Annotated in this window: 50 protein-coding genes and 2 tRNA genes (1 of these 52 running past the window's edge); 9 read left to right on the plus strand and 43 right to left on the minus strand. The window is 37.2% G+C overall.

The annotated features are described in order from the left end of the window. From DKG77_RS16395 to DKG77_RS16465, 15 genes are all read right to left on the minus strand, one after another. On the minus strand, nucleotides 1-276 hold the beginning of the coding sequence (locus DKG77_RS16395) for a phytoene desaturase family protein (RefSeq protein WP_109665605.1). Its footprint begins 1,179 nt before the window's first position; 276 of the gene's 1,455 nt are visible here — the first part of the coding sequence; its start codon is at nucleotides 274-276; its stop codon lies beyond the left edge, outside the window. Between the two features lie 22 nt (nucleotides 277-298). Beyond that, a complete protein-coding gene (locus DKG77_RS16400; protein ID WP_109665607.1) occupies nucleotides 299-1,198 on the minus strand; it encodes a MerR family transcriptional regulator in 900 nt (299 codons plus the stop codon). Between the two features lie 167 nt (nucleotides 1,199-1,365). After that, nucleotides 1,366-1,449 (minus strand) — tRNA-Leu (locus tag DKG77_RS16405). Nucleotides 1,450-1,615: 166 nt separating this feature from the next. Beyond that, entirely contained in the window at nucleotides 1,616-2,329 is a 714-nt protein-coding gene (locus DKG77_RS16410) for a gluconate 2-dehydrogenase subunit 3 family protein (RefSeq protein WP_109665610.1), read from the minus strand. Between the two features lie 3 nt (nucleotides 2,330-2,332). Further along, the gene (locus DKG77_RS16415) at nucleotides 2,333-4,051 is read right to left on the minus strand and encodes a GMC family oxidoreductase (RefSeq protein WP_109665612.1); all 1,719 of its coding nucleotides are present in this window, start codon (nucleotides 4,049-4,051) and stop codon (nucleotides 2,333-2,335) included. Between the two features lie 215 nt (nucleotides 4,052-4,266). Further along, the gene (locus DKG77_RS16420; RefSeq protein ID WP_109665615.1) at nucleotides 4,267-5,049 is read right to left on the minus strand and encodes an ABC transporter permease; all 783 of its coding nucleotides are present in this window, start codon (nucleotides 5,047-5,049) and stop codon (nucleotides 4,267-4,269) included. Beyond that, nucleotides 5,042-5,752 (minus strand): ABC transporter ATP-binding protein, encoded by a 711-nt coding sequence (locus DKG77_RS16425; protein ID WP_109665617.1) that lies wholly within the window; start codon nucleotides 5,750-5,752, stop codon nucleotides 5,042-5,044. Before DKG77_RS16425 ends, DKG77_RS16420 begins: the two co-directional genes overlap by 8 nt. Beyond that, complete coding sequence (locus DKG77_RS16430; protein WP_109665620.1) at nucleotides 5,749-6,987, minus strand: nitrous oxide reductase family maturation protein NosD; 1,239 nt, start codon at nucleotides 6,985-6,987, stop codon at nucleotides 5,749-5,751. Before DKG77_RS16430 ends, DKG77_RS16425 begins: the two co-directional genes overlap by 4 nt. Beyond that, complete coding sequence (locus DKG77_RS16435) at nucleotides 6,987-7,280, minus strand: cupin domain-containing protein (RefSeq protein WP_109665622.1); 294 nt, start codon at nucleotides 7,278-7,280, stop codon at nucleotides 6,987-6,989. Before DKG77_RS16435 ends, DKG77_RS16430 begins: the two co-directional genes overlap by 1 nt. Before the next feature lie 45 nt (nucleotides 7,281-7,325). Then, complete coding sequence (locus tag DKG77_RS16440) at nucleotides 7,326-7,799, minus strand: pyridoxamine 5'-phosphate oxidase family protein (protein ID WP_109665624.1); 474 nt, start codon at nucleotides 7,797-7,799, stop codon at nucleotides 7,326-7,328. Further along, complete coding sequence (locus DKG77_RS16445; protein ID WP_109665626.1) at nucleotides 7,796-8,260, minus strand: nitrous oxide reductase accessory protein NosL; 465 nt, start codon at nucleotides 8,258-8,260, stop codon at nucleotides 7,796-7,798. The genes DKG77_RS16440 and DKG77_RS16445 overlap by 4 nt, the downstream gene beginning before the upstream one ends. After that, a complete protein-coding gene (locus tag DKG77_RS16450; protein WP_109665629.1) occupies nucleotides 8,257-8,892 on the minus strand; it encodes a hypothetical protein in 636 nt (211 codons plus the stop codon). The genes DKG77_RS16445 and DKG77_RS16450 overlap by 4 nt, the downstream gene beginning before the upstream one ends. A gap of 128 nt (nucleotides 8,893-9,020) precedes the next feature. Continuing rightward, a complete protein-coding gene (gene nosZ, locus DKG77_RS16455; protein ID WP_109665632.1) occupies nucleotides 9,021-10,982 on the minus strand; it encodes a Sec-dependent nitrous-oxide reductase in 1,962 nt (653 codons plus the stop codon). A gap of 28 nt (nucleotides 10,983-11,010) precedes the next feature. Further along, the gene (locus DKG77_RS16460; protein ID WP_109665730.1) at nucleotides 11,011-11,595 is read right to left on the minus strand and encodes a fasciclin domain-containing protein; all 585 of its coding nucleotides are present in this window, start codon (nucleotides 11,593-11,595) and stop codon (nucleotides 11,011-11,013) included. 10 nt (nucleotides 11,596-11,605) lie between these two features. Continuing rightward, nucleotides 11,606-12,112, minus strand: coding sequence for a c-type cytochrome (locus DKG77_RS16465; RefSeq protein WP_109665636.1), 507 nt, complete (start codon nucleotides 12,110-12,112; stop codon nucleotides 11,606-11,608). 122 nt (nucleotides 12,113-12,234) lie between these two features. On the opposite strand from DKG77_RS16465, the gene DKG77_RS16470 reads away from it, so the two are divergent. After that, entirely contained in the window at nucleotides 12,235-12,666 is a 432-nt protein-coding gene (locus DKG77_RS16470) for an RrF2 family transcriptional regulator (protein ID WP_109665638.1), read from the plus strand. 72 nt (nucleotides 12,667-12,738) lie between these two features. Here DKG77_RS16470 and DKG77_RS16475 read toward each other — a convergent pair whose 3' ends face one another. The 14 genes from DKG77_RS16475 to DKG77_RS16540 form a co-directional block, all read right to left on the minus strand. Then, nucleotides 12,739-13,596 carry a hypothetical protein gene (locus tag DKG77_RS16475; RefSeq protein WP_109665641.1) on the minus strand — a complete coding sequence of 286 codons (858 nt, stop codon included), beginning with the start codon at nucleotides 13,594-13,596 and terminating at the stop codon, nucleotides 12,739-12,741. A gap of 36 nt (nucleotides 13,597-13,632) precedes the next feature. Beyond that, nucleotides 13,633-15,699 (minus strand): TonB-dependent receptor, encoded by a 2,067-nt coding sequence (locus tag DKG77_RS16480; RefSeq protein WP_109665643.1) that lies wholly within the window; start codon nucleotides 15,697-15,699, stop codon nucleotides 13,633-13,635. Between the two features lie 95 nt (nucleotides 15,700-15,794). Continuing rightward, on the minus strand, nucleotides 15,795-16,172 hold the full coding sequence (locus DKG77_RS16485) for a hypothetical protein (RefSeq protein WP_109665645.1): 378 nt from the start codon (nucleotides 16,170-16,172) through the stop codon (nucleotides 15,795-15,797). A gap of 210 nt (nucleotides 16,173-16,382) precedes the next feature. Next, the gene (locus DKG77_RS16490; protein WP_109665648.1) at nucleotides 16,383-17,675 is read right to left on the minus strand and encodes a DUF885 domain-containing protein; all 1,293 of its coding nucleotides are present in this window, start codon (nucleotides 17,673-17,675) and stop codon (nucleotides 16,383-16,385) included. Then, a complete protein-coding gene (locus DKG77_RS16495) occupies nucleotides 17,676-19,412 on the minus strand; it encodes a PD40 domain-containing protein (RefSeq protein ID WP_109665651.1) in 1,737 nt (578 codons plus the stop codon). 59 nt (nucleotides 19,413-19,471) lie between these two features. Beyond that, a complete protein-coding gene (locus tag DKG77_RS16500) occupies nucleotides 19,472-20,413 on the minus strand; it encodes a PD40 domain-containing protein (protein WP_109665654.1) in 942 nt (313 codons plus the stop codon). A 172-nt stretch (nucleotides 20,414-20,585) separates the two neighbouring features. Then, nucleotides 20,586-21,122, minus strand: a complete 537-nt coding sequence (locus DKG77_RS16505) for a retropepsin-like aspartic protease (protein ID WP_165819413.1) — start codon at nucleotides 21,120-21,122, stop codon at nucleotides 20,586-20,588. Nucleotides 21,123-21,164: 42 nt separating this feature from the next. Continuing rightward, a complete protein-coding gene (locus DKG77_RS16510; RefSeq protein WP_109665659.1) occupies nucleotides 21,165-22,256 on the minus strand; it encodes a DUF2911 domain-containing protein in 1,092 nt (363 codons plus the stop codon). A 22-nt stretch (nucleotides 22,257-22,278) separates the two neighbouring features. Continuing rightward, on the minus strand, nucleotides 22,279-22,974 hold the full coding sequence (locus tag DKG77_RS16515; protein ID WP_109665661.1) for a S1 family peptidase: 696 nt from the start codon (nucleotides 22,972-22,974) through the stop codon (nucleotides 22,279-22,281). Between the two features lie 7 nt (nucleotides 22,975-22,981). After that, complete coding sequence (locus tag DKG77_RS16520; RefSeq protein WP_165819414.1) at nucleotides 22,982-25,192, minus strand: DUF5916 domain-containing protein; 2,211 nt, start codon at nucleotides 25,190-25,192, stop codon at nucleotides 22,982-22,984. 20 nt (nucleotides 25,193-25,212) lie between these two features. Next, a complete protein-coding gene (locus DKG77_RS16525) occupies nucleotides 25,213-26,745 on the minus strand; it encodes a S41 family peptidase (protein ID WP_109665666.1) in 1,533 nt (510 codons plus the stop codon). A 6-nt stretch (nucleotides 26,746-26,751) separates the two neighbouring features. After that, nucleotides 26,752-28,125 (minus strand): serine aminopeptidase domain-containing protein, encoded by a 1,374-nt coding sequence (locus DKG77_RS16530; protein WP_109665669.1) that lies wholly within the window; start codon nucleotides 28,123-28,125, stop codon nucleotides 26,752-26,754. A 147-nt stretch (nucleotides 28,126-28,272) separates the two neighbouring features. Next, nucleotides 28,273-28,947: a helix-turn-helix domain-containing protein gene (locus DKG77_RS17290; protein ID WP_417935480.1), complete on the minus strand. Its 675-nt coding sequence runs from the start codon at nucleotides 28,945-28,947 to the stop codon at nucleotides 28,273-28,275. A 774-nt stretch (nucleotides 28,948-29,721) separates the two neighbouring features. Beyond that, nucleotides 29,722-29,794: transfer RNA gene (locus DKG77_RS16540), tRNA-Lys, on the minus strand. A gap of 122 nt (nucleotides 29,795-29,916) precedes the next feature. Between DKG77_RS16540 and DKG77_RS16545 the strand changes: the two genes are divergently transcribed. Beyond that, the gene (locus tag DKG77_RS16545) at nucleotides 29,917-30,432 is read left to right on the plus strand and encodes a shikimate kinase (RefSeq protein ID WP_109665673.1); all 516 of its coding nucleotides are present in this window, start codon (nucleotides 29,917-29,919) and stop codon (nucleotides 30,430-30,432) included. On the opposite strand, the gene DKG77_RS16550 is transcribed toward DKG77_RS16545, so the two are convergent. After that, nucleotides 30,424-30,921: a phosphoribosyltransferase family protein gene (locus DKG77_RS16550; protein ID WP_109665676.1), complete on the minus strand. Its 498-nt coding sequence runs from the start codon at nucleotides 30,919-30,921 to the stop codon at nucleotides 30,424-30,426. The genes DKG77_RS16545 and DKG77_RS16550 overlap by 9 nt on opposite strands. A gap of 30 nt (nucleotides 30,922-30,951) precedes the next feature. Continuing rightward, nucleotides 30,952-31,323 (minus strand): RNA-binding S4 domain-containing protein, encoded by a 372-nt coding sequence (locus DKG77_RS16555; RefSeq protein ID WP_109665678.1) that lies wholly within the window; start codon nucleotides 31,321-31,323, stop codon nucleotides 30,952-30,954. A 78-nt stretch (nucleotides 31,324-31,401) separates the two neighbouring features. Here DKG77_RS16555 and DKG77_RS16560 point away from each other — a divergent pair, with 78 nt between their 5' ends. Next, nucleotides 31,402-32,412, plus strand: coding sequence for an FKBP-type peptidyl-prolyl cis-trans isomerase (locus tag DKG77_RS16560; protein WP_109665681.1), 1,011 nt, complete (start codon nucleotides 31,402-31,404; stop codon nucleotides 32,410-32,412). Between the two features lie 53 nt (nucleotides 32,413-32,465). On the opposite strand, the gene DKG77_RS16565 is transcribed toward DKG77_RS16560, so the two are convergent. From DKG77_RS16565 to DKG77_RS16580, 4 genes are read right to left on the minus strand one after another with little or no spacing between them, the layout of a single operon-like run. After that, on the minus strand, nucleotides 32,466-33,077 hold the full coding sequence (locus DKG77_RS16565; RefSeq protein ID WP_109665684.1) for an outer membrane beta-barrel protein: 612 nt from the start codon (nucleotides 33,075-33,077) through the stop codon (nucleotides 32,466-32,468). 50 nt (nucleotides 33,078-33,127) lie between these two features. Further along, complete coding sequence (locus tag DKG77_RS16570) at nucleotides 33,128-34,081, minus strand: transketolase family protein (protein ID WP_109665685.1); 954 nt, start codon at nucleotides 34,079-34,081, stop codon at nucleotides 33,128-33,130. Between the two features lie 7 nt (nucleotides 34,082-34,088). Next, the gene (locus DKG77_RS16575) at nucleotides 34,089-34,778 is read right to left on the minus strand and encodes a hypothetical protein (protein WP_109665688.1); all 690 of its coding nucleotides are present in this window, start codon (nucleotides 34,776-34,778) and stop codon (nucleotides 34,089-34,091) included. Nucleotides 34,779-34,787: 9 nt separating this feature from the next. Continuing rightward, entirely contained in the window at nucleotides 34,788-35,633 is an 846-nt protein-coding gene (locus DKG77_RS16580) for a transketolase (RefSeq protein ID WP_109665690.1), read from the minus strand. A gap of 156 nt (nucleotides 35,634-35,789) precedes the next feature. Between DKG77_RS16580 and tgt the strand changes: the two genes are divergently transcribed. The 5 genes from tgt (at nucleotide 35,790) to DKG77_RS16605 (ending at nucleotide 42,070) form a co-directional block, all read left to right on the plus strand. Continuing rightward, nucleotides 35,790-36,920: a tRNA guanosine(34) transglycosylase Tgt gene (gene tgt, locus DKG77_RS16585; protein WP_109665692.1), complete on the plus strand. Its 1,131-nt coding sequence runs from the start codon at nucleotides 35,790-35,792 to the stop codon at nucleotides 36,918-36,920. Then, complete coding sequence (locus DKG77_RS16590) at nucleotides 36,920-38,002, plus strand: LptF/LptG family permease (RefSeq protein ID WP_109665733.1); 1,083 nt, start codon at nucleotides 36,920-36,922, stop codon at nucleotides 38,000-38,002. The genes tgt and DKG77_RS16590 overlap by 1 nt, the downstream gene beginning before the upstream one ends. Before the next feature lie 108 nt (nucleotides 38,003-38,110). Next, nucleotides 38,111-39,064, plus strand: coding sequence for an acetyl-CoA carboxylase carboxyltransferase subunit alpha (locus DKG77_RS16595; RefSeq protein ID WP_109665694.1), 954 nt, complete (start codon nucleotides 38,111-38,113; stop codon nucleotides 39,062-39,064). A 167-nt stretch (nucleotides 39,065-39,231) separates the two neighbouring features. Further along, nucleotides 39,232-40,779 carry a replicative DNA helicase gene (gene dnaB / locus DKG77_RS16600; protein ID WP_109665695.1) on the plus strand — a complete coding sequence of 516 codons (1,548 nt, stop codon included), beginning with the start codon at nucleotides 39,232-39,234 and terminating at the stop codon, nucleotides 40,777-40,779. Nucleotides 40,780-40,882: 103 nt separating this feature from the next. Next, nucleotides 40,883-42,070 carry an asparagine synthetase B gene (locus DKG77_RS16605; protein ID WP_243414952.1) on the plus strand — a complete coding sequence of 396 codons (1,188 nt, stop codon included), beginning with the start codon at nucleotides 40,883-40,885 and terminating at the stop codon, nucleotides 42,068-42,070. A 16-nt stretch (nucleotides 42,071-42,086) separates the two neighbouring features. On the opposite strand, the gene DKG77_RS16610 is transcribed toward DKG77_RS16605, so the two are convergent. From DKG77_RS16610 to DKG77_RS16620, 3 genes are all read right to left on the minus strand, one after another. Further along, nucleotides 42,087-42,773, minus strand: coding sequence for a hypothetical protein (locus DKG77_RS16610; RefSeq protein WP_109665699.1), 687 nt, complete (start codon nucleotides 42,771-42,773; stop codon nucleotides 42,087-42,089). 146 nt (nucleotides 42,774-42,919) lie between these two features. Continuing rightward, nucleotides 42,920-43,423: a cupin domain-containing protein gene (locus DKG77_RS16615; protein ID WP_109665702.1), complete on the minus strand. Its 504-nt coding sequence runs from the start codon at nucleotides 43,421-43,423 to the stop codon at nucleotides 42,920-42,922. Then, nucleotides 43,420-44,211 (minus strand): HAD family hydrolase, encoded by a 792-nt coding sequence (locus tag DKG77_RS16620; protein ID WP_109665703.1) that lies wholly within the window; start codon nucleotides 44,209-44,211, stop codon nucleotides 43,420-43,422. The genes DKG77_RS16615 and DKG77_RS16620 overlap by 4 nt, the downstream gene beginning before the upstream one ends. Nucleotides 44,212-44,283: 72 nt before the next feature. On the opposite strand from DKG77_RS16620, the gene DKG77_RS16625 reads away from it, so the two are divergent. Further along, nucleotides 44,284-44,706: a secondary thiamine-phosphate synthase enzyme YjbQ gene (locus tag DKG77_RS16625; protein ID WP_109665706.1), complete on the plus strand. Its 423-nt coding sequence runs from the start codon at nucleotides 44,284-44,286 to the stop codon at nucleotides 44,704-44,706. A gap of 25 nt (nucleotides 44,707-44,731) precedes the next feature. Here DKG77_RS16625 and DKG77_RS16630 read toward each other — a convergent pair whose 3' ends face one another. From DKG77_RS16630 to thrS, 5 genes are all read right to left on the minus strand, one after another. Next, a complete protein-coding gene (locus tag DKG77_RS16630) occupies nucleotides 44,732-45,397 on the minus strand; it encodes an SGNH/GDSL hydrolase family protein (RefSeq protein WP_109665709.1) in 666 nt (221 codons plus the stop codon). 84 nt (nucleotides 45,398-45,481) lie between these two features. Next, nucleotides 45,482-45,826, minus strand: a complete 345-nt coding sequence (gene rplT / locus DKG77_RS16635; protein ID WP_109665711.1) for a 50S ribosomal protein L20 — start codon at nucleotides 45,824-45,826, stop codon at nucleotides 45,482-45,484. 94 nt (nucleotides 45,827-45,920) lie between these two features. Then, entirely contained in the window at nucleotides 45,921-46,118 is a 198-nt protein-coding gene (rpmI, locus tag DKG77_RS16640) for a 50S ribosomal protein L35 (protein WP_073181711.1), read from the minus strand. A gap of 45 nt (nucleotides 46,119-46,163) precedes the next feature. Continuing rightward, complete coding sequence (infC, locus tag DKG77_RS16645) at nucleotides 46,164-46,715, minus strand: translation initiation factor IF-3 (RefSeq protein ID WP_207785474.1); 552 nt, start codon at nucleotides 46,713-46,715, stop codon at nucleotides 46,164-46,166. A gap of 37 nt (nucleotides 46,716-46,752) precedes the next feature. Next, complete coding sequence (thrS, locus tag DKG77_RS16650) at nucleotides 46,753-48,693, minus strand: threonine--tRNA ligase (RefSeq protein ID WP_109665716.1); 1,941 nt, start codon at nucleotides 48,691-48,693, stop codon at nucleotides 46,753-46,755. Nucleotides 48,694-49,047 lie beyond the last annotated feature (354 nt).

Genomic DNA, 49,047 nt, shown 5'->3' on the forward strand with positions numbered 1-49,047 from the left:
ATCAAAAAAGATTTTGTATGCAGGACTCAACTTATCCAATTGATAATAATCTGAAGTTTTCTTATCAAAATCGGCAAAAAACTTGTCAAAAATATCTGGCATCCAGTACCAACTAGGCCCAATATCAAAGGTGAATCCATCTTTGATCAATTGCCTTGCTCTACCACCAACGGTTCCATTTTTTTCCAAAACTGTAACATTAAACCCTGCCTTAGCCAAGTAGCAAGAGGCTGAAAGCGAAGAAAAACCAGAACCGATTACAATAGCATTTTTCATTTTAGTAGGTTAGGGATGTGTTTCAAACAGAATCCATGAGGTGTTCAATGGAATTAAAGGTTTTTACATAGGTTGGGAGCTCATCTTTGACAACATATTGTATTTGATGTCCTAAAACGAGAAGTTTAGAATTACCAGACATGTTTAGCGTACTGGAAAATTTGTTAAAATAAGAAGTTAAGTCATCTTTTGTTGGTGAAACCGTAAAATAGGATACAAAGTATAAATTACTATAGTATTTTAACAAATCTACTAAGCTTTCAATGGGCATTGTTTGTCCAAGGTAGATAGATTTATATCCTCTTAGCGTAATTTCATAGTTGAGGTATAATAGCCCAATTTCATGGATTTCATTTTCTGGTAAAAAGAGTGCAAATACCTTATCTTTTTGGGTAGGCTCAACCATTTGAAGCTTTTCCGTGTTGATGTATATTTTTTGTTTGATTAAGTGGGTAATAAAATGTTCATGTGCAGGACTGATAGTATCTGTCTGCCACAAAAGTCCAAGTTCATTCAACAATGGAATAAAAACCTCATTAAAGATATCCCTAAACGATCTTTCAGATAATAAGCTGTTATATGTATTAAGGAAGAGTGTTTGATCAAAATTAATCATGGCGAGCTTAAAAGCATTGATTGCATGGCTTTTTTCGCTGTTATTTGATACAATTTCCCTTACCATTACAGGTATATTGGAGTCCTCTAACTTGGCTATTTTAGATATTTTATAACCACTATTGTAGAGTAGAGTAATGTTTAACAACTTCTGTAAACTGCTCAAACTGTATGTTCTTATGTTTGTGGTAGTCCTTTCTGGCGTAAACAGATTATATCTTTTCTCCCAAATTCTTATGGTATGTGCCTTGATACCGGAAAGATTTTCCATGTCACGGATACTAAAGGACTTCTTTACATTGTTCATCTTTTAAGTATAAACGTTAAACAAATTTACAATTTAAATGTAGCTGTCCTAATTTATACCCATAAAATTTAGAAGAGTTTAAGGAATAAACTTTGTTTTGGTTAAATGATTTAGGGGTTTTGAAGAAAAGAAAGTCCAATAAAAAACCGCATCTAAATGCGGTTTTGTGCCCACGACTGGAGTCGAACCAGCACGTCCTTTCGAACACTACCCCCTCAAGGTAGCGTGTCTACCAATTCCACCACGTGGGCAAATAATTTGTTTTAAACAAATAAAGTTAAGCCGAAGACTTAACTTTTAGTAACTAAAATTGGACTACAAATATCGGTAAAATTTATGTTTTGAACCAAGTAAGATTTCCTTTTCTAGTTTGAGAAATTGGACCAATTCTCTTTTATAGATTTATGAACTGCAAAGTTAAGTCAACAAATTTCCGTTTTCATCCCATTCCGCTATTGTAGCCCTCTTGCTTTGGTCTACACATTTTGCCAACCAATCATCATCATAAGCAACATTATGTTTTGCCAGTACTTCTTCTGGAACACCGTTCCAAACATTGGGCATGTTTCCTTTGTAACCAAGTTCCTCAATACCTATTTTTGAAGTGTAATACCCAGTAAGTGTCAAATTTCTCATCAAAGAAAAAAACTGTATTTCCAAGGGATGTTCTTCTTCTGGTATTGTTACATCTGGATAGGCAATTGTATCTAAAATTGATTTTTGTTGTTCTTCAGATGCGGATTTAAACATTAGGTTGAAATCTGTATTGCATTTATGATCGAGCCACATAAGACCGCCACGAAGAGGAGTTTGTAGTTCTGGAATATCTTTGGCCATGAATTCAATCAATTCTGGAACTTCGGCATCTAAAATGCTACCAGTCCCTTCAACAGCAGGTAAAATTAAATTACACAGAACATTTATGGTATCCATTTCGTGTTGATTGAAAAACTCCTTAGCGCGTAATTCTTCATCTAACTTTTTTTCCTTTGGAGTTCTCCCATAAATGTATTTTTCCGTAAATACAAGTTCATCAGCGGTTTCGGCAGGTTTTGGATTACAACCGTGAACAGCCAATCCGCTGGCCACTCCACCAAGTAAGATTGATTTTAAACTCTTTCTTCTATCCATTGCCTAGATGTTTTGTTGTTTAAGTTGTTGTACTATGTAATCCGAAGTCCTCCATGAGAGTGCCAAAATCGTCCATGTCGGATTTTTATCTGCTTGGGAGACAAAAGGACCTGCATCCACAATAAAAACATTTTTTGCATCATGCAGTTGTTGGAATTTGTTGACGACAGAGGTTTTGACATTATCTCCCATGCGAGTGGTACCTACTTCATGAATAATCTTCCCTGGAGCTAGTATGCCATAATTTTCATCTTTTCCTGGTTTGTCCCCCAATGGTTCAGCACCTATGTTATGAAGAATTTCTTCGAACGTATCATGCATATGTTTTACCTGTTTCATTTCATGGTCTGTCCATTGATAATTGAACTTTAGGACCGGAATGCCAAATTCATCCACTGTAGTATTGTCAATTTCACAATAATTGTTCTTCTGCGGAATTGATTCTCCTCTTCCTGAAAAACCCAGAACAGACCCGTAGTATTTTTTAACATCTTTACGCAGGCTATTGCCATATCCACCCACTTTTAAATTAAAGAATTGGTTGAAGAGATTGGGGTTGAAACCAAAACCATAGCCGGGCATTCCCATACCACCCCAGATTTCAATATGATATCCTCTTGGAAAATCCAGTTTCTTATTGTCTAACCACCATGGAGTGTAAACGTGCATGCCTCCAACGCCATCTTCATTGTACATATCCCTGTTCATTAAATCAGGAACGAATCCTGCTCTTCCAGCTCCAGTAGAATCATGGAGGTACTTACCTACAATATCACTGCTATTTCCTAAACCATTGGGATGCTGTGTACTTTTTGAGTTTAGCAATATCCTGGCAGAGCTACAGGCAGAAGCTGCCAAGACCACCACTTTGCCCTTTATTTTATATTCTTTTCTATCATCTTTGTTTATGTAAGAAACACCAGTGGCTTTCCCTTCTTCATTTGTGGTGACCTCCCTTACCATACAATTGACAAAAAGATCTATTTGCCCCCCGTTCTTTTGTGCTGGGAATATTAAACAAGTACCTGCGGAAAAATCTGCATAAACCTGGCAAGCTCTTGAACATTGTCCGCAATAAAAGCATACACCCCTATCGCTATTGATTTTTTTGGTGAGCATGGACATTCTTGATGGAAAGACCGGGATATTGGATTTTCTGGCACCCTTTATGTAAAAAAGCTCATGAAGCCTTGGTTTTGGTGGAGGAAGAAAAAAACCATCGGGGTCATTGGGCAAACCTTCGTTAGTGCCAAATACACCTATTAATTTGTCCACTTTATCATAATACGGCTTTACATCTTCATAACCAATTGGCCAGTTATCACCTAAACCATCTTGGTCTTTTCGTTTAAAATCCTTTGGGCCAAAACGAAGCGAAATTCTTCCCCAGTGATTGGTTCTTCCGCCAAGCATTCTTGAACGAAACCAACTAAAATCACTGCCCTCTGCATTGGTATAAGGTTCTCCATCAATCTCCCAGCCTCCATAGGCAGAATCAAAATCACCAAAAGGTCTAACGGTATTTGCACCTCGCCTTGGTGACTCGTAAGGCCATTTCATTTGAGTCATTTGTTCGGGGTCAGCTGGATCAAAAAAGGGCCCTGCCTCCACGACGGCAACTTTTAAGCCTGCTTCTGACAAAATTTTAGTGGCCATGCCTCCACCAGCCCCTGAGCCTACTATTATTACATCGTAGACTTGAGAAGATTCAATTATTTGCATCTATTAGAAAATTATACAAGCAAAATATGAAATAATGTAGAGTGTTTGTTATTTTTTAGCTATTTGGTGATAAAACATGAACAAATAACAAAAATGGAGAGGAATTCGTCAATATTAGTAACTTTTTTGCCCGTTCTTTTTGATTTTTTTCAATGTAAAATATTTTACTCCTCGTTCATTTGAAGGAGAGAGGTCTATTGTGGGGGAATGTCCTATTAAAAATCCTTTCTTTTTGCTTTGTATGCCAATCTGCCAATTGGTAATACCGTCCATAATAAGAGCATTAGGATAGATATAATTAAACCGGTATTCGTTCCAAAGAATTCTTTGAATACAGCGCCGGTATAACCTAGCAACGCAGATATGTCTAGTTTTAAGAGAATCAATGTTCTAGAAAGATCTATGGGGTTAAACATCGTTGCCGCCAATGAGAATGAATCAAGGGGGTATTCTTCAAATACAATAAGTGACATCAAAAATAATCCATCATAAACAACTGCCAAAAACAGCCAGGCCAATACCGCATATCCAAAACCTTTTATTTTGTTTTCATTTGAAAGGGCAATATTGAAGGCTATAGCTGTAAATATGAGCGTTAAAAATGCACCTGTAACCAGTAATAGCGAAAAATCGAATATTACATTGCTCTTAAAGAGGCCGTAAAGAAGAAAAGGAATGCCCAATCCTAAAACAAGACTCAAGGTTAAAGAGCAAGCAACACCAAGATATTGACCAAGAAAAATGGAGGACCGCTTAATAGGTTGTGCCAATAAAAGCTCTGTAAATTCTTTGGAATCATAATAATACATTACGCCAAAGATGGTGCCGATCAATGGCACCAGTACAATGATTATGTTCATCAATGTTATAACAGCCTTAGATACATCATTGTTCAAAAATAGAAGTACAAACCCCAGCGCCAAGTAAAACAGAAAATATACATAGCTCCAACGACTGCGCATTAAATCATAAAAACTGTATTTTAAAATTTTAAGCATTGCTCTTTTTTGTTGCTATGGCCGCTATGGCATGTTCAAAATTAGTTTGGGCTGTCTTTTCCATAAGTTCAGAAATTCCTCCTTTAAAATAGATTTTACCTTCTAATAAATAAACAATTTCATCTGCAACTTCTTCTACAAATTGCATAATATGACTTGTTATTAGAATTGTTTTGCCTTCTTGTTTTTCTTTCTGAATGAGTTCTTTCAAACTAATGAGGGCGGCAGGGTCCAAACCGGTTGTTGGCTCATCAAGAATTATCAATGGACTATTGAACATAAAGGCTAAAACAATGTTTACTTTTTGTTTTGTTCCCCCAGATAATGTAGCCAATTTTTTATCCATAAAAGGTTGTAGTCCAAATAGCTCAATAAGCCTCTTTTCTTCACAGGGTTGTTGGCGGAGGTCCTTTATCATTCTAATAAGTTCCTTGACTCTAAGATTGCCGGGAAAGTTGGCAATCTGTGGCAAGTATTCTATTTCTTGACGATACTTCCATTTATTCTTAATGTGTTTTCCAAAGACTGAAACCGTTCCTTTATCCGCTATGACCATACCCAAAATAATCTTTATAAGTGTGGTCTTTCCAGAACCATTTGGTCCTAAAATTGCAAAAATCCCTCCTTCTTGAATATTTAGATCCAATCCCGTAAGGACTTGATTCTTACTAAACTTTTTATGTAAGTTTTCTACTTGAATCATTTTGTTCTTTTCATTAATGGATTTGCATCCAAAAGGTTATCTGGAGTAAAAACAGGCGAAACTTTTTCAGAGAAATCAATAATATCCATAAACAGACTACGCAGCAATACTATGGTTTCTGGGGTTCTATTAACGATGTAAGAGAACAATTTTACCGGTCTGTAGGGTACATCTCCAATGCCATTTTGGTCCAAATCGTAACCCGCGTAGTCACTCCAATAATTTTGATTAAAAACATTGTCGTTCAGTTTACTATTATAAGAAATATCAAAAGAATTATAAAGGAAATTGTTTTTTTCAAAGGTATTGGTGTAGCAGGCCCCCAACACTTTAATTGCCCACCCGTTTTTAATAAAATTGTTGTTTATGTATTTGATTCTATTTGAACCTTCTATATTGATGCCTATTGTGTTTTCCTCGAAAGTATTTCCGCTTATTTCTGCATCGTTAATTTCTTTCAATAGCATTCCAAAGGCGGCAGCGCCCCAGTTTTTCCTAAACGTATTACCAATCATTTTTATTCTTTTTGAAAACATAACGGCAACTCCGGCACCATTGTTCTCAAAGGTGTTATTGGTGTAAATGTCATCATTTGAAAACATGAAATGTAACCCATACCTTAAATTGTTAGTGCTAATATTATTGTTGATTGTGATGTTGTCCGAAAACTCTAGATAAATTCCGTCACGTACTCCTTGAACAATATTACGGTCTACTTCTACATTTTTAGAATACCAAAGCTGAATTCCATTTCCTGAATTGTACTCGTCAACAGCATCGCCAATAATTTTGTTATGGTACACTTTTCCGTTGTTGGACTTTTCTAAGTAAATCCCAAAAAATAGCTTTTCCAACACTATGTTTTGAATAATAAAGTTTTCACTCTTCACCACACGAATGGCGGCATAGTCAGAGGTGTAGCTTGTGCCAACATTGATAATGAAGAGCCCGTCGATTGTGACATTGTCCGCAGTGACCCTAATAATCTCTCCTTGATCTTCACCATCTATTATTGGAAAGTTTTCCCCTAGCAATGTTAGCGGTTTGTCTATTAGAATGTTAAACTCTTTATACGTTCCCTTTTTGATTAAGAGCGTATCGAATTCAGCAGCAGTTTTAATTCCTTCTTTGATGGATTTTATTTTACAAGTAGAACATACTGAAATAGTTTCTGCAGAAAGACAATGTCCTGAAAACATAATTATGATAACCAGTAGCCCGTTTAGATATCTCATTATCTAATGATCAAAAATTTTGAGTTTTCGTTTGCTTTGACCCAATGAGGTATTTCTTTTGGAAAACTAAAATGTTGCTGTTCTGTTATGTGAAAAGTTCTACCTTGAATATGGAAGTCTATATTTCCTTCCAGCATTACTAATTGGGCATCGGTAGGGGAGGTGTGTTCGGGAAAGGTCGCATCTTTTTCTAAACTAATACCAAGTATTTCCAGCGTATCTGTCTTTGTAAGTTTTTCAATTTTAACCTTGTTGAATTCTTGATTTTTTATAGTGTCCTTAACTGTATACATGCTATTGGTTTAGATTATGCAAAAAGTTATTATCTAATTTAAATATTAATTTTGTTCAGGCTCTCTGTACTTTCCTGAAATATCGTTTATATTGACTCTGTACACTACGGGCAATTTTCGCTCACTTAATCTACTTGAAAAATCACTGATAAATTTGGGGCTTTCACCTATTTTTTTGGCTATTGTTTCTTGAACCCCATTTGAAAACTTACGTAAATATTTTTTTGCGGTACTTCCTTGTAATTCTTCAAACCTTCCATGTATCAATACGGACTTCCAGTTTTGGATGGTATTGATTTCATCAACTTGTAATGACACTGATGGAAACTTTCTCATGGCATTTATTTTATGACCTTCAGTTGAATAACTTAAAATGCTCTTTTCTTCTGCATCATGAAAATAAGTTATGGGTGTTATGTGCGGACTTGAATGCGAGATAAAGCCTAAACGCCCAATATAGTTTTCATTTAGCAATTGTAGGCAGTCGCTTATTTTTAAATTTTTAATGGCTTCTTTCATTCTAAAACTGTTTTATGACCCAGTTTCATTTTAAATTTATCAATTAATTCTTCCCAAGTATAAAGTTCACCTCCATTATCAACTTGTGCTTTTATAGCAGTTTCCTTGCGATCAAACGCCGTTAAGTACTCACCCATTGGACTTGGAATGTTCTTGCTGATTAGATAAGTGGCTTTTGTAGCGTCAACAAGCTCACCCGGGGTATTATAATCATTGACTAAAAAAAGTGAAACAGTCGTTTTGTCAATTTCGTTTAAATGGTTCATCATACATTCGGCAGCATCAAACTTAAAAACCTTCCCTTTTTCCGTAACAAATTGGGCAGCATGTTGTCTGTCTACAATGGTCATGCTACAAAAATGGCACCCATCGTTACCATAGTTTATGGGTTTTGGTCCAATATTACAGGAAGATGCCAACAGTGCCAATACAACACCGAAAATGATAAAATACTTTTTCATGAGCTTGAGTGGATTTTAGACTTTTTTGCTTTGTTAGCTTTCCAACCAACAAAAAAGGCGGCCAGAATTAACATCATCCCGGTGAACATCATCCAGGCACCAGTAGATGGTAATGAGGTAACACCAAAATTCAACATTTTTGCATGCCCAAACAAAGGTGGTTTATAGCTCATTGGGGTGCCATCAGGATTAGAAAGTTTCATAATAGCATTGGGATCTAAATTGGTTCCGTAATCTACCATCCAGGCATTAAAATCGTACATGCCCAGAACTCCTAAAACGGACATAAGAACAAACCAACCCATAAACCAACCGTAGCTCACTTTTTTAAAATATCCCAATACACCAATGACCAATCCCAAGAAGACCATTCCGCCAATTACCAAAGGAAAGGTACTAAACTCCCACATTTCTTCTGGCTTTGGTAATTTACGCATGCCAATGTAATGGTTAAGACCGTCTATATTTTGCAAATCGAATTCATTGACATCGCGGATGCCATCAATATGGATATTCATTCCTAAGGGTTCTGGATATTGAGGTGCACCCAACATAATGTTCCACAAAGGAAAAACATACAGCCCTAAAAGAAACAAAGGGCCTACTATCATAAGGATACTTGCTTTTTTCATCTTTAAAAACTTTTAAATTGCTTACAAATTGGATGTAGTTTTGGATTGATTGTTCTAATTTGTAAAAAAGCGGGCAGACTCTGTAGCACTGCCCGCTTCAAGCTTGAAAAAAATAAATCTATTGTTGCCTACTCACCTAAAGACCATGAAAGCTCAATATTGGAATTAGCAGGAGATACCCTTACGTAACCTTGCATTTCTTGGTGCAGGGCTGAACAGAAATCTGTACAGTAAAATGGCCATACACCCACTTTTTTGGGTTCCCAAATAGATGTCTTGGTTTGACCTGGCATAACCAATAGTTCTGATGTATTCTGACCTATTATAGAGAAGCCATGCGGTACATCAAAATCTTGTTCATGATTGGTAATATGGAAATATACCTTGTCACCCACTTTTATCCCTTCAATATTATCTGGTGTAAAGTGACTTCTAATGGTAGACATATATATATGTACCTCATTGCCGTTACGTTCAACACGGGCATCATTTGGAGTAAGGGTTGCAAACTCGTGTTTATTCTCGGTCAACCTATAGATTTTTTTGGACTTTGGTGCCAAAAGTTCTGCAGGACAACCAGCGGCATAATGCGGCTCACCATGCGTTGGGAAATCATAGAGCAATTCCATTTTCTCTCCCGAAATATCATAAATCTGCGCTGAGTGCTCCATTTCCGGTCCAGTAGGTAGATAACGGTCCTTGGTAATCTTGTTCATAGCCACAACATACTTTCCAAAAGGCTTTCTTGAATTTCCTCCTGGAATCATCAAGTGTCCTACGGAATAGAAGGTAGGTTTACGGTCTATGACCTCCCAAGTGCCCAATTTCCATTTTACTACTTCTGATGAAATAAAGAAAGTAGTATATGCATTTCCTTTACCATCAAATTCAGTGTGCAGTGGCCCTAGACCACCACTTTTAACAGTTCCGGCAAGCACATCTTCAAATTTAAGGATAGGAATGCCATACGCTTCTCCATCAAATTTTTCACCTTCAATGGCGGCAATCATTTTATCAAAAGAATGCACTGTAAGGTCTGCGGATAGTTTTCCATTTCCGATAATATATTGACCTGTTGGATCTACATCACAACCGTGCGGTGATTTTGGCGTTGGTAAAAAGAAGACTGCGCCAGGAACTTTGGTAGGATCTACCGTAAGCACCTCTTTCCTCATAGTCGAAGTGGCCGTATGGGAATGCTCATCATATACGTTATGCGCATAGTTGGCGGGCATTTTGGTTCCACCTCCATTGTTCACGTACTCCTCTATTTTCTTCCAATTGATCGCGGCGATAAAATCCTTATCATTTTGAGAAGAGTTCACTTCCATTAGGGAATTGGCCTCTTCTGTGTTATATGTGGTAAAGAAGAACCACCCATGGGATTTTCCTCTACCAGGATGCGAAAGGTCATAGTTGAACCCAGGCATCAACAATTGGAATTTCATATCTAAATGACCGTGCTCAGGATCAACACTGATAAACGATAAGGCGCCTTTAAAGTTGCCCTTGTACTCGTTTATGGGCATATCTCGCTGTGGAACAGGTACTGAAAAGCGGGTTCCTGCAACTACATATTCAGTGTTCTCGGTAATAAAAGAGGAACTGTGGTTACCAGCACTATTTGGTACCTCAATGATTTCCTCTGTTTCAAAAGTGCTAAGGCTAATCCGAGCAATTCTAGGTGTATTATTACCGTTTATAAAAATCCATCGTCCATCCAATTCTCCATTGGTTTGGGAGATATCTGGGTGGTGAGAATCATCCCATGGAACAAATCCAAAGGATGTGTTCAACATAGGCTTGGTTTCTTCGGAATATCCATATCCTGAAGTGGGGAATTGCGAAAAGACAGGAATTTCTTTGAACATCCTACCAGAGGGTAGACCGTATACTGTAAGGTTTCCACTATAACCACCAGATAAAAATGCGTAGTATTCATCTTGCTCTCCTGGAGCCACATATACTTTTTCTGCCGCACTGGAAGATAATGCCCCATTAGAAGAGCTCTTGCCATTCTGATTGCCGCATCCTGCTAGCAATAGGCCCACTCCCAGAAGTGCGAAAACATAATGTTTGTAATTTTTCATTTTTGACTATTTATTGTTTGTTATTTATTTATTCTGAAGGTGGAAGGATTACCTTGTCCACAACATGTACGATTCCATTCCCCGCAGGGACACTGGCTATAATTTTGGCGCCGCCTACATATACATCTTCTCCTTTTACCTCTACAGTAGTGTTTTGATCATTGGCCTGGCCTAATTTTTTAAACTTTTTTAGAAAATCTTTTGAGTAGTTTCCCGCGGTAACATGATGCTTTAAGATATTGGCCAGAGCATCTTTGTTTTCTGGTTTCAGTAAATTTTCAACGGTACCTTCTGGCAAAGCGTCAAAAGCAGCATTGGTTGGTGCAAAAACCATAAGTGGCCCAGCATTTACAAGTGCATTTTCTAGATTTGCTGCTTGTACGGCAGCCACAAGTGTAGTGTGATCAGGTGAACCAATGGCTATTTGTAGCACATTTGGTGTTGACCCATCGTCTTCAATAAAGGCCTGGCCTTTTTCTTTGTTAGCCTCAGTATCGTTTGTTGTAACTGAAACGGAGGAATTATCAGTTTTGGGCTCGTTTTTACATCCAACTGCAAAGAATATGAGCAGTATTGGATAGATTAAAAATTTAAGTTGGAAAATTGCTTTCATATGAATCAGTTTATAATGTTCTAAAATATTCAAGTATGGAACGGGTTTCTTCTACTGTCAAATTTTGATTGGCCATAGCGGCACCGTTAAATTCGATTAGCAAATCTTTGGCACAACGATCCTGTTCGGTCATTAGTTTAGGGTCTAGAATCATATTCATAATCCACTCTGGACTTCTTCTTTTCATAATACCTCTTGGAGATGGTCCAATGAATCTTTTGTCCAATTTGTGACAGGCAGTACAGTTTGTATTGTAGATGGCCTCACCTGCATTAGCCATTTCCATATCAATCTCCGGATCAAGTGTGATGGATTTTATTTGCCCTACTCCTTTTTCATCTAAGGTGACGCGCTGTGAAGCTGGAACTTCATCTGTTGCAGTAGATGTTTCTACCGTTTTTTCAGTAGATTTTGTGCGATCTACACTAAAACCATCTTTCTTTTTTTCTTCTTTGCCACCACAAGCAACAAGTAGCAGAGAGAACATTAGTGCCGATAATACGATATTGATTTTCATACAGGGATATTTTTATTAAATGTTCAAAAATAGACAGGCTAAACTGCTTAAAACATGACAATTATCATATAAAGGATAAAAATGTCTTTTAATCTTTATATTTATTTTAAAACCTCTTGTAAATGATATCCAATTCCTCTAAATATGCTGTTAAGGCGGTTCTCTACCTTGCACTAAATTCATCTGAAAGCCACAAAATATTGGCAAAAGATATCAGCAGTCCCACCAATATTCCAAAAGCCTATTTGGCTAAGGTATTGCAAGAGCTCTCGAGACATAATATTGTCTCTTCTGTAAAAGGACCTGGAGGAGGTTTTTATCTTTCAGAAGACAACAAGAAAATTCCTATAATGAAAATTATACATGTTATCGATGGGGACAATAGACTTACTTCGTGCATGCTCAGTCTGCAGGAGTGTGATGAGGAAAATCCATGTCCTATGCATGATCTTGTTGGCAATACAAAAGTTAATTTTGTGAAGAATTTGGAACAAAACACGGTTGAAGACTTGGTTGAAGACATTCGCGAGGGGAAATCCTTCTTACCATTATAATATCTATGGAAAGATAAAAGACCATCCTTGGTTGAATGGCCTTTTTAAACAAACAATAAAACTGAACTACTTTTAGAACTCTATTTCAAAAAATAGACTACTACTTTCATTTTCTTCTGTAATATCTTCTCCTTTTAAAATTTCTCCACTTTCGTTTTCCAATTTTAGATTTATTTTCCAATAGCCGGTCATGGTCAACGACAGTTTTCCCATGTATATACCAGAAGATGTGTTAAAAAACAGGTCTTTGTTGTTTGGTGAACTATGATTGCCCATACCAGGCATTCTAGGGTCAATATGTACTTTGTAATTTTCCACGGCAGGGAATGACATCATATTTTCCATTTTGAACAGCATAGCTGCAAAATCATTGACTGCAACTTCTGGGTTCATGGGCATCATGGCTAAAACATATCTGGTATCGTCACTTCCCATAAATACATTTACTGTTTTTTTACCATCTAACGGGGTACGGACTTCAATACGTTCAGTAGCATTATAGGTTTGCCCTTCAATAGTGTATTCTATGGTCATTTCCCAATATTCATCAGCATTTCCAGGCATTTGAAATACTGTATAACCTGTATAAACTGAGGCATCATTGGTTTTGGATACGGTTGAATTTGGGCAAGAGTGCATCATTGATGTCATATGCATTACTGGTTTCCAAGAAACCTCTGCATTGGAGATATAGCTATCAGAAGCATCATCTTTAATACGAAAGAAGAGTTCATTGTACCCTACGGTGAACTGTTGCTGCTCGGAGTAGATTTCTACACTATGGTTGTTGGCCGTAAAACTGGTTAACATATTGTAATCCTCCAATGGATTTTCAGATATGACAATAGGATCATCATTATCATTATCTGAACAGGAGAAAAAAGTTGTCGATAGTATAAGTGCGGTAAATAAAATTTTAATTATTTTCATTATGTTGTTTTATAGTATAATTTATTGTCTATTACTTTAGTTAATGGCATACGAAACGGTCATGAAAAAGTTACGCCCCATGCGAGGTATATTGTTCCAATCCGTGTATGTGGAATAGAATTCGTCAAAAATGTTTTCAACACCTGTCTTAATATAAACAGCATCCTTGTTGATGGAGAAAGATTTGCCCAAGGCCATAGAAAAAACCGTGTAAGCATTGCTGCGGTCTTCTCCAAAAACAGGATTGAAGTTTACTTGGTCCGCTGCTCCACGCATGGTTAGTGAACCCGAAAAGGTTCCTGTGGTATATTGTACCATGGAATTATAGGCTATTGGACTTATAAAGGGCAGGTTTTGCCCATCTTGGTCCGTTCCCCTGTGATAGGATATTAATCCCGTCCAAAGGAGTTCTGGGGTAACCTCATATTTGGTATCTAAAGAAATGTTGTACAAATTGGCATATTCCAAGTTTTTATATACCTTGACTCCTTCTGCGCCAATGGTCATAACGCTTAAATCTGGATTTACCTCTCCAATGATAAAATCCATAGTGTGGAAGTAGTTGGCCTCAACACCTATAGTTAGTTTTTTCATTGGTAAGGAAACCTTGACATTGGTTTCGATTGCTTTTTCATTTTTTAAGTCCGGGTCACCTATATAATCATGGTTGTCAAAACTGTTGAACAGATAAAACCCAAAACCTTCAGAAACAGAAGGTGCACGATCGCCGTAGGAGAGTCCACCATTAACATGAAGCATTTTGAACTTTTTATGGTAAGCCGCGGAAACACTTTTTAGAAAACGGGCCTGTCTTTGGCTCATTTCAGGATAAAAAATCCTAAGACTGTTGAGACCAAATTCATCCGCAACATTAAAACCTTGTACGGCTAACCTTGTAGAAAGTTTTAAAGAACCTTCTTTAAGACTGATTTCGTCCTCGGCATAAAAACCAGAATTAATCATACGTACATCTGGCCAAGTTAACATGAACATTTCCCGCTCATTTGGATTGATGGGATACATAGTCATTTCGGCCAAAGAGCGATTGTAAAAACCATCTAATTTGAGCAGAAACTGATGTTTGTCCATTGTTAACTCCGTTTGGGAGTAGTACCCGTAGGTATCGCTCCATCCAGGCATGTCCATTCTAATTGGCACATCTGGTCTTTGGCTGTCATCCATGATATGTGTTATGGAGTTGGCATAAAGCTTTGTTTCCCAATTTTTAAAATCGCCAATAAAACGGGACTGTACCCAGCTTATGGAACCAATAAACGCCCTAGCTAATGAAACGTCCATGGGTAGGGCAGGGTAGCCAACATTTTTTGCTTCATCATAGATAAAACTTGCCAATAACTGCTGGTCGTCTGAAATTTTATAACCTGCATTTGCTGATATGTTATATTTTTCAAACTGAGAAAATGCAACCTCACCACCACCTGCGGTATAATTTTCCGCCTTTCTATAAATGATATCGGTATCTATATAGAATTGTTCGTCAGAGTAGTTCAGCTCACCTCCTATAATTTGGGCTTCATTGTTGGTTTCACCACCGGTTTCCACAGAGCCTACCCACCCTTTAGGTTTAAAATTGCTTTTTTCGAGCCTTAAATCAATACCTCCCCCTATGGTCGTCCCTTGTTCTGCGCCCTGTTGACCAGATGCCACATGAACATCGGAGAGGTTAGAAACATCTACATAGGAAGTTATTGGGTCCATTTTGTCCGTGCATGCGCCAAAAACCCGCATGCCATCAATAGTGATAGACAAGCGTTCTGAACTCATGTCATTAAGGACCGGTTCCCAGGCGTATGCTCCTCTTTTTATCATGTTCACTTTGTTAGAGGATTCTAGATATTCATCTAAAGTGGACAAGGGTTTATGGTGCGATTTATGTTCCAGTGCTTTGTTGTAGGAAGAAATTACAATGACCTCTTCTAAATGAACAGGTAATATAGAGTCTGTCACTAGGTCTACTTTTGATTCTTGTGCCGTACTAAAGCAATGGAATACCATTGCAAGCAGAACCGGAAAGAACAGTTTTGTTTTTTTTAGGGTACCAATAGTAGAATGGCTGAGCCCAATACTATATTCGGTTTTCATAAGATTATATTTTAAACTAATTCAGAAGGTGACGGGTACACACTTTCTTTGGATAAAAAATCATCCAAATGGAAAAGCAAGTACAACAGTTTGAATTAGGATACTTCTGGTGGCTCAGAAATCTCTGAAACAAATGGAGTTGAAATCAATAGGGAAACAAATTTGAAATTGTCTTTTGCCCCTTGCAATAAATCTTCCCCAAAGTCGATTTGGGCAGACAATTTATAGAAGAAAATATGTTGAACTTCAGTCTGGGATTGTTTTTCTCCAAATGGATTTTCTTCACTTTCCTTGGATTCTTTGGCCAACAATTTGGAGAGGTAACATTTTCCGTCGCAATTCAAAGCAGGTTTGTCCCTATTTTCACATAGGTTGTTTACGATGTAATTATAGTTTACAATATACTCAGCTATAGGATATAGGGGTTTAGCCAATATGGACAGTGAGAATAATATGATTGTGACATTTTTCACAGCTCAAAAGTAACGCCACTGCTATGGGGAAAACATGATAATTATCAGAATTAAGATAAAAATGTCTTTTTCTATTTTATTCGACTAAAATGGGAAAACAAAAAAGTCCTAAAACTTGATGGTTTTAGGACTTTTGGAACAATTTGCAGAAACTAATTTGTGACCTGACAAGTGTCTTTTTGAACACCAGTTAGCTTAAATAATACTGCGTCATTTGCCACTTAATGATTTTCTGAGGACACTAACCGGTATGTCGCCGTGTTTTAAAACTTCTTGATGAAAGGTCTTAAAATCAAAATCTGACTTCGTTTTTGCACTTTCAAGCAATTCCAGAAACATTTTTGCCCCATATTTATAAGTAATAACTTGTGCAGGCCAGCGTTTCATCCTGTTGATTTCCCGAAGTGCAATATCATCTTGGCCTTTTATATGTTCTTTCCAAAAGGCCATAGCCTTATCATCTGACCAACCATAGTAGTTCAAAGCAACGTCCAAGCATACTCTTACAGACCTGACCAAATCCCACTCCCATTTGCCGTACTCATCATAAATTGTTTCAAATATTCCTAGCTCATTACCCAAGTATTCCACATAAGCACCCCAACCTTCTGCATAGCCGGGGTACCAAAACAGGTTTTGGATTTCTGTTCTTTTGACGATGCTATTGACCATAGACTGATAATGGTGCCCAGGTATGGCCTCATGGGCATAAAACCATCTTAGCTGTCTTTTATTAAAAGGCTTGTCAAAAACATTATAAAAAAATGTACTGTTGCTGTAATAAGCGGGAGCATGGGACAATTCTTTATTGGTTCCCCTTGCAATTTTCACCTCTGGTATGCCCGAAACGTAAGGTAATAAACCATTGGCAAGCACTCCGACCTTTAATTTAATTTCTTCAAATGCTTTTTGAATATCATCAGGGTTATCAAAGAAAAAGGTTTCGTCGCCTAGATATTCATGAAATTCTTTTTCAGACAAACCGGACGATTCCTGCAGCCTTTTCATATTGGACTTTACAATTTCAATTTCAGCCAAGCCAAATCTGAACATCTGCTCCGGTTTCACCTCAGCATCAACCCAAAGCTTTAATAAATAGGCATACCATTTTTTTCCATTTGGTATGCTGTGAATACTTTTTGAATCGTCCAACTCAGTATTATAGTCCCATTGTTTTTCCAAAGAAATTCGCTCTAGGCGCAAAGCAATTTCATATTGCATTAGCTGATAATCCAACTTCTGATAGTCATCCAAATTGGTCAAGCTTACATCATCCAATTTCTCTTTAAATGCTTTATAAAAATTTTCTTGGCCTCGAATCTCTTTGGGTGGCTTTATCATTATTAAGCCTTGGGTGTAATTAATATGAAAATCAGATTGTTGTAAATGTATATGCCCATCGATAAAGTCCTTTCTCAAGTCTTCAAAATTGATGTTTTGGGAAGTTCCCATTTGAACAACGAACAGTATTAGTACGAGTATTTTAAATTTTCTATTGCTCATTTATCTCCAATCTTCTTTGTTAAAAGCAGCGACATAGATATCCAAATGCCCATCAAAATTTTCTGGGTTATCTGAATCTCTAGTAGAAGTAAAGAACAGGTTTTTTCCATCAGGTGTTACAAATGGACTTCCATCCACACCTTTACTATTTAACGACCGCATATTTTTTGGTTTGCCCCAAACACCGTTTTCTTGAAAAGCAATGTAAAGATCAGATACACCCAGGTCGCCTTCCGCGTACATGCGCACAAAGATCATAAAGGATTCATCGGGGGATACATAAGCGTCTGATTCCAATAAACTGGTGTTTATATAATCTGGAAGTGGTTCCGCTTCTTGATAACTTCCATTGACCAATTTTGAAACATAGATATCATAGCTGGTATCTTTATTTTCCCTGCTAAAGTATATGTTCCCTTTTCTGGTATATATTGGATAGTATTCGTTCAAAGTTGAATTGATTTCCTTCGGCAGCATTTCTGCCTTGCCCCAAGTTCCATCATTCAGTTTACTTCGCCAAATATTCCCATCTGTTCTAAGAGGCTCCGCTGATATGCCTCCCCTCATTTTAAAGAAAAGGTATTCGCCATTTTCGGTAATTTGAATATCACTTGCATCGTCGTAAGTTTTTCCACCTATTACAATTTCTTCTGGCTTGGAAAACACTCCATCGGTAATTTTACTTACTGTTATTTGCCTTTTAGTAAAATCTGAAGCCGCCCTTGTGAAATAAATTCCATCGTACTTTGAAGAAATACTGCCGCCATACTCCACATTTTCTGTTGTGACGATACCAACTTGAAACCTAGCCGAGGTTGTTCCAGAATAGCTTGGATAACTTTCTTTTCCCAAATATTTTTCTGGGTCAAAAGAAACAATGTAATGGTTAAAAAATGTGTTGTCGTCCGTACTTCCCCTGCTACTTGTAAAAATTAGGTAGTTTTCATCTCGGGTTACAAACGGACTTCCGTCATACCCCTCAGAATTGATGTCATCACCGAGCCATATTGGTGATGACCATACACCATTTTTACTAAAACTGATGTATAGGTCCGATTTCCCTAAATTTTGATATCGTTCAAATCCCGCAAAAATCAAATAGCTCTCATCTGGAGCAACAAACGCGTCCCCTTCCAATTTTTGGGAATTGATAGAATAGGGGAGTGCTTTGGGTTTCCCATATACACCATGAACATATTCTGAGACGTACAGATCACTGTTTTGAGAACCATGTGGTGTAATTGAAAAATAGAGGTTCTTACTATCTGTCATCCAAGGGTAAAATTGGTTTCCCTCTTGGTTTTGGGCAAAAAATGGTTTGGGTTGTTGCCATTCATCATTTTTTCGTTCTGACTTCCAAATGTTCCAATCGGTAATGGTATCATTTTCATGTTCTTGCATTATTGAAGAAAACAACATCATATTCCCTTCTGGATTTACATACACATCCGAATGTGGGGACCCTTCTGGTAATGGTATTGTTTCCAAATTTTTGAATGTACCTTTTGCATAATTCATTTTGTTGATGACTGAAGCAGATTTACCCATTTTAGTAAAGTATAGCTCCTTGGTTTTGGAAACAAACACGTTATTCCATTGTATAGAATCTGTAGATAGACTTCCCAGTCCAAGTTTTACGGGCACTCTAGTGTTTGCATATTGTGCAAATTCATCCTTAGTGTTATTGCAAGACAGCATTAACGCCAAACCTGCCATCAAAAAACAACATTTTCTCATCTATTCTTTATTAATTTATAATTGGCGGACAAGATTAACAGCTTCTTTTGCATATTTTTTTATTCAACTATAAGAGCTTCATACTTCTCAAGTTCAAAAGACACGTAAAAAACATTAAAAAATTCCTCCTGCCCGGGATTATCTGGATGTCTGCTACTTGTAAAGATTAAATACTTGTCATCTGAAGTTACATATGGACTACCATCAAAACCATGAGAATTTATGTTCTCACCAAGATTAATGGCATTGGACCACCCATTTTGGGTCCTAAATGAGATATACAGGTCACTTTTACCATAGTTATTTTCCTCACCAAAACCTGCAAAAATTAGAAAACGTTCATGACTATCAATAAATGGATCTCCTTCAAATTTATCTGTATTAATGTGCGATGATAGTTTTACAGGTTTATCATAATTGCCTTTGTTGAATTTAGCATAGAAAATGTCCATGTTTCTTGATCCATCAGCTGGGATATAAGCAAAGTATAAATCTTTATTGGCAGTTGTTGTTGGGTATCCAAAACCACCATCATAATCCATTTTTAATTCTATAAACTTTGGTGCGCCCCACCCATAGGGACTTTTGTTAAATTGCCAAATGCCATTTTTTGAATTATCGTCCAGTCCTCCATTTTGGGGCAAGGTACTTGTTAAGGTCACTGTGTTGCCATCCAAGGATACACTAGCATCGGCAAATGAATGTAAAGTGTCATTTATAATCTCAAGTGGATTAGAGAATTTTCCATTGATAAAGTTTTGGACAACTACTTTTGAAGGTTTTTTTCCATCACTTATTGTATACACCAATTTAGAACCATCTCCACTGAAAGATGAACCAAAATGCCTTAATCCCCTTTTTGTAACCATTCCTGGCATAAACAATTTTGGAGTGGCTGTTGCTTCTAATTGAGACTCGAAAACAACAGGCTTTACCTGTGTCTCAGAACAAGATGAAAGCAATAAATTGATAACGAATAACATTAAGACCTTTTTTTTCATTTTTTTTATTTTGCTCTGAACACAAAGGCATTCTTCCTTTACAAAGTTTTACGAGAATTGGGGAGGTTGCATACCGCGGAATTACATCAGCAGTATTTGTGCAACCCATCATCAAAAAAAACCTAAGAAGCTGCTCCACTTTAGAGCAAACATTTTATCCCCAATAGATTCGTTAACTTTTTACATATAGCGAGAGGTTAACATAATCGATAATGGCCTTATAATCTGTTAATATATCAGCCCCAATGACCCCATCGACTGGTTCAAGCCCAAGTCTTTCAAAGGCTTGGTTCACATGGTCCAAATTCATCATCATTAAATCCTTATCGTTGATATGTAATGCTCCCAGTATCAGATTGTTGTTCTCTGATATTTGCATTTGCATACTACCCCCGCCTGCCCCAGCGGCTAGTCGGTCAGATTCCTGTGATTCCATTTTAAATTTATCCTTGTTTTTTTCATCGATTACCGTTCCACTTGCTCCCGTGTCCAATAAGAAGTTTACTTGGATGCCATTTAAAATGCCCACTAAATGTAGATGCCCTGATGGCAATTTGTGCATTTTCAGTTCAACGTAACCGGCGTTGGATAAAAATTGATTCAACGGATTATTAGCAGTATTTGTGCTCTTTTCTGATTGGCCCCAGATATTTGACCCTAGACCCACTATGAGTAAAATGGAGAATGTCAGAAACGATTTCTTATTCATATTTTTCATTCGAGTTTGAATTAGGTAGAAGTTAAGATTGGTTTATTGTGGAAACTGATAGTTTCCTGCGTTGATTTCAGAAATAATTTCCTTAATACGAGATTTTCTGGGTACAGGTGCCAACGTCAAGGCCTTGTTTGCACCACTTAATGCCTTTTTCTTATCCCCAAGAAAGTAATGCCCCAAACCTTTGTTCAAATGCAAAAACCATGCTTTTGGAAAAGTTTTAAGATTCTGATTGGTCAATTTTAAACCTTGCTCGTAAAAGCCATCACGTAACAAAGTCTGGGTCAAATAATTTGCTTCCCAATCTTGTATGACCAAACTTTGTGCTTCATCGATGGTTGGTTGCAAGTCTCCTGTTTTACCCAGTTTGGCAATTAAATTGATTTTGGTCACTAGGTTCCTAATATCTCTATGCGCCGCAAAACCATTGTAGCCTCCGTTAATAGAGCGGTTTACCCATTCGTAGGCCTGTTCTATATTGGTGTTGTGGTCAAGGCACCATCTAGCGGCATCATTCCATGCCTGCCAATGGTACGTGTTGATTCCCCTGAGTTCACTCCGCAAACTCTCTACTACAGTTTTGTTGAGGTCAACCTCAATTTTAAAAGGTATTCTTTTCTCTCCCCACTCTAACCCAATGACCAGGGAGTTTTCAGTCCTGTTTAAAAATTCAAAATCCAATCGTTCAGAAATGGCGCAGGGTTCAGGATTCACGGTCACCTTCAGCGTAATATCTTTTTCAGTATCCAAATAATAACTCCCCCATTGGTCAAAATTATGTGCAAAAAGCAATGTATATGTATCGTTTTCAGGAATGATATGGAATCCATATTTGCCAGCTTTTAAAGGCTCTCCTTCAATTCGTACATCTGTGGAAAATTCAATGGTAGTGGCCATATTGGCTCCTGCACGCCATGCAATGGGATCTCCTCCTTGTGGTACCACATCATTCCAAACATCTCTATTTCGCAATGCAGGGCTTCCATAATCCAATGTGATCTCTGTTATGCCCAACCTTTGGGTCTCTTGTACCCTGGGGCTTCCTTGTGGCATGTTCAAGGTGTGAAATTGTGCAGTAAGGTTCTGCGACATAAATGCTATTAACAAAATAAATACTGGTGTTCTCATTTTTATCTGTGTGTTTTAAAATTTATTCGTTGATAATTGATTGAAAATGTTTGGTGGAGGAAGGTTCAAAAACCATTTTGTTTTCCTTTTGGTTGAAATACCCCATGGATACCAACCCCACCAACTTGCCTTTTGCATCTAAAACCGGCCCGCCACTGCATCCACCATATGTTCCTTTGGGAATATCTAGACTTAAATTGCCTTCCTGGGTAAAGCCTATAAATGATCCAACCACATTTACTGGTTCTGCAGTATTGTAGGGGTAGCCTAAGAAGCGAACTTTTTCTCCCTCTCTTAAAGGTTTCTCTCTCAAAGTATAGGTAATAATGTCTTTTGGGATATCTCCTTTAATGTCAAAGACCAACCAATCGGCTTTGGGAGGCATTGTTATGGCTTCGTTTGTATTTTCGTTGATTAGTTTGCCAGCAAGAACTTTGTTCTTTTCATTCTTTTTTGAAACAAACTCCCAAGATTTTAGCTCATCGCCTAAACTTATGGTCTTCATGCTATCAGTCTTTGCAAAAAACAGCACATGCTTAGCAGTACAAGCATACACCTTACCTCCATATCTCAGTAAAAATGCACTACCCGCATGTGGATTGTCAAATTTTTTGTTCTTGAATTTCACATCGCAAACTAGTACGGAATCTATCTGGGCCGAACAGCAGGAGATGCTAATTAAAAAGAGTGCCCATGTTGTAATAATGAATCTAGTCATAGCCTTGTTATACTGCAAATCTGTGAGTTAATTTTAGAATGATAGACTGGTTCTTTACATTGAAACCATTGGTGTCATTGTTCTGGTTATAGATCAAGAAAATGTCTGATAAAGGAGAATACCGCCACTGGAGCCTTGAAAAAACACTGAAATTTTCGCTCTGCGTATTGTATTGAACCGTATTGTTGAAGAATAGTTTGTTGCTAAAACTGATCAAGCCACGAAACCGGAACAAATGCAGGTCAAGGGTACCATAGTTTTCGGGCAAATAAATATCATTGTAATTATAGGACAAATTGAAATTTCCCCAATACCCAAACCGCAAATTTGCAGAAGCACTTAAAGTAGTTATGTTTCCGTTAAAAAACTCACCATAAGTTGCAGAGGTTTGATATGTAAATTGCTTACGGCCATCTGAATTGTATTGAACGGTTCCACTTGTAAAATTATAATTCCCAATAGGCAGATTATCAAATTCTGGACCAAGAAAATTTGTGGCAAACTGCAGATTCACTTCTCTGTTGGTACCCAAAAGTGTAAACTCCGAGGTGTTCCTGAAGAAAATGTCATATGCCAAATTGTTATCCCTGTCATTTAGAGTTCCATCAGAATTTAAGTAGAAATTATGGTTAAACCTGAATCCCTGAAAGTTAAGTTTGCTTGATTCTTTTTTGGGAAAGAACTTATAGGTAACGTACGGATTGGCAAAAATATAACCTTTTCTAACTACAGATTGGCTGTCTGCATTATAGTTAAACAACCGAGGTGTAAATCCCAATTCTGCTTGATAATCTTCATCCATTACATCCACAGTTAAACCAGTTCTAATCCTTCTGGTCGCATAGTGCCCGTCTATTCCAAAATATGAGCCTTCAGTGTTTTCATCTGTAATTGACCTATGATACTTTATGCTGTTGTTGAAGTTTCCTTTTTTTGAGATATAAGTAAACTCTGCCCCGTAGTTTCGTGCATAGTCATTAATGGTGTCATTGCCAGTTTCTTGCCTGTTTACAAACAATCCTTTTAGCTGTGACCTATTTAAAACTTTATGGTTGAACGCAACAATGGTATTGTTCTGGGCATCTAACCCTTCATCCTTTTTAGTCTGTACATTCATTGCCCCTATTCGCAGATCATCGGTAACATTACCTGTGACCCTGGCACCATAGGTTATTGGTGTGTTCAACCCGACTCTTCTTGAGAAAAATGGAAAGATTGAATAGCTTCCAAAACCCGAAAATATATCTGCATTTTCAACAAAAAACTCACGCTGTTCTGGGAATGAAATATCAAAACGTGTGATGTTTGTGACTTCCTGATCTATATCGGCATTGGAAAAATCAGGATTCAGTGTTACATCGGCATTCAATGATTTAGTTATGGCCATTTTTATATCGACACCAGCATCTATTTTGGTGTCGACATCGGTATTCTCAGCTTGATTGTCTTTTAATGATGACAGTGTTGTATAGGGTTTTACAAATGCAATCTTGTTTTTAACTACTGGAATCTCGGGCCATACCAATGTCCCCATATAATTGACATCGATCCCATTAAAATTAATGGGGAAGGGGGTAGTCCATGTGGTATAGTAGCCTTCAACTTTATCTCCTCTAATAAAGTTGATTCCCCATTTCAAGTTATCCTTGTTGTACCTCAAACTTGTAAAAGGAATCGCAATTTCGGTCAGCCAATAATTGTCGTATTGTTTTGTTGATGAGAACCAGCGTTCATCCCAGACATCGGAATAGGTTGTGCGGGAAGGTTCTACCAATAGATTACCATCCAACTCCGCTCCTCCGGCATTTATTCCAATAATGATTCCACTTTGCTTCTTATTTATTGGGTCCATGGCTATGGTAAACGAATCACTTCCCCATTGCGAATTATCCGAATCTCTTTGTAATGATTGAATGATCCGTTCGCCCTGATCAAAATTTTTGGCAAATATGTAGAGATTCTGATCATCGAAAGCTAATCGAATATTTGATGGGTTCTTTGAAACTCCAGTGTCAGTTGGGTTATGATTGTAAAGTGTATCTATCAACTGTGTATTATTCCATTCGTTTTCACCTTCAACCCCATCAATTTTAATGACTGTTCCAGCTTTTTTTATATGATATCTAAAGTCTTCCCTAGTGGAAACTTCTTGGGCCAAAGTATTAGTAGCATAGAATTGAAAAATGAACATAAGAATTAGCGAAGGATTGGTTTTCATTAACATTAATGTTGTTTTATTTAGTCTATGATTAAACTAAGACCCTTCCATTTTAAAGTATTTGGGAATGCTCCATTGGATGGATTTGTGCTATAATGAAGAAATACATCATCAATATCCGTTGAAAGAACTCCTTCTGAATGGAAGTACAGCTCAGTTTGGATTTCAAAAAAACTTTTCATTTTTCTGGACATTGTTAAGGACAATTTTCCATTGTTGTATTCAAGATTTATTCTTCTGCCATTTACCTTATAGGTACCTCTTAATTGTTCAAACAATGCTCCTGAGATAGGTTTTGGTAGTGATTGTTGATTGTAGTTCATAACGACGTTAATCCATGGATCCCTATTATTGGCCTTGTCTTCATAGGAGTAGGCCACATTTAAATCTGGTTTTAAAAAAGTATCTGTGTCTTGGTTCCAACTGGTTGACCATAAGGTAAGTGTGAGAGACACTCTTAGCCCTGAATTGGGCAATGTTATATACTTTGTATCACCTACTGTGTTTGCACCTTCGGCAGTGGGTTGCCCAACAACGATTGCTTTGGTATTAAGAGAAAGTATCGATGCAAGTTCCACCAAGGTGCCGCGGGTGGCACTACTTGTCAAGACAAATAGGTTTCCTTTTTTATTTATGGATTCGGAATCCCGAAGCAAATCTGTCAGTGATTTAAGTTTAAATCCATTGCCCCCTCCTCCATAGCGTAAGTCTATAATCAACCTGTTTACCTTCCCTCCGGAAATTAAGGTTTCGATCTTATCCACAAATTTGGAAAAGGAATCTCCATTCTCATGGTTTACCACTTTCTGGATCTGCACAAAAAGAGTTTTGGAATTTGGAACAAATTCGGACCAATAATTTTCATTTTGATGGTCCGAGTTGGTCATGTCAAAGACCCCATCATTTGGCAACCCTCGCCGTAACTTTGCGTACTCGCTTATTGCCTCACTTTTTACAGTTGTCTTTTTTCCCGAGGCGAACTCCAAATTTATTTTATCCAAGTCGGCACTTAAACCTGTGCTCTTTAAAAGGGATGGCATTAAACCGTAGGCTTGAAACAGGTATTTTCTATAATAATCGTTATCGGCATTTAAATGCGGTATAAATCTATGAAACACATCTTCCACCTTTACTCCATTGATTTTCACGATTTTTTCCCCAATGAATGCTCCGTATGTTGAACTGGCATCCAAAATATATAGACCATCATCGAACCAATACGTTTTTAGCGGAAGAACCTGCATGTTAAGTCTGGTTTGAAAGAAAGGTAGATTGCACCCTTCATCATTAAGCGTATTCAATAATCGCTGTATGCCAATCGCCACCTGCATTCCATCAAGATTATTTGAAGATGATATCAACCCTTTGTAGCTTTTTAAAAAAGCTTCTTTTTTCTCATTTTTATAAAATGGAACCGTGCTCTCCACCCTTTTTTTTAAAAACTCCAGATCTTCTTGCCATTGTGTATTGGTCAGGTTTAGATCCATCTCTTGGGATACGCCCGCAATTGAAAAAGCAAGCATGCTTAGAGCTGCCAAGAACTTTGACTTCATTTTTGCTTAAGATTTTAGATTTCTTTTTATCCAGTCAATGGTTTCTTTAGCTATTTCGGTATTGTAGTTGTCTCTGGCATACAATCCCATATTTCCACGAGCAAGGGTCTCAACATTATGTTGCATGGAATTAAAATTTATAAACCCGTGGTCAGCATTTTCTATTAGGACAAAAGTTCCTTTTCCACCATTTTTATTGACCAAATCAGCAATTTTCTGTGCTCCCTTTTCATTAATTGCCTGAATGTCAAACTCGCCGTGCATGGCTAAAACGTTGGTTTTCGTTCTAGACCAAGCTTGTGGGATGTCTACATCTACTAATCCTTGCCAAAATTTGAAATCGCGACCTATGTATTGACCTCTTTTAAAGTCTTCCAGATTAAATTGTGATGCGTATTCTTTTTTCTCTGACATTTCCTTTCCAGATAACTTACGGACCAACAAATCGTCATTGAATTTTAGATTGATTTTATTGTCTTCTTTGATTTGTGCATCGGTAACTCCAAAATGCTTGGGTTGGATGGTATAGAGATCAATCATATAATCATACCAGTTTTTTCCAACAGTTCCATAGGTAATGACACCTTGAGGTAATTTTATATGGTTTAAAAGTGGCGCAATGACCCCTCCCATAGAGTGCCCGAACATGAAAATGTTGTCTGTATCTATTGCTGATTTTTTCAATAAATCATTATACCCTTCTTTAAACGCCTTAAATTCTTCCTCAAAACTTATTTGCGAACAGTCCTTTTCACTCTTACTATCGCCAACCCCTGGTTTTTCAATTCGGTAGATGGCAAAACCAGCATTTACCCAGTCGAGCATTAATTTTTTCATTGGGTTATCATTAGATACTGTTTCTACGGAACCACAGGTATAACCTTGTAAAAAATATATTACTGGTGGTTTGGTCTTATGCTTCGGGGTCACCAAAATGCTTCTTAAAACATTACCTTCATAGACTACTTCATCATAAGAAACATTGGCATTTTCAAAAGTTTCTATTGGCCTCCCCAATAACGAGGTGGACTTGTTTTGCCTTTTGTTGCCCGAATAGTATTCTACTTCAATAATATCTCCTTCGTGTAATTGTCCGGTAATGCCCAATACCTCTTGAATGGTATTAACAGACCTACCATTTAGTTTTGTAAGCACATTGCCCTGCTTGACACCCAAATTTGAAAAAGTTGAATTGGGCATTACTGTGGAGATATACACACCCGAGCTGACCTTTAAGTTATTCTGCGTAACGATGCTGTCATTTAATGTTTGCATCATAATGCCTAAAAGTCCTTTTCTTTTTAAGGTTTGAGCATGATTGGAGTGTAACCCTACAATCGAAATAAAAAGGAATATCCAAATGGGCGATATATGATTCATAACATGTGTTTTTAGTAGCTTTTATTATGAAGCAAACCTACCTGTTTAATGGTATCAAGTCGTCCGAATAACAGTAAATGCAAAAATTAGTACCTACTTTTAAGAGACTTTAACAGCAAGTATTGGAGATAAAGGTTGGAAAAGGGATTAACCGTAAAGTTTAGCCATATGGTTTTTTCGAAAGGAAGAGGGCGTTTCTCCGACCATTTTTTTGAAAACCGCATTGAAAACGGATTTATTATTAAATCCGGATTCATAGAGTATTGTTAAAATGGTCATGTCCCCTTCATCATTTTTTAAAAGTGACTTTGCTTCTTCTATCCTATAGTAATTTATGAAGTCATAGAAATTGCCGTTGTAAAAATTGTTGATCAAAGCAGAAACATTTCGCGGGGATTGATTCAAAGCTTCTGATAGGTTGCCTATCTTCAAATCTGCATTTTTATAAAGTTGCTCGCTAATGACCAGATCACAAAGCTTATCATAATTCTCTTTATTGATCACTCCCATGTTAGGTTCTTTTTTCAATCTGACGGACAAGTTGTTATAAAAAACCTCGGGGCTTCCCAGCATCAAGAAAACGGTGACATTCGATAATATCAAGAGAAATAAAACACCAATGGCAGTGAGCGTATCGGAAACCATTGCATTACTTTGGAATATTGAGCTTGTCAAAAACAAAAACCAAATCGCAATGAATATTAAAAGAACCTGCTTTAACCATTCCAACATTTTGTCAAAGCCTATACTCTTTGATTCTGCTTTATAAACGGTCCAAAAAGAAATGCCAGTGTATGCCACTACTTGGAAGAAATATAACATTTCAAAGGCATTCCTAAACCATAAGAAATTTTTAAACTCAGGACCTTGGTTCCCCATTACCAAAAACATTACTACCCCGATATTCAGTAGAGCAAAAATGAAAAATGGTACAAAATGAATACTGAATTTTTTAATTGTAACCGCCGATTTTACAATATTCAAAGTAAACCAATACAAAAAGGGCGCATAGAAAAACAGAAAAGAATTTAATAAAATCCCTGTGGTATAAGCAAACCTGTTTCCTGAAAAAAAAGAACCATCCAATAACAAATTGCTCATTAAAGTAATTCCCTTCCCTAAAAGAAAAAATGAGAACACCAAAATGGCAGCATCCAACTTTTTTCTGTGGTACCATATCAGTCCCGTAAAAAGTAAAAAGTTGAATAGCGTTATTTTTTGTAGTAAATCAATCATTTGGAGATTTTTGAAAGAATATCTGTAGTTTTTCGGATTAATGAAACGTATGATTCTCCCTGATTTTGGTTTGGTTTTATAGTAATATTTCGCCCCTTTCTTCAACCAAACTTTTGAAATTCTGAAGGAAATCAAAAACCAAATATAACTGTAATAAATATTTCAAGTAATATGTCACTGCCTAATTGCTTAAGATTTTAATGGCCTTAAGGTGCTCATTTTTCAAATTTCTGAAGTGTAAACCGATTTGAATACCACAAGGGTTGTAATTAGTTGATATCAAATGAAACCATGAAAACAAAAAAGTCCTAAAACCATCTGGTTTTAGGACTTTTGGAACAATTAGTAGAAACTAATTTGTGACCTGACTGGGGCTCGAACCCAGGACCCTCTCCTTAAAAGGGAGATGCTCTACCAACTGAGCTATCAGGTCTTACTTAATACAACAGTTATATATTGTTCTAAGCGGCTGCAAATATAATATCATTAATTTATTTTACAAGGTGATTTAATGATAAATTTGTGTTTTTTTAAAATCACTTTTAAATCTAATAAATGAAAGTAGTTTTGGTTGGTTATATGGCAAGTGGTAAGTCATCTATTGGCAGGTTGTTGGCCAGGGACTTAAATCTAGAATTTATTGATTTGGACGAGTTCATTGAAAACCAATTGCAAAAGACCATACCTGCTATTTTTTCGGAAAAGGGAGAGATTTACTTCAGAAAAATAGAGCATGAGATGTTGTCAATGGTGCTTAACGAAAAGCAATCAGTAGTTCTTTCAACAGGTGGTGGTACGCCTTGTTATGGAGGCAATATGAAAACAATCCTTGAACAATCCAATCATTCTCTTTATTTGCAACTGCCAGTTTCTACTTTAGTGGACAGGATTAGCAATGAAAAGAATGATAGACCATTAGTGAAGAATATTGATAATGGGGACTTACTTGAATTTGTTGGTAAGCACCTTTTTGAAAGAAGGCAATTTTATGCTCAAGCCAAACATATTGTAGATGCCGATAAAAAGTCAATAGAGGTATTGGTTGATGAAATAAAAAAGATCTTACTCTAAGTATACTGCATCATTTTTAGATTGAAATTCGACCCTAATGTGCTCATTCAATGATGTAGAGAGAGAAATACCCTTATAATCAGCTTTAATGGGATATTTTTTATGGTTTCTATTTACCAGTACAGCTGTTTTAAGCTGTTTTATAGGTGTTTTTAGAAAATGATGAACACCATAGATCAGAGTGGTTCCAGAATTTAAAACATCATCTACAAGAACAATGGATTTGTTTTTGTATGCTTCCTCTGAAATTGAAGTCTTGACACCACTGGCCAATGGATTTTTCTTGTCCATGTTTATTTTGCACAACACAATATGGGCCTCCGTGATTTTTTTAAGAACTGCAGATATTTTTTTAGCAAAATTTAGTCCTCCACCTTCTATACCGGCAATGATGATTTCCTTTTCATCAACATTGGCCTCATAAATCTGATAGGAGATACGTTTTACTGTGTGTTTAATTTGCTCGTGGGTCAATATGCGGTTCACCATAAATTAAATATACTAAGATAAATAAACCAATCATTCAGATTCGTCAAAATATTCATCAATATCTCTTCTGTCTTTTTTAGTGGGTCTGCCCAATCCTTTTTTTCTATAATGGTCTTTTGCAGATTTTAGCAGATCAGAGTGCTCAAAAGCTTCCTTAGGAGTGGTATCTTTTCTGTAAATGTCTACCAACTTAGCTCCAACTCTACTTTCAGGAATATCCAGTACCGTAAGCTGATATTCTATCTGATTTTTTCTAACCAAAAGCTTATCCATGGGGTAAACTTCTCTAGAAGGCTTTACCACAGCCCCATTTACTCTAACTTGACCCTTTTTAACAGCAATAGCAGCAACGTTTCTGGTTTTATAGTATCTAATACACCAAAGGTATTTATCAATGCGCATAAACTCTGCAAATCTTTGTTAATGAAATAAGCAAAAATAGCGGAAAATTGTATCTTGCGCAGCTAAATTATATATTAGATGAAGTACGGGTTTTTTCTTTCTTTGTTTTTTGTGATACTACTTTTTTCATGTAAAAATGATGATGACGTAAATATTGAAACGATCCCACCTAGATTGTTGGCAGATGTTTCTCCAGAAAACGACGAAGAAATAAGGGAATTTTTAGAAACTCATTTCTACAATTATGAGGAATTTGCAGCACCTCCTGCTGGATTTGATTTTAGAATAAAAATAGATACCATTGCTGGTGAGAATGCAGATAAAACACCATTAATGGATTTGGTAAGGAATGCTACTGTCACCGTTTCATCAACAGAACTTGGGCTTACCGAAGAAGAAAATGATATACCCCATAAATTTTATTACCTCTCTGCAAGGCCAACTTTTACAGAGCTAGATGCAATGCTGCCCACCCCAGAGATAGGAGCTTTCCCAACTGTGGCAGATTCTGTATTTGTGCGTTATGAAGGAAAATTGCTCAATGGAACATCATTCGATAGTTCTTTAAATAACCCTGTTTGGTTTGATTTAGCTAGGTTACAGGATTTAGCACAAGGATTTAGAGGGTTTGCAGAAGGAACACCAATGCTTAAAACAGGAGGTGAGATTATTTCCAATGATGATGGGACTGTGGATGTTGAGGAGTATGGAGTTGGAATGATAATCTTCCCATCTGGATTAGGAAATTTTTCTAGAGTAAATGGTGTAATTCCCCAATACAGTCCACTTATTTTCACCATAGATCTTTTTACATTGAACAGAACCGATCATGATGACGATGGTATTCTTTCCATTGATGAAGACGTAAATGGAAACGGCTTCTTGTATGATGACAATACCGATGTTGATGATGAACCAATAAACATTTCGTTTGCAAACTTTCAAGATGCAGATGATGATGGCGATGGGGTTTCTACAAGAAATGAAATTTCCGCTGAAAATGGGGATATAATCTTTCCATATCCAAGCACTGGAGGCGTGCCAGATTATCTAAATCCAGATGTTCAGCGAACACCAAGTGGTAATTAAAAATAAAAAAGGCCCATTTTAAATGGGCCTTTTTTCTAACCTTTTCCTCAAGTTTATAATTTAACCGATAAGGCAAATATTATTTGTGATGGTCTTGAATCAACTCGACCAGATATATCTGTGATATTGTTTCCAATGAAATTGGCTTCATTTTCAGAAAATCCACGTTCATAGCGCACGTCAACACCAATTTTACCAAGGTTGACACCAACACCTGCATTAAGCCCAACGGTAAAATCACTTTCAACATCTTCAACTTCCAAATCCCCCAAATCATTTTTAAGGGTATACTGAAAAGCTGGACCGGCAAAAATATGTAAGGGCCCTATGAGTTTGTACCCCAAGAGAACGGGAAGGTCCAATTTTGAAATGTCATAGTCACTGGATTCGCCATTAACATCATAAGTACTTTTGGTTTTAGAGTAAACCAGTTCTGGTCTAAGGTAAATCTTTGGAAAATCCAATTTTCCCCAAAAGCCTACATGGTAACCCGCTTTGCCCTCGGCTCCCTCGACAATGTTTTGACCGGCATCACCAACTGATCCAATTAAATCTCCATTTTTGTTGTAACTAAGCCCTGCCTTAATACCAAATCCTGAGCCGCTTTGTGCAAATACAGCAGACCCCACAAGGGTCAACACTGCTACTAGAAGTGTTTTTTTCATAAGTGTTTCGTTTTAATAGATTGAAGAATATCAAAGATGATACCGAAAAATTATTTTCGTTTCAACACTTTTAAAACGGCAGCTTCAATGGCTTTATTGTTCAGCCCATACTTATCCATAAGCTGTTCAGGAGTCCCACTTTCACCAAAAGTATCTTGCGTTGCCACAAACTCTTGGGGTGTTGGATGGTGCAAAGCCAATACTCTAGAAACACTTTCTCCAAGTCCACCAAGATAATTATGCTCTTCTGCAGTAACAACACACCCGGTCTTCTTAACTGAGGTCAAAATAGCTTCATCATCAAGGGGTTTGATGGTATGAATATTTATTACTTCAGCAGATATACCTTGATTTTCTAAGGTTTCAGCAGCAATCAAAGATTGCCATACTAAATGTCCTGTTGCAATAATGGTAACATCGGTTCCTTCGTTGAGCATCAAAGCTTTTCCAATCTCAAATTTTTGATCAGCAGGGGTAAAGTTTGCCACCTTTGGTCTTCCAAAACGAAGGTATACAGGCCCATGGTGCTCAGCAATGGCCAAAGTAGCGGCCTTGGTCTGGTTAAAATCACAAGGATTGATCACCGTCATACCAGGAAGCATTTTCATTAAACCGATATCCTCCAAAATTTGATGGGTCGCCCCATCTTCTCCCAGTGTTATACCAGCATGGGAGGCACATATTTTAACGTTTTTATCCGAATATGCTATCGATTGCCTAATTTGATCATACACCCGACCTGTTGAGAAATTGGCAAATGTTCCTGTAAATGGAATTTTTCCACCAATAGTGAGCCCGGCTGCAATCCCCATCATGTTCGCCTCTGCAATTCCTACTTGAAAGAAACGTTCTGGGTTTTCATCAATGAAGGTTTGTATTTTAAGAGAGCCGACCAAATCGGCACATAACGCAACAACATTTGGGTTTGTTCTCCCCAACTCTGTCATTCCTGCTCCGTAACCACTTCGGGTATCATTTTTTCCTTGATCTACATATTTTGTCATAATAGCTTTATTCTAAAGTGAATTTTAGGTCTACAGTGCCTTTTAATGGGTTCTCTTTTACTTCTAAAAGGCGAATTATTTCATTTCCTTTTTTATCTCTGGCATACACCAATACACCATTGGGAATATCAATTTTAAACATCCCGCCAGCAGCACCCGAAACGAGTTTTTCAAAATGTTCGTTGTAATTCAAGTCATAAGAATCATCAAAAGCGGCATAAAGTACATCATCCGGTTTGTTGTTTGGTGCAATTTCGTACACCCTATATTCTTTACCGTTAACTTGAACGATTTCTGTTGTAGCCTTTTTTACAAGTGTCATTTCCTCTGGAGCATCAATTGGTCTTCCGCGATTCATAAACGTTGTTAGGTCAACATGCCCCCAAATAATATTGTCATCGATAGTCATTTGCATCAGCATAAAGCTGGTTGACATATCTATAAATAATTTTGCGGTTGTCATTGCGTCTTTATCCCTAGAACCAAACCTACGAAATGAGCTTTTAAAACTCTCGGCTACTTTTTTGGAATCTGTGTATAGGTATTGACCTTCGTTGCCTACCTTAATATTTATGGTGTCATTTGATTTTGGAAGAAAATAGCTTACCTCGTAATCCAAAGAAAAATTGAAATTTTGCGAAAAACCAGTAACTCCAAATAATACAAATACAACTAAAAAAATAGCTTTTTTTATCATCGGTCACTCTTAATAATCACCTAAAGTTTCTGGGTTTTGCGCTAATGCTATTTCCAATTGTTCATCACTTGGTGCTTTGCCATGCCATGCATGTGTATGCATCATAAAATCAACCCCATTGCCCATTTCTGTTGTCATGACAATGCACACAGGTTTTCCTTTGCCAGTTCTACTTTTTGCTTCCTTCAATCCATCAATTACTTGATTTAAGTCGTTTCCATTTTCTATTTCTAGAACGTCCCAACCAAAAACCCTGAACTTTTCTCCTATATCGCCCAATGGCAATACATCTTCTGTGCCTCCGTCAATTTGCTGTCCGTTTCTATCCACAGTTGCAATAAGGTTATCCACTTTATTGCCGGCAGCATACATTATAGCTTCCCAATTTTGTCCTTCCTGTAATTCTCCATCGCCATGTAAACTATAGATCAAGTGATTGTCACCATTCAACTTTTTTGCCAAAGCAGCACCAATCGCTACTGACATACCTTGGCCTAAAGAGCCAGATGCAATACGAACGCCTGGGAGTCCTTCGTGGGTTGTAGGATGCCCTTGCAGGCGAGAATTTATCAACCTGAAAGTATTCAGTTCATCAATCGGAAAATACCCTTTTCTTGCCAGCACACTGTAAAACACGGGTGATATATGACCATTTGAAAGGAAGAAAAGATCTTCGTCGTTTCCATCCATATTAAAACCATCTTTTAACTCCATGATTTCGTTGTACAGTGCAACTAAAAATTCAGTACAACCTAAAGAACCTCCAGGGTGGCCTGAATTTACTTTGTGGACCATTCTTAAAATGTCTCTTCTGACCTGGGTCACTAAACTCTGTAATTCTTGAGTGCTTGGCATTGTGTTAATTTTATTGTGTCAAAAGTAACCGCATTCACTTTGTTAAACAAACAACTGCGGATTATTTTACGAAACACTTTGCGCAAACAAACTTTATTTTTTTGTTAAGGCTTTGTGGAAATGAGTTGGCTATATTTGCCCTTTTAAAAGCAACAATTGAAGTTTACCCTAGAAAAAAAAGATAATCTAAGTAAGGCGCGTGCCGGTAAAATGACCACGGATCATGGTACTATTCAGACTCCAATATTTATGCCGGTGGGTACGGTGGCCTCTGTTAAAGGAGTACACCAGCGCGAATTAAAAGATGAAATAAATCCAGATATCATATTAGGTAACACCTACCATTTATATTTAAGACCGGGTACTAAAATCTTGGAACAGGCTGGTGGTTTGCACAAATTTATGGGTTGGGATAGAAACATTTTGACCGATAGTGGAGGATATCAGGTGTATTCGCTTTCTGCCAATAGAAAGATTAATGAGGAAGGAGTAAATTTTAAGTCTCATATTGACGGATCCAATCATTTTTTTACTCCTGAAAATGTAATGGAAATACAACGAACCATAGGTGCGGACATCATTATGGCTTTTGATGAGTGTACGCCTTATCCTTGTGACTACAATTATGCAAAACGCTCTATGCACATGACTCATAGATGGTTGGAAAGGTGCATTTCTCATTTGGAAAAACTTCCATATAAGTATGGATATTCCCAAACGTTCTTTCCAATTGTACAGGGTTCAACCTATAAGGATTTAAGAAAACAGTCAGCAGAATATATTGCTTCAGTAGGTGCGGAAGGAAATGCAATAGGTGGCCTCTCTGTAGGGGAGCCAGCGGAAGAGATGTATGAAATGTCGGAAATTGTATGCGATATTCTTCCAGAGGATAAACCCAGATATTTAATGGGAGTGGGCACGCCTATAAACATTCTTGAGAATATTGCTTTGGGTGTGGATATGTTTGATTGTGTAATGCCAACGCGCAACGCACGAAATGGAATGCTGTTCACCGCGCATGGTACCATCAACATTAAAAATAAAAAGTGGGAAGACGATTTTTCTCCCATTGATGATATGGGAATCACTTTTGTAGATACAGAATATTCCAAAGCATATTTAAGACATTTGTTTGCCGCCAACGAATATTTAGGTAAGCAAATAGCAACAATACACAACCTTGGTTTTTATCTTTGGTTGGTGCGTACTGCTAGAGAACGTATTTTAGCGGGGGATTTTCTTGAATGGAAAACCAAAATGGTACAACAAATGGACAAAAGACTCTAATGCTTACCATACTTGATAGATACATTTTAAAACGCTATTTGGTTACCTTCATCGGAATGCTTTTGCTCTTCGTTCCCATAGGGATAATGGCCAACTTGGCCGAGAAAGTGGGTAAAATTATAGATAATGAAGCACCATTAAGCGAGGTCATTGTATTTTACGGGAATTTTACTTTGGTCATTGGTAATCTGTTGCTTCCTATTTTCCTATTCCTTTCTATTATATTTTTTACTTCAAAGTTGGCAAGCAATACAGAGATAGTTGCTATTCTAAGTTCTGGAGTTTCATATTCTCGTTTTTTGAGACCTTACTTTTTAGGAGCCACGTTGGTGGCCATTTTAATTTTTATGATGGGCATGTTCATAGTTCCACATGCCAGTATTGGATATAATGAATTTGAGTATAAATATTTTAAAAAGGGGCGTCAGGACAGGGTCACTGACAATATTTTTAATCAGTTAAATGAAAATGATTACATCTATGTAAGCAGTTTTGATCCAAATAGAAAGATTGGGTACAATTTTACGTACGAACATTTTGATTCGATCAAAAAACTGGACTATAAGATTTCCGCAACTAACATTAGATGGATAGAGAAAGATAGTATTTACAGATTAACTAATTATGCGAAAAGAAAACTTCGTAATAATGTTGAGGTTATGCAGACCAAAAGAAGACTGGATACGCTCTTTACTTTTAAAATAGAAGACCTTACACCCGTATCTTATGTTGCAGAGACCAAGAATTTGTTTGAACTAAATGAGTTTATAGAAGACCAAAAACAGAAAGGTGCCTCTAACATCAATGCCTATATCTTAGTTAAATACAAAAGATGGGCATTGCCAATAGCTGCATTTGTGCTTACTGTTATTGCTGTGGCTGTTTCATCCGTAAAAAGAAGAGGTGGAATGGGCTTAAATTTGGCATTTGGTATAGGGGTAGCATTTATTTACATCTTTTTTGATAAAGTTTTTGGAACGCTGGCAGAACAGTCAGGTTTTTCGCCACTATTAGCGGTTGTCATCCCAAACCTTATTTTTGGAGCTTTTGCAGTTTACATGCTTTTAAAGGCAAAACGATAAATTACAAAGCACTTTTATTCATATTAATAATTAATAAATCGAGTGCCAAAGAGTGTCCTTTAAAGTTTTATATTTGTCCCCATTATATTATTCTGAAACCAACTTTCCATGGAATATTTAGATTTTGAACTTCCCATTAAAGAACTTGAAGACCAACTTCAAAAATGTATGGTCATTGGAGAAGAAAGCGATGTTGATGTTAGTGAAACCTGTCAACAAATTGAAAAGAAGTTAGGAGAGACCCGAAAGGATATCTATAAAAATTTGACCGCATGGCAAAGAGTACAACTGTCTAGGCACCCAAACAGGCCATATACCATGGACTATATCAATGCTATTTGTGGAGATACATTTTTAGAGCTTCATGGTGATAGAAATGTAAAGGATGATAAGGCAATGATCGGTGGTTTGGGTAAGATCGGTGACCAGAGCTATATGTTCGTTGGTCAACAAAAAGGATACAATACTAAAACCCGGCAATACAGAAATTTTGGTATGGCCAATCCAGAAGGCTATAGAAAAGCCTTACGTTTGATGAAGTCTGCCGAGAAATTTGGTATTCCAGTAGTTTGTTTTATTGATACTCCAGGTGCTTACCCTGGTATTGAAGCAGAAGAAAGAGGTCAAGGAGAAGCTATCGCACGAAATATTTTAGAAATGACGCGCCTAAAAGTACCTATTATTGTTGTGATCATAGGTGAAGGAGCTTCTGGAGGTGCATTGGGAATAGGAGTGGGCGATAAGGTTCTAATGCTGGAAAATACATGGTACTCTGTAATTTCACCAGAATCCTGTTCTTCCATACTTTGGAGAAGTTGGGAGTACAAAGAACAAGCGGCTGACGCATTGAAACTTACTGCAACGGATATGAAAAAGCAGAAGCTTGTTGATGAAATTGTTCGTGAACCCTTAGGTGGTGCACATACCAATAGAGAAAAAACTTTCGAGACCGTCAAGAACAAAATTTCGGCTCATTTTGAAGAACTCCAAAAGTTATCACCAAAAGATTTGGTAAAAACCCGTATGGAAAAATATGCGGAGATGGGCGTGTTTAACGGCTAATCACTGTTTTCTAGCCGTTACCTCTTTTTGTTAATATTTTTCTTCAAACATTTTCATGTTATTAACAGAATTTCTTAGTTATCAACATTAATTTTGTTGAACACCTGTGAACATCACAGTAAGTCAATTTAAAGTTAACTAAAGGTTAATTACCTACTTTCGCACGTATGGACAAACCTAGCCCAATTATTGGTCATAAAGTTGATAAGTCAACCCTCATTAACTTGGAGAGGGGTAAGATACCCCCGCAAGCAGTTGATTTAGAGGAAGTTGTGATTGGAGCTATGATGATTGACAAGAAAGGTGTAGACGAAGTAATAGATATCCTACATCCAGATGTTTTTTATAAAGATGCCCATCGTTATATCTATGAAGCTATCTTTAAATTGTTCGAATCCTCTGAACCAGTGGATTTATTAACCGTTTCCTCGCAATTGAAGAAGGATGGACGATTAGAGATGGTGGGAGGAGACTTTTACCTAATAAAATTGACTCAAAAAGTGGCTTCTTCTGCCCATATTGAGTTTCATGCCAGGATTATCCTGCAAAAATATATTCAAAGAAGCTTAATAAAAATTTCTAATGAAATCATTGAAGATTCTTACAGTGATTCCAAAGATGTTTTTGACCTTTTGGACAATGCCGAAGCAAAACTGTATGAAGTAACACAAGGTAATTTAAAGCGCTCGGCAGAGACAGCTCAGAATTTGGTCATCCAGGCCAAAAAGAAAATTGAGGAAATCTCAAACAAGGAAGGTTTAAGCGGAATCCCGTCAGGTTTTGATAAGTTGGATAAGTTGACATCTGGTTGGCAGCCCAGTGATTTGATCATTGTAGCGGCAAGGCCTGGTATGGGTAAAACGGCGCTTACGCTTTCTATGGCCAGAAATATTGCTGTTAATTCAGAAATACCCGTGGCTTTCTTCTCTTTGGAGATGTCATCGGTTCAATTGATAACGAGGTTGATTTCCTCAGAAACCGGCCTTTCATCAGAAAAATTAAGAACGGGTAGATTAGAAAAGCATGAGTGGGAGCAATTGAACGTAAAGGTTAAGGCACTGGAAAAGGCGCCATTGTTTATTGATGATACCCCTTCGCTGTCCATTTTTGATTTACGGGCAAAGGCGAGAAGATTGGCATCTCAACACGGTATAAAACTCATTGTAATTGATTATTTGCAGCTGATGACAGCAGGAGGTAGTCAAAAGGGTGGTAACCGTGAGCAAGAAATCTCTACTATTTCAAGAAACTTAAAGGCATTGGCCAAGGAACTTAGTGTCCCTGTAATTGCACTTTCCCAGTTATCACGTGCTGTGGAGACCAGGGGCGGTAGCAAGCGACCTATTCTTTCAGATTTGAGGGAATCTGGTGCCATTGAACAAGATGCGGATATTGTATCATTTATTTATAGACCTGAATACTACAAAATTGATGAATGGGATGATGAGGAACGTACCCCAACCCAAGGTCAGGCAGAATTCATTGTGGCAAAACACCGTAATGGTGGATTGGATAATATTAGGTTAAAGTTTGTGGGTGCACTGGGTAAATTTGATAACTTGGATGACTTTGATTCCCCATTCGAATTTCAATCGAAGATGAATGCGGATGAAGAAAACCCCTTTGCAACTCCAAATTTGCCAAGTGCAAACGAGGCTTTTGGTAGTGCAATGAACAGTGATGATGATCCAGATGATAACGACGTACCTTTTTAGAATTACATCCTTTTTAACGCCTCGTGCACAATCGAGAGGTTTTCTCCTTATATTTTTTATTTTATTCTATTTTCAATCTTTTGGATCTGCAATTCTTATACCTATGGATTCCGAGGGTCAAGAAAATCATTTAAAAGCTTATGGCATTACATATTGGGTGCTTACAAAACAACAGAAAGTCCAATGGTTGTTAAACTATCGTGGAGGCTCTTTTCTATTGCCCGATGGAGAGATCATTAGAAAAGAATGCCAAATTAGAGGAATATCTTTTGAAGTACTTTCAGATGCACAAGCAGATGCTATTTTAGATGATATTAGTAGTCCATCACAAAACCAAGATGCGGTTATTTTAGAGAAAGCCCCAAAGATTGCTGTTTATTCTCCCAAAGGAAATCTACCATGGGATGATGCCGTTACAATGGTGCTCACCTATGCAGAAATTCCCTATGTTACCATATATGATGAGGAAGTGCTTGGGGATAAATTGGTTTTGTACGATTGGTTGCATTTGCACCATGAAGATTTTACGGGACAATTTGGTAAGTTCTACGGTGCCTACAGGGCGGCACCTTGGTATATAGAAGGTAAGGCTGAAGCCGAGGCATTGGCTCAGAAGTTGGGATTTTCCAAAGTTTCTGAAGAGAAGAGGGCAGTGGCCCTAAAAATTAGAAACTATGTGATCGGGGGTGGATTTATGTTTGCCATGTGCTCTGCCACAGATAGTTTTGATATTGCCCTAGCTGCTGAAAATGTGGATATTTGTGAACCCATGTTTGATGGTGACCCGTCAGATGCAAATTATCAGGGCAAGCTAGATTACGGAAACACTTTTGCTTTTACCAATTTTATTCTTGAACGTAATCCTTTGCGGTACGAGTTTTCTTCTATTGATATGACAAATAAAAGAAGAAATGTTCCTAAAGAGTCGGACTATTTCTCTCTTATGGAGTTTTCTGCCAAGTGGGACCCTGTGCCAACCATGTTGACACAAAATCATACAGCTTTGGTAAAAGGTTTTATGGGGCAGACAACATCATTTACCAGAGACGAAGTAAAACCGGCCGTAATGGTCTTGGGAGAAAACAAAATAAATGGAGAAGCGCGCTATATTCATGGAATAAAAGGCAAAGGTTTTTTCACCTTTTATGGAGGACATGACCCCGAAGATTACCAGCATCGTGTAGGTGACCCCAAAACTGAATTGGAACTACACCCAACATCACCAGGGTATAGGCTTATTTTAAATAATGTGTTGTTTCCTGCCGCACGGAAGAAGAAGCAAAAGACCTGATTATTTCTACAAAGTTTTATAGCTGGGTTATACCAATATTAATGAAAACGGCATCTAAGGGTCTATTGTTGTTATTTACCACATATCTAAACAGCACTTCGTCATTGGCATTTAAAGGATAGACCATTGTACCTGATGTGCCCCACCAATCTCTGTTTGGAAGTGATGCAAATCCTCTTGATAGATATCCCCTTAAAGCTCCATTTACAAAAAGGCCAATGATGTATTTTGTATCTCCAGAAGGCATATCCCGCACGGAAAATGCCGCACTCATAAGATAAGTGCCGGTCTGAGTGACCCTTATTCTTCCATTGCCCACCGTTTGGAAAATGCCTCCTGTATTGCTAAGTTCATGAGAAGCATTTATTGGAAAGTTAAAATATTGGTTGTTCCTGTTGGCAATAAGATCATTGTTGCCGTTGTTTGCCCTATTAAGGACCAAAGTTTTACTGGTATTACTTGGAGCAACCCAATTAGAGCCCTCAAAAAAGTTAAGTTGCTTGGTATCTTCGTTGTAGATAAGCATACCTTCTTCCTCATTGGAAAGGCTGTTGATTTCCGTTTGAGTTGCCTCATGGACCTTAATCAAATTCCCAACAGAAGGTGCTTGGCCCCAACATTGCGTTATGTTTATAAGGCTTAAGAATAAAAATGGCCCAAGTACTTTACGCACACCCGTTATAGGGGTAACGAACTGGAACATACCTTGTTTGTTTTCAATAAAGCTAAAATGACCGGGTCTAGATTACAATAAATTGTTGTGAACTATCTGATTTGTAATGTTATCCAATCAGAAATAGCATTTTATAAAATCGTAATTATCCTGTGGCCTCATATAATGATAGGAATTTAGAGGTGGGTGAACTTTTTTATAATTGCCTCATGTTCTGGAAATTTCTCAAGAAGTTCATTTTGAGTAGGGAGTACAAAATCTTTAAAATCAAAGCCAGGAGAAACAGAGCAGCCCACAAGCGAGTAAGCATTTGTATCTAATGTCTCGGCTGCAAACCAATGGTTTCCGGGCACTACAAATTGGGGAGTTTCTTCTTGTAGAAAATTTGAGCCTATTACATGTTCAGAATATATACCTTCATCAGAAATAATATGCAATTTAATGGGAGACCCTGCATAAAAATGCCAAATTTCATCTTGCTTTATTTTATGAAAGGCAGAAAAGGTATTAGAAGTCAATAAAAAATAAATACAAGTAGCATAATTACGGTTGCCTTGATAACCGGTCGGCAAGGAGTTTTTATCTATTTCTCCGCTGCTTCTATAGCTCTCTCTGAAGTAACCGCCCTCTGGGTGCGGACTAAGATTGAATTTTTCTATAATTTCTTCAACTTTTATCATAACATTTTTTCTAAAATATGCTCTACTCCATGTTCATTATTGCTCAAGGTATTGTATTTAGCTACCCTCTGAATGTTAGGATGCGCATTGGCCATGGCAAAACTAAAATTGGAAAGCTGTAGCATTTCCAAATCATTATTGTAGTCCCCAAAAACCATGATTTCATCTGAATTAATTTTATAGGTACGCATTAGTTTTTCCAGGGCATAACCTTTATGCGCATTTTTATGTGAAACATCTACCCAATTAGAACCGGATACTTTTACTTTTAAAGTATCTTCAAGGTGCTTTACTACCGGATAAATATGTTCCTCAGAGCTTTCAAAATGATAGATTGCAACCTTTAAGATTTCATCTTTCACTTTGGTTTGGTCTTCCACAATTTCAAATTCCGTATAATATTCTTTAAGCATTTCCAAAAATTTGCCCGAGTTGCCTCTAACATAAGCGCTCTCTTTACTGCATAATACAGGATGCACATTGGTGGTCCGTGCAATTAAAGAGAGTATGGAATTAACATGCTTTTTATCAATTGGAGTGGTCAACAGTACTTCTTCCTTTCTTTTTACAAAGGCCCCGTTTTCGGCAACAAAAATCACATCATCTTGAATGGCTTCCAACTTATCCACCATACTATGATATTGGCGTCCACTTGCTGCCACAAACTGAATGTTTCTCTGTTTGAGTTCTTTGTGAATTTCAAAGAAGCGATTACTTACTTCATGTTTAGAGTTTAACAATGTGCCATCCATATCGGATACCACCATTTTTATCTTTGATAAGTCCATTTTTTATTTTAGAAATGCAAAGGTATGTGTTGAACAAGGAATGATGTAAAGTTTGTATTAATTTCACACATTATGAAATGCTACCAATCTGAAATAAGACTTAAGCCCTACGCCAGGGGGTTCCATTTAATTACTGACACTATAATTGATTCTTTTCCTCAAATCACAAAGATACAGTCAGGAATATTGCAAATTTTCATTAAACATACTTCTGCAGGGTTGACGATTAATGAGAATGCTGATCCAACTGTTCGTGTAGATTTTGAGAGCCATTTTAATAAGATGGTTCCAGAGGACACACCATATTTTATTCACACTTATGAAGGAACTGATGATATGCCAGCGCATATTAAGGCATCTTTACTGGGAAGTTCTGTTCAAGTCCCAATTACCAATGGAAAGTTGAACATGGGAATTTGGCAAGGAGTTTATTTGTGTGAACACCGAAATAGTGCTTCTGGGAGGAAACTGGTGTTGACTGCATTTGGTTTGTGATTTGGATTGAATACAAACTTCTTTCCTAAAACTGTTTAAGTAGTTTTTTGCTAATTTTTTTAGCCCATATCTTATACATCTTCTTAGAAGGATGAAGACTGTCTGAAGCTATTAACGAAGGGTTTAAAGCAGCATTTCTGGAAGACTGCGTTATATCAATGAACATAACATTGTGTTTTTTGGCTTCTTCTTCTATAATGGTATTGTAATTGGTCAATTCTTTTACAATCTTTTTTTTGTCCCTAAGCCTGGCAAAAGGAGTTACGCTCCAATCGGGTATAGATAGGACAAACACGTTTTTTGGATTGTTTTGTGCCAATGCAATACTAGTTTTCAGAAGTTGGGGGAATTCTTCTTTAAATATATTAATGTCCTTTCCCTTGTACTGATTGTTGACACCTATTAAGAGAGAAACCAATCCAAAGGAAGAAACCGGTTGCTGTGCCTCTATATTGCTTAAAAGGTCTGTAGAAGTCCACCCCGCTTTTGCCAGAATTATTGGAGTGTCCAATGCAACTCCCTTCTTTTTTAGGATTTGAACCAGTTGTTGGGTCCAACCATTGACTTGTGACTCGCTTGTAGCCGCTGTGTAACTATCGCCCAAAGCTAAGAACGATATGTCCTTATTTTGACCTGTTGATGAAATGGGGCCTAAAAATAAGAGGAACAATAGAGAAATACATTTAAACATGAAAGGTGTATTGATCCTTTAAAATACAAAAATCCCGCTCAATTGAGCGGGATTTTAATAAGCGGGGTAAGTTTATATTAACTCTTATTTTACTCTTTCAACAACGGCTTTAAAGGCATCTGGATGGTTCATTGCCAAATCGGCCAAAACTTTTCTGTTAAGTTCTATACCGTTGGATTTTACCTTCCCCATAAATTGAGAGTAAGACATTCCGTGCATTCTTGCTCCAGCATTAATACGGGTAATCCAAAGTGCGCGGAAATTTCGTTTTTTATTTCTTCTATCTCGGTAGGCATAAAGCATAGCTTTTTCTACCGCATTTTTGGCTACTGTCCAAACGTTTTTACGTCTTCCAAAGTAACCTTTGGCTTGCTTCATTACTTTTTTTCTTCTAGCTCTTGAAGCAACTGAATTTACTGATCTTGGCATAATGTTTCATTTTTTTGTAGTAGGCGGTCCTTTTTTTTGACACTTTTAAAGCCCAACTCCATGGTTAATAATTAATGTACCGGATTGCGAACAATTATTTTAAACGTAATTGTTCTTTAATACTGTTGACATCGGACTCATGTACTAATGTTGAGTGTGTCAACTTAAGCTTACGCTTTTTAGACTTTTTTGTCAAAATATGACTTTTAAAAGCGTGCTTTCTTTTGATTTTACCAGAACCTGTAAGCTTAAAGCGCTTTTTGGCACTGGATTTTGTTTTCATCTTAGGCATTTTCTCCTCTTTATAAATTATTGCTGAAAAAATTCAGCATCCCGCTTATTTTTTACTGGCTTTGGGAGCTAAGAACATGGTCATTCGCTTTCCCTCCAGTTTTGGCATTTGTTCCACTTTTCCTAGTTCTTCAAGCTCTTGTGCCAATCTTAATAATAATATTTCACCTTGATCCTTGTAAACAATGGATCGTCCTTTAAAAAAGACATAAGCTTTGAGCTTGGCACCATCTTTTAAGAATTTTTCAGCATGTCGCTTTTTAAATTCATAATCATGGTCATCCGTTTGTGGGCCAAATCTTATTTCTTTTACGATTACTTTAGTCGCCTTGGCTTTCATTGCCTTGTCGCGTTTCTTTTGCTCATAAAGAAACTTTTTGTAATCTATAATTTTACAAACCGGCGGAATTGCTTTAGGAGAAATCTCCACTAAATCCAATTCCAGTTCGTTAGCTTTTACCAATGCCTGCGGAGTAGGATATACTCCAACTTCAACATTATCTCCAACAAGCCTAACTTCTGGAGCTGTAATACTTTCATTGATGTTATGGGGGTTTTTGTTTTCCCTCCTAGGTTGGGGCCTAAATCTTCTTCGTATTGCTATGACGTGTATTTTTTAATTAAACTAAATTTTGTTAAAACGACTTTAAGGTACTATTTATTTTAGTAGATACCAAGTCGGAAAATTCACCTATGCTTAAACTACCTACATCTTCACCTCCATGCCTTCTAACAGATATGGTTTCAGATGCTTCTTCCTGCTCACCAACGATGAGCATGAACGGGATTTTTTTAAGCTCAGCCTCACGGATTTTTTTCCCTACCGTCTCATTCCTATTATCAATGAGCGCGCGAATTTCGTGATTTTCTAAAGAACTTAAAACTTTTTCTGCATATTTTTCGTGTTTCTCGCTGACCGGCAATATAATAGCCTGCACAGGAATGAGCCATAATGGAAAGTTTCCACCAGTATGTTCCAATAACAATGCTATAAAACGCTCCATACTCCCAAAGGGAGCTCGGTGAATCATTATTGGTCTGTGTAGCTCATTATCACTGCCCTTATAAGTAAGGTCAAAGCGTTCCGGCAGATTGTAGTCTACTTGTATAGTGCCAAGTTGCCACTTTCTTCCAAGAGCGTCTTTTACCATGAAGTCCAATTTTGGGCCATAAAATGCGGCTTCACCACTTTCTATTACATAATTCAATCCTTTTTCTTCTGCAGCGTTAATAATGGCCTGCTCAGCTTTTTCCCAGTTTTCAGTATCACCAATGTACTTTTCGGGTTTGTCTAAATCACGAACAGATACTTGCGCCGTAAAATTTTCAAAACCTAAAGAACCCAATACATATAGTGAAAGGTCAATAACATTTTTAAACTCATCATTCAATTGGTCCGGTGTACAGAAAATATGTGCATCATCTTGAGTGAACCCCCTTACTCGAGTAAGTCCATGTAATTCGCCACTTTGTTCATACCTATATACAGTGCCAAACTCGGCATAACGTTTAGGAAGGTCTTTATAGCTAAAAGGACTACTATTATATATTTCACAATGATGAGGACAGTTCATTGGCTTCAGTAAAAATTCCTCATCTTCTTTTGGAGTATGAATTGGTTGAAAACTGTCTTCACCATATTTTGCATAGTGACCAGATGTTACATAAAGCTCCTTCTGTCCAATGTGCGGAGTTACTACCATTTCATAACCAGCTTTCTTTTGCGCATTTTTTAAGAATTGTTCTAACCGCTCGCGCAATGCTGCCCCTTTGGGAAGCCATAAAGGTAACCCTTGTCCAACTTTTTTAGAAAACGTGAACAGTTCCAGCTCTTTCCCCAATTTTCTATGGTCTCTTTTCTTTGCTTCTTCTAAAAGTTCTAAATATTCGGTAAGTTCTTTTTGTTTTGGAAATGAAATTCCGTAGACCCTTGTTAATTGTTTGTTATTCTCATCACCTCGCCAATAGGCTCCTGCCACGCTCAACACTTTTATGGCTTTGATAATCCCCGTATTGGGAATATGTCCACCTCTACATAAATCAGTAAAAGAACTATGGTCGCAAAAAGTTATGGTGCCATCCTCAAGATTTTCAATAAGCTCTACTTTATATTGATTGTCTTGTTTTTTGTAATAAGCAAGTGCTTCTGCTTTTGAGACACTTCTCATTTTATAATCATGTTTGCCCCTTGCAATTTCCAATGCCTTCTTTTCTATTTCTGGAAAATCTTTTTCAGAAATGGAATGCTCTCCAAAATCAACATCATAATAGAATCCATTTTCAATAGAAGGACCTATGGTTAGTTTTATGCCAGGATACAACTCTTCCAAAGCCTGGGCAAGAACATGCGAAGTGGAATGCCAAAAAGCTTGCTTGCCTTCATCATTGTTCCATGTATATAGTGTTAAGGTTCCATTATGGTCAAGTGGTGTTGTGGTTTCCACAATGGTGTTATTGAATTTGGCGGAAATAACATTTCTTGCTAACCCTTCACTAATGCCTTTTGCAATCTCCATTGGAGTGGTGCCTTCAGAAACTTTCTTTATTGCGCCGTCTGGCAATGTAATTTCAATCATTAGTTCTCCTTCTTTTAGATGGTGCGCAAAGATACTATCTTGTATCGATGCTTACAATAGTATATACTGTTCAAATGATAGCAAGCTTTCAATCAATTACTTAACTACATAATTATAGATGTTATGTAGCTGATTTCTTGAAATTATGTTTTTAAATAATTGATTTTCAAATACTTGAATTTTTTTTCATTTTTTTTTCGATTTTGTTTTGTGGTATCATAATAACCTTTCTATATTTGCACCCGCTTAGCTGATAAGGCTGGGTTTGGAAAGAGGGGAAAAAGGGCCTGATAGGGGTCGTTTTTTTTCTTGATTATTGAAGAAGTTCATTTACATATTGTATAGACAGCGTAA

This window comes from Flagellimonas aquimarina (genome assembly GCF_003149745.1).
In the GTDB taxonomy this organism is placed as follows: domain Bacteria; phylum Bacteroidota; class Bacteroidia; order Flavobacteriales; family Flavobacteriaceae; genus Flagellimonas; species Flagellimonas aquimarina.

What these genes read in the sequence shown, in the direction of transcription:
- DKG77_RS16400 (WP_109665607.1), bottom strand. Translation starts at nt 1,198, where the DNA reads ATGAACAATGTAAAGAAGTCCTTTAGTATCCGTGACATGGAAAATCTT.
- DKG77_RS16410 (WP_109665610.1), bottom strand. Translation starts at nt 2,329, where the DNA reads ATGGATAGAAGAAAGAGTTTAAAATCAATCTTACTTGGTGGAGTGGCC.
- DKG77_RS16415 (WP_109665612.1), bottom strand. Translation starts at nt 4,051, where the DNA reads ATGCAAATAATTGAATCTTCTCAAGTCTACGATGTAATAATAGTAGGC.
- DKG77_RS16420 (WP_109665615.1), bottom strand. Translation starts at nt 5,049, where the DNA reads ATGCTTAAAATTTTAAAATACAGTTTTTATGATTTAATGCGCAGTCGT.
- DKG77_RS16425 (WP_109665617.1), bottom strand. Translation starts at nt 5,752, where the DNA reads ATGATTCAAGTAGAAAACTTACATAAAAAGTTTAGTAAGAATCAAGTC.
- DKG77_RS16430 (WP_109665620.1), bottom strand. Translation starts at nt 6,987, where the DNA reads ATGAGATATCTAAACGGGCTACTGGTTATCATAATTATGTTTTCAGGA.
- DKG77_RS16435 (WP_109665622.1), bottom strand. Translation starts at nt 7,280, where the DNA reads ATGTATACAGTTAAGGACACTATAAAAAATCAAGAATTCAACAAGGTT.
- DKG77_RS16440 (WP_109665624.1), bottom strand. Translation starts at nt 7,799, where the DNA reads ATGAAAGAAGCCATTAAAAATTTAAAAATAAGCGACTGCCTACAATTG.
- DKG77_RS16445 (WP_109665626.1), bottom strand. Translation starts at nt 8,260, where the DNA reads ATGAAAAAGTATTTTATCATTTTCGGTGTTGTATTGGCACTGTTGGCA.
- DKG77_RS16450 (WP_109665629.1), bottom strand. Translation starts at nt 8,892, where the DNA reads ATGAAAAAAGCAAGTATCCTTATGATAGTAGGCCCTTTGTTTCTTTTA.
- nosZ (WP_109665632.1), bottom strand. Translation starts at nt 10,982, where the DNA reads ATGAAAAATTACAAACATTATGTTTTCGCACTTCTGGGAGTGGGCCTA.
- DKG77_RS16460 (WP_109665730.1), bottom strand. Translation starts at nt 11,595, where the DNA reads ATGAAAGCAATTTTCCAACTTAAATTTTTAATCTATCCAATACTGCTC.
- DKG77_RS16465 (WP_109665636.1), bottom strand. Translation starts at nt 12,112, where the DNA reads ATGAAAATCAATATCGTATTATCGGCACTAATGTTCTCTCTGCTACTT.
- DKG77_RS16470 (WP_109665638.1), top strand. Translation starts at nt 12,235, where the DNA reads ATGATATCCAATTCCTCTAAATATGCTGTTAAGGCGGTTCTCTACCTT.
- DKG77_RS16475 (WP_109665641.1), bottom strand. Translation starts at nt 13,596, where the DNA reads ATGAAAATAATTAAAATTTTATTTACCGCACTTATACTATCGACAACT.
- DKG77_RS16480 (WP_109665643.1), bottom strand. Translation starts at nt 15,699, where the DNA reads ATGAAAACCGAATATAGTATTGGGCTCAGCCATTCTACTATTGGTACC.
- DKG77_RS16490 (WP_109665648.1), bottom strand. Translation starts at nt 17,675, where the DNA reads ATGAGCAATAGAAAATTTAAAATACTCGTACTAATACTGTTCGTTGTT.
- DKG77_RS16495 (WP_109665651.1), bottom strand. Translation starts at nt 19,412, where the DNA reads ATGAGAAAATGTTGTTTTTTGATGGCAGGTTTGGCGTTAATGCTGTCT.
- DKG77_RS16500 (WP_109665654.1), bottom strand. Translation starts at nt 20,413, where the DNA reads ATGAAAAAAAAGGTCTTAATGTTATTCGTTATCAATTTATTGCTTTCA.
- DKG77_RS16505 (WP_165819413.1), bottom strand. Translation starts at nt 21,122, where the DNA reads ATGAATAAGAAATCGTTTCTGACATTCTCCATTTTACTCATAGTGGGT.
- DKG77_RS16510 (WP_109665659.1), bottom strand. Translation starts at nt 22,256, where the DNA reads ATGAGAACACCAGTATTTATTTTGTTAATAGCATTTATGTCGCAGAAC.
- DKG77_RS16515 (WP_109665661.1), bottom strand. Translation starts at nt 22,974, where the DNA reads ATGACTAGATTCATTATTACAACATGGGCACTCTTTTTAATTAGCATC.
- DKG77_RS16520 (WP_165819414.1), bottom strand. Translation starts at nt 25,192, where the DNA reads ATGAAAACCAATCCTTCGCTAATTCTTATGTTCATTTTTCAATTCTAT.
- DKG77_RS16525 (WP_109665666.1), bottom strand. Translation starts at nt 26,745, where the DNA reads ATGAAGTCAAAGTTCTTGGCAGCTCTAAGCATGCTTGCTTTTTCAATT.
- DKG77_RS16530 (WP_109665669.1), bottom strand. Translation starts at nt 28,125, where the DNA reads ATGAATCATATATCGCCCATTTGGATATTCCTTTTTATTTCGATTGTA.
- DKG77_RS17290 (WP_417935480.1), bottom strand. Translation starts at nt 28,947, where the DNA reads ATGTTATATTTCTTCCAAGTAGTGGCATACACTGGCATTTCTTTTTGG.
- DKG77_RS16545 (WP_109665673.1), top strand. Translation starts at nt 29,917, where the DNA reads ATGAAAGTAGTTTTGGTTGGTTATATGGCAAGTGGTAAGTCATCTATT.
- DKG77_RS16550 (WP_109665676.1), bottom strand. Translation starts at nt 30,921, where the DNA reads ATGGTGAACCGCATATTGACCCACGAGCAAATTAAACACACAGTAAAA.
- DKG77_RS16555 (WP_109665678.1), bottom strand. Translation starts at nt 31,323, where the DNA reads ATGCGCATTGATAAATACCTTTGGTGTATTAGATACTATAAAACCAGA.
- DKG77_RS16560 (WP_109665681.1), top strand. Translation starts at nt 31,402, where the DNA reads ATGAAGTACGGGTTTTTTCTTTCTTTGTTTTTTGTGATACTACTTTTT.
- DKG77_RS16565 (WP_109665684.1), bottom strand. Translation starts at nt 33,077, where the DNA reads ATGAAAAAAACACTTCTAGTAGCAGTGTTGACCCTTGTGGGGTCTGCT.
- DKG77_RS16570 (WP_109665685.1), bottom strand. Translation starts at nt 34,081, where the DNA reads ATGACAAAATATGTAGATCAAGGAAAAAATGATACCCGAAGTGGTTAC.
- DKG77_RS16575 (WP_109665688.1), bottom strand. Translation starts at nt 34,778, where the DNA reads ATGATAAAAAAAGCTATTTTTTTAGTTGTATTTGTATTATTTGGAGTT.
- DKG77_RS16580 (WP_109665690.1), bottom strand. Translation starts at nt 35,633, where the DNA reads ATGCCAAGCACTCAAGAATTACAGAGTTTAGTGACCCAGGTCAGAAGA.
- DKG77_RS16590 (WP_109665733.1), top strand. Translation starts at nt 36,920, where the DNA reads ATGCTTACCATACTTGATAGATACATTTTAAAACGCTATTTGGTTACC.
- DKG77_RS16595 (WP_109665694.1), top strand. Translation starts at nt 38,111, where the DNA reads ATGGAATATTTAGATTTTGAACTTCCCATTAAAGAACTTGAAGACCAA.
- dnaB (WP_109665695.1), top strand. Translation starts at nt 39,232, where the DNA reads ATGGACAAACCTAGCCCAATTATTGGTCATAAAGTTGATAAGTCAACC.
- DKG77_RS16605 (WP_243414952.1), top strand. Translation starts at nt 40,883, where the DNA reads ATGGATTCCGAGGGTCAAGAAAATCATTTAAAAGCTTATGGCATTACA.
- DKG77_RS16610 (WP_109665699.1), bottom strand. Translation starts at nt 42,773, where the DNA reads ATGTTCCAGTTCGTTACCCCTATAACGGGTGTGCGTAAAGTACTTGGG.
- DKG77_RS16615 (WP_109665702.1), bottom strand. Translation starts at nt 43,423, where the DNA reads ATGATAAAAGTTGAAGAAATTATAGAAAAATTCAATCTTAGTCCGCAC.
- DKG77_RS16620 (WP_109665703.1), bottom strand. Translation starts at nt 44,211, where the DNA reads ATGGACTTATCAAAGATAAAAATGGTGGTATCCGATATGGATGGCACA.
- DKG77_RS16625 (WP_109665706.1), top strand. Translation starts at nt 44,284, where the DNA reads ATGAAATGCTACCAATCTGAAATAAGACTTAAGCCCTACGCCAGGGGG.
- DKG77_RS16630 (WP_109665709.1), bottom strand. Translation starts at nt 45,397, where the DNA reads ATGTTTAAATGTATTTCTCTATTGTTCCTCTTATTTTTAGGCCCCATT.
- rplT (WP_109665711.1), bottom strand. Translation starts at nt 45,826, where the DNA reads ATGCCAAGATCAGTAAATTCAGTTGCTTCAAGAGCTAGAAGAAAAAAA.
- rpmI (WP_073181711.1), bottom strand. Translation starts at nt 46,118, where the DNA reads ATGCCTAAGATGAAAACAAAATCCAGTGCCAAAAAGCGCTTTAAGCTT.
- thrS (WP_109665716.1), bottom strand. Translation starts at nt 48,693, where the DNA reads ATGATTGAAATTACATTGCCAGACGGCGCAATAAAGAAAGTTTCTGAA.